We start from the raw sequence: 57,671 nt of genomic DNA on the forward strand, positions 1-57,671 counted from the left end.
TTTAAACGTGCAGCAAGTTCCTCATGTTTGCGGTCAACAATTTTACCGAGAATGGTATTTTGAATATCGATCATGAGAAATCCTTAGTCTGCTTGATATTGTTTCAATGTCTTGGTGAATTCAGCCAAGATACTCATTCTTTCTAGGGCTTGACCGCCGTAAAGAATATCTTGTGCCAATTCAACTGCTTGTTTATAGGTTTTAGTGAGTCCTGCAACATAAATCCCAGCGGCAGCATTCAGTGCAATCATATTTGCGGCTTTTTCACCAATTTCAGATTTGTTACGACCTAAAGCATCTTTGATCAGCTTTAAGCTTTCTTCAGAACTGTTTACCACTAAACCTGTCAGCGTTTGAGAGGGAATACCGACTTCATCTGGTGTCAGTGTCCATTCAGTAATTTCGCCATCTTTCAATTCGGCAACAGCAGTTGGTGCTGCGAGACTAATTTCATCTAAACCATCTTTTGAATGAACAACCAATACATGCACAGCGCCAAGCTGTTTTAAAACTTCTGCGATTGGTCGGCAAAGCTCATCTGAAAATACCCCAATCACAAAACGATTTACGCCAGCAGGATTGGTTAAAGGTCCAAGTAAATTAAAAATACTACGAATACCTAGTTCACGACGAGGCGCAACTGCATATTTCATTGCTTTATGGTGATTAGGTGCAAACAGAAAACCCACGCCCATTTCACGGATACAACGTTCAGTTTGTTGCATGTCCAGATCAAGCTGGATGCCCATTTGTTCAAGCACATCAGATGAGCCAGACTTACTCGAAACACCACGATTTCCATGTTTAGCAATGGTCGCACCAGCCGCTGCAACTACAAAACTTGATGCTGTTGAAACATTAAATAAGTTCTGACCATCACCGCCAGTTCCGACGATATCAACGAGGTGGGGAATATCACTAACATCAATTTTAATGGCGAACTCACGCATGATCCGTGCTGCAGCAGTGATTTCATCAATACTCTCACCCTTCATACGCAAACCCATCATTAGTGCGCCGATTTGAGCATCGGTTGCCTCACCTTGCATAATGCTGCGCATGACATTTTCCATTTGTGACTGAGTCAAATGAATGTTTTTAGTAATGTGATTGAGTGCCTGTTGGATATTCATAGTCATGTGTTACAGCAATATGATTGATTGGAAGTTTAGAAATTGAATAATTTGATCGCAATGGGTTCGGTATGACCTTGGTGTAATACATGCTTTCAAAGCGAGTGAGTTATGTTATCAGAAAATAATGCAGATTTTATAGGCTTTGAATAAAAACTATGTGATGCTTTAAATTTAGACATATTGCTATAATTTTCAACTATTATGCTGTTTTTGGTCTATGCATTTTTTTACTGAACTATTCAATTTGTCTTTATGAGAATTTTAACATGCGTGTCAGTCAACTTTTCCATTATCCAGTGAAATCATGTCGAGGCAATAAATGCATTGAAATGGAAATTGATGCCTTTGGACCAAAGTGGGATCGTCGATGGATGATCGTTGATAAAGATGGTCGTTTTATTACGCAAAGACAAGTACCAAAAATGGGGCAAATTGGTGTAACGATTTCATCTGAAAGTGTAAGCTTTGATTATCAATCTGAGCAGATCGAACTGAGTATGGTCGAAGCGCAAGGCCAAAAAGATGAGCGTTTAGTGACAGTTTGGCGCGATCAACTCATTGGAAATCGTATTGATCATCCAGTGAATGCTTGGTTGAGTCAAAAACTGGGGCGAGAAGTGCAATTGGTTTATATGCCGCAAGAGACTGTCCGCCAAGTTGATTTGGAATATGCAGAGCTTGGTGATCGAGTCGGTTTTGCTGATGGTTTTCCTTTTCTTATTATAAGTGAGGCATCTGTTGAGTTTCTTGCTGGAAAAGTGGGTTATCCACTGGATGTACAACGTTTTAGACCGAATATTGTGGTTTCAGGTTGTGACGCTTTTGCCGAAGATCAATGGAAAAAAATACAAATTGGTGAAGTGATATTTGATTTGGTTAAACCATGCTCTCGTTGTGTTATTCCAACCATTGATCTGGAGTCAGGTCAAAAGCAACCAGAAGTGATGCAGGCGATGTTGGCATATCGTAAGCAGGGAAATAAGGTTATGATGGGGCAAAATGCCCTGCATCGAGGAGAAGGGATGATTGCAATTGGGCAAGAGGTCCATATCTTAAAAGCGGTGTAGCTGCTTAAATTTTAATAAATCAGCTCAAAAAAATGCCAATCGATTGGTGTCGATTGGCATAATCATTTCTAGGTTTGTTGAGGCTGATCTTCTACAGGCGTTCTGACGCCCAATATTTGGCTGGTTGCTGTACCAGCAGTCATAGAGCCATTCACATTCAAGGCAGTACGTCCCATATCAATCAGTGGTTCGATTGAGATCAGTAAAGCAACAAGGGTGATTGGTAAGCCCATGATTGGCAAAACAATCAGCGCTGCAAAGGTTGCGCCACCACCAACACCAGCCACGCCGATCGAGCTAAGTGTTACGATGACAATCAGTTGTGCAATCCACAGCGGATCAAGGGGGTTGATGCCGACGGTTGGTGCGACCATCACCGCAAGCATTGCAGGATATAAACCAGCACAACCATTTTGTCCAATCGTTGCACCAAATGATGCAGAAAAGCTGGCAATACCTTCAGGTACACCGAGTTGCTTAGTTTGGGTTTCAATATTCAGAGGAATACTGGCTGCACTTGAACGACTAATAAAGGCAAAGCTTAAAACAGGGAATGCTTTTTTAAAGAAATCGATAGGGTTGACGCGTACAAATAGCAATATAAGCGCATGTACGATTAACATAATCGCCAGACCCAAATAAGATGCAATTACAAATTCACCTAATTTGATAATGTCCGCCAAATTTGCAGTAGCGACCATTTTGGTCATCAACGCAAGCACACCATAAGGGGTAAATTGCATAACCAAACGAACGAGACTAATCACAAGTGCTTGTAGCGCTTCGATTCCATGACGGATTCGCTCGCCATTCACAGTATCTTTTTCCATGAGTTTAAGTGCAGCAACACCTAGAAAAGCAGAAAATATGACGACACTAATAATTGCAGTCGGACGAATCCCTGTTAAGTCGGCAAAGGGATTTTGTGGGAACAATGAAAGCAATAATTTGGGTACATCTAAGTCTGCAACTTGACCCACATATTGACTTTCTATTGCAGCTAAACGTGCAGTTTCTTGCGCGCCTTGGACTAAGCCTTCTGCTGTTAGACCAAATAAATTGGTAATACTTGCACCAACGAAAGCAGCGATTGCCGTGGTTGCTAATAAAATCCCAATCACCAATACACTGATTTTTCCGAGAGAGGTAGTTTGGTGTAATTTGATCACGGCACTTAAAATTGAAATAAAAATGAGTGGCATGATCACCATTTGTAATAGCTGAACATAACCATTACCGACAATGTTGAACCATGCGACCGAATCTTCCAGAATTTGACCATCACCATAAATGGTTTTGAGTGCTAAACCGAAGAAAATACCGACCACCATACCGATCAGTACTTTTTTGGCTAAACTCCAGTCATGTCGATAGGTGAAAAACAATCCTGCTAGCAGCAGGATAAAAACAAGAATATTCAATAAAACTAATGTATTCACAATAAGTATCCTGATCTTTGCTTCAGGCGAAGTGTGCTAAAAAATGACTTGGGATTTTAGCACCCGATTGTTGATAAACTTAATCATTCCTATCACTATGCTTAATCTAAAAAATGAAAAAGCAGCCGATTTAACTTTGAATTTATGGAAAGGTTTGTTTTTTAAAAATGTGAAAAGTGTATTAATTATTGAAAAATAATGAATTGTTTGGGGGTAATACTTTTCTGATTAATTTTAAAACTGGAATTTGTGCCTGTATGTATAGGTTGTATATACTTTTTATATGTTCAAAATAAAAACAGCCCATTCATTTAAATAGGCTGTTACAGCGATAAATCTAAAACTAAATATCTGTTTAAGCGTAAATATCGAGGAAGTTTTTGAAAATCTGGTGACCATGTTGGCTCAAAATAGACTCAGGATGGAACTGAACACCTTCAACTGGCATTGTTTTGTGTTTTACACCCATGATTTCTTCAATTGTGCCATCTGTTTGATTGGTCCAACATGTGACTTCTAAACAATCAGGAAGCGTTTCTTGCTCAATCACTAATGAGTGATAACGCGTGGCAGAAAAAGGTGAAGGCAAATCACTGAAAATGCCTTTATCACTATGATGCATATCGGATAAGCGCCCGTGCATGACTGTTTTCGCACGAATAATATTTCCGCCAAAGGCCTGTCCAATGGCTTGATGACCTAAACAGACACCGAGTAAAGGAATTTTCCCAGCAAAGTGATTGATTGCAGGAATAGAAATTCCTGCTTCGCTTGGTGAACATGGACCAGGACCGATCACTAAGTATTTCGGCTGCCATCGCTCAATATCCTCTAATGTGACTTGATCATTACGAACAACTTTTACTTCTTGATTCAACTCGCCAAAGTATTGAACGATGTTGTAAGTAAAACTGTCATAGTTGTCAATCATTAGAAGCATGATTATAACCTTCTGAAAACTTGCACTTTATTGTGCTTTTGATTTTGGTGAGCCTATCTATAAATTTATACAGCCCAATATCCATGTGTATAGAAAAGGAGTGAGATACAGATAGCAGGAAATAATCATAACAAAAACAAATGATCAATGTTGAATATTTCGAGAAAATACAATTTTTATAGTGAGAATGTGACTGACCAAAATCGCGTTTAAAAACAACAATAAATTTTTATAATTGAATGGTTTGTAAAAATAAGTGACAAGTGAATCGAAAGTCTAAATGAATTGAATGGAATCAAGTTGAAAAGAATGATATAAAAACTCAGTTTATGCTAACGAATGGCGTAATTGGCACTACATTAGTTCTTTGATATGTATTTCTGCACCATTTTGGGTCGTATTGTCTATTTTGGGGATGCGTTAAAATGGAAATGTTTAAATATGGTGCATTTGCAAATAATGGGCAAGATATATAAAGATTGAACATGGAGCTTAAATCATTTTTTCTGTAAAGAATTTCAATGTTTTAGGTATGCTTTTGAATTGTTGGTATGATAATTGCTATTTATACACCAACAACTAACACGCACTTAACGAGTGCATAAAAATTCATTGGAGCAAATGAGCATGGCGAACAAGGTCCTTCAACTCATCAAAGAAAGCGGCGCAAAATGGGTCGATTTTCGCTTTACTGATACCAAAGGTAAAGAACAACACGTAACTTACCCAGCTGATACGATTGATGAAGATACATTTGAAGACGGTAAAATGTTTGATGGTTCTTCAATCGCTGGCTGGAAAGGCATTGAAGCATCTGACATGATCTTACGTCCAGACGCTGAAACTGGTTTTCTTGACCCGTTCTTTGCTGAGCCAACAGTTGTTGTGACTTGTGACGTAATCGAACCATCTACTGGTCAAGGTTACGAGCGTGATCCACGTTCGATTGCTCGTCGTGCTGAAGAGTATTTAAAATCTACAGGTATCGGTGATACTGCATTCTTTGGTCCAGAACCAGAATTCTTCGTTTTTGACGAAGTTAAATGGGATATCGATATGTCTGGTGCTCGCCATACATTGATCGCTGAAGAAGCTGCTTGGTCTACAGGTAAAGACTTCGAAGCGGGTAACTCTGGTCACCGTCCACGTGTGAAAGGTGGTTACTTCCCAGTTCCTCCTGTTGACTCTCATCAAGATATGCGTGCTGAAATGTGTGCACGTATCGAAGACATCATGGGTCCAGGTCGTGTAGAAGTACATCATCACGAAGTTGCATCTTGCCAGTTAGAAATTGGTGTGAGCTTCAACACACTTGTTCGTAAAGCGGACGAAGTTCAACAATTCAAATATGCAGTTTGGAACGTTGCTCATCAATATGGCAAAACTGCTACATTCATGCCTAAACCAATGGTTGGTGATAACGGTTCTGGTATGCACGTTCACATGTCGATCGCTAAAGATGGCAAGAACTTGTTTGCTGGTGATGAATATGCTGGTTTGTCTGAAATGGCATTATTCTTCATTGGCGGTGTAATCAAACACGCTCGTGCGTTAAATGCAATTACTAACCCTTCTACAAACTCGTATAAGCGTTTAGTTCCACATTACGAAGCACCGATTATGCTTGCTTACTCAGCGCGTAACCGTTCAGCTTCTATCCGTATTCCATACGTTTCTAACCCTAAAGGTAAGCGTATCGAAGCACGTTTCCCTGATCCAATGATGAACCCATACTTAGGTTTTGCAGCATTGTTGATGGCTGGTCTTGATGGCATCCAAAACAAAATTCACCCAGGTGAAGCTGCTGATAAGAACTTGTACGATCTTCCTCCTGAAGAAGAAGCGAAAATCCCAACTGTGGCGCACAGCTTAGATATGGCGATTGAAGCACTTGAAGCGGATCATGAGTTCTTGTTGAAAGGTGGCGTATTCACTAAAGAAATGCTTGATGCTTACATCGAGCTTAAAACTGATGATGTTCGTCGTCTTAACACGACAACTCACCCAGTTGAATTCGACATGTACTACAGCTTGTAATACATTCCGATTCAAAAAGCTCGCTTCGGCGGGCTTTTTTATTGAAAAATTCATGTAAACTAATTGCGATGTTTTTAGTGAGCTGAGCATGCGTAATTTACAACCAAGTAGAATAAAGGGCAGGGATATTCCACCTGAATTAAAAAAATGGTTGTATGCATCGGGTTCACTCACTCAACAGCTCACTGACCTCGGTGCTGGGGAATTTCATGTTGAACGAATTAAAGAGCAGTATCAACGCTTATTATTTGCTGATAGTCAGTGGATGAGAATGCCACATACTCATATTGCATGGGTTCGAGAAACTTATTTATTTGGTTCAGAACAGCAGGCTTGGGTGAAAGCAAAAAGTATTTTTCCTATTTTAAGCTTACAAAAAAAAGCACGATTATTTAAACATATTAGAAATAAGCCAATTGGTTGGTTTTTATTTCAGCGAACTAATCCAGCCTGCGAACGTCGCGTGATTTATCTCACGGATGGCTGGACGCGGCAAAGTTGCTATACGTGGCATGGTTGCAAATTTATCGTACAGGAAACATTCTTGCCTGCATTTGAACAGTTTATTCGACAGCATTGACTCTAAGGGGCAACATGGAAACAGTGCAACAAACAACATGGCGACAGCGTTTAGCAGCATATTATTATTTGTGTCGTTTTGATAAGCCGATTGGTACAGAGTTGGTGTTCTGGCCAACCATGTGGGCATTATGGATCGCATCCAAAGGCATCCCTGATTTTAAAATATTGTTGGTGATGACACTTGGTGTGCTCTTTATGCGAGCTGCAGGTTGCGCCATCAATGATTTTGCAGACCGTAAAGTGGATGCCCATGTTGAGCGTACCAAAGCTCGTCCTCTTGCAACTGGGGAAATTCGAGCGAGAGAAGCTGTTTTTGTTTTTCTTGGTTTGGTTGCAGCAAGTGCCTGTCTTTTATTTTTCTTGCCGATTGAAACCTTTTATTGGTCATTTGGAGCGTTATTTCTCGCTTTCATCTATCCTTTTATGAAGCGCTATACCCATTTACCTCAGGTATTCTTGGGCGCTGCATTTTCTTGGTCGATTCCAATGGCTTATACCGCAGTTGGACAGACACCTGATTTAATTTGCTGGCTTTTGTATTTCGGAAATTTGGCTTGGACAGTGGCTTATGATACTCAATATGCAATTACAGACCGTGAATATGATTTGAAAATTGGTGTGAAATCTACCGCAATTTTATTTGGTCGATTTGATATACAAATTATAGGATTATTACAGCTTGTGAGTTTGGTGTTGATCGGTGGCGCACTTTATTTGGAAGATCTCTTAATTCCGTTTGGACTGGCAGCATTATTAGTCGTTGCGGCTGATTTTATTTATCAAGCAGTTAAAACCAAAGATCGGGATCCACAGATTTGTTTTTGGGCATTCCGTCACAATCGTTGGGTAGGTATGATCATTTTTATTGGAATCTTTTTAGAATTCATGATTTAAAAATGACTTATTAGTTGAAAAGTGTCCTATGCAGGGCACTTTTTTTATGCCTTAATAAGGTCGCATGTAGTTTCATGCACACAAAATAAAACAAGGACTAAAAGGATATTTTTATGAAACGGTCTAATATTGCTTTGGCAATGACGTTCTCTATTTCTGCATTATTTTTATCAGCATGTAATGATGATAATGATTCAAATCAAAGAGATAATCAGAAGGACAAATCTTTTGTTTCTGAAACTTCTTATACTTATGAATCAGAAGGTCTCGGTGATTTAAGTGCTGCTAGTTCAATCAAAGTCATGAACTATAAAATGCCAAATGTACTGGGGAAGACGGTTGAAACGTCTGCTTTAGTGTTTTTTCCTAAAATTGCAAAACCAAAAGATGGCTATCGTGTTGTTGTTTGGGCGCATGGAACATTGGGTGTGGCAGATAAATGTGCGCCAACCAATACGCCATTAAATCCAAACTTTAAGAATTATACTGCAAAGAATTTGCTAGAACAGGGCTATGTGATTGTTGCGCCAGATTATGAAGGTTTGGGTGGAGCGGGAGAACATCCTTATTTACATATTCCAAGTGAAGCGCGTTCAGCACAGTATGCGGTTAAAGCGGCTAAAGAATATTATGGCCAACAGTTGCAAGGTTCGTGGATGTCTGTGGGCCAATCACAAGGTGGGCAAGCATCATTAGGTATTGCTGAATATGCAAATAATGATGCAACTTATAAAGGGGCGGTTGCTGGTGCGCCAGCATCTAGTCTGGATAAAATTATTTTAGAGGTTGCACCTGAAGCGATTGATACTTTACCGCAATCTGCAGCGATTGATACTTATGCGACTTTGTTATCTTACGCGGCGCTAACTGGTGTAGGGATTACTTCTTATGAACCGACATTTGGTTATCAAGGAATATTTGGAAGTGCTAAAGCAAAAGAAATAGCAACGTTGGCGAAAACTGAATGTTTAGGTGAAATTGTAGAGGCTTATAAGCAAGATATTCAAAGTTATGTCGTGGATAATCCGACGGCTAAAGTTTCTGAGTATCCAGGTATCGATGTCGAAGCGTTTAAGAACGATGCAACTATTCAAAAGTTCTTAACGGATTATAGTCAGCCGACAACCAAGAAGTTGAATAAGCCTATTTATATTATCCAAGGTAAATACGATACTAATGTCCCTTATGTAATTACACAGGCATTATACGATGCAATGTATAGCTCTGGAACAAAAGTGGAGTTAAAGACTGTTGATATTGTACCAAGTGCAGCAAATCCTGTAGTTAATGGATCGCACACTGGCGCGATTCTCGCAGCGAATGAAAGTGGCGAGTTGGTCCAATTTATTAAGCAAAATATGCCAGCACAATAAAAATTGATGTTGAAAAAGAGCCTCTATAAAGAGGCTCTTTTTTGTTATAGTGTCGCCACTTTAAAATGTTAATTTTTTGGATCGGCTATGAGTCAAAATGCAGTTGAGAAGAAATCTGTACCTTGGGTATTGATGGGATTGGGATTATTGATTCCAATTTTTATCATAGGAATGGCTTTTTTAGCGGCCAAGAGTGATGCAAAAACCAAGAAAGAATATGATCAGCAAAGAGCAGAAATGGCTAAAAAATTTGAACAGCAAAAAAATGTGGGACACACAGAAAAAGCTGAGTGATAACTTTTGATATTGTCAGTTTATCGAATATCCATCTGTAACTGCTTTATAGATGGGATTTGGGTATATCGTTGTACTTGATATCCAGCCTCTAGTAACATTTGATCGCGTTTCTGGTCTTCTAATTCTTTTCCAATATGACTTGGATCATCAAGTTCAATAATCGCCACAACTTTCATTTCTTTGTCTAAAACTACAAAATCAGTAACCTTGCGATTGAAGCGGTTGCGAATCTTGTAGTGCTTACTGGTAATCAGTGCGCTAAAGGCTACTTGCGCCAGTATATTGTGGTGAGGGAATGCTTGTTGAAGCCTAGAGAACATTTGTGATTCGAATGCGGTAATGACTGGACGGGCGAAGTAATTTTGTTTTAGGAAAAAAGGGCGCAGGTAACTGATCAGTAGTAGTACTGTGCTTATACTACCAATCAGCAAAAAGATGAGTTGTGTTGATTCGGACATATTCTTATCAAAGTGCTAATAAAAAACCCACTGCATATAAATATGAGTGGGTTTTTAGAATCTTGGCTCTCCCACCTGGGCTCGAACCAGGGACCTGCGGATTAACAGTCCGTCGCTCTACCGACTGAGCTATGGGAGAATCTGGATATGCATTCTATGCATATCGGTACTAACGGTCAAGCGAGCCAATAAAAACTTGGCTCTCCCACCTGGGCTCGAACCAGGGACCTGCGGATTAACAGTCCGTCGCTCTACCGACTGAGCTATGGGAGATTAGCTTGGCTCTCCAACCTGGGCTCGAACCAGGGACCTGCGGATTAACAGTCCGTCGCTCTACCGACTGAGCTATTGGAGAATCTGATGCGCATTTTAGGCATGAAATATTCATGCGTCAATAAGAATAGTAAATAAAATGAATCGTTTGCTTGATAAATATTCTTTTAGGATTCTAGAGATAAAAAAACTGCCCAATGTGGGCAGTTTTTTATGCAAGAAATAAAAAGTTATTTCTCAACACCTGCTGGTTGACCAGCAAGTTTTGCATTTGCATAGTCCCAGTTCACTAAGCTTTCTAAGAAAGTAGCGATGTATTTTGGACGTAAGTTACGGAAGTCGATGTAGTAAGCATGCTCCCAAACGTCGATTGTTAATACTGCAATTTGACCGTGAGCAAGTGGAGTATCTGCATTGGCTGTTTTAGTAATAGATAATTTACCATTTACTTCATCAGCAACTAACCACGCCCAACCTGAACCGAATTGAGTAGTTGCAGCAGCAGTAAATTCTTCTGCAAACTTCTCGTAGCTACCAAAAGCCTCTTCAATTTTAGCTGCAATCGCGCCAGTTGGTTTACCACCACCATTTGGTTTCATGCTGTTCCAGTAGAACGTGTGGTTCCATACTTGAGCAGCGTTATTGAAGATACCAGCTTTAGAAGCATCACCAGCAGACGCTTTGATGATTTCCTCTAAAGTTTTACCTTCAAGGTCAGTCCCTTTGATTAAGTTGTTTAAATTAACAACATAAGTATTGTGGTGTTTGTCGTGATGATATTCTAAAGTTTCACGCGTGATATGCGGCGCTAAATCATCATAGCCATATGGAAGCGCAGGTAAAGTAATGGTTGTCATGTTTCAATCCTTGCTATTGCTGGGTTTTACATTAAGTGGCTCTATTGTAAATGATTCTAAAGCGAATGGGGCAGCCTTTTAAACAACCGTATACAATAAAGACTGAATTAAAAACAATAAATAAAATCGGAAATTTCAATGTCACTAAATTGGGTTGTTCAATTCAAAATATTCAGTTTCTATATCGAACTGATGCGCAATCGCTTTTGCTAAACGTTGTACGCCATAGCGCTCTGTGGCATGGTGACCACAAGCGAAATAGTGAACACCAAGCTCTTTGGCTTCATAAAAAGTACGTTCACTGATTTCACCAGAAATATAGGCATCACAGTTTTGTTGTGCTGCCTTATTTATGAAATCCTGAGCACCACCTGTACAGAAGCCTACTTTCTGAATTGTAGTTTTATCACACTGTAAATGGATAATATCAAAGTCAAAAATGCCTTGTAACTTGGCTTTGAATTCTGCTGGACTCATTGGGTTGCTTAGATAGGCAATATTACCAATCGAATGTTTTTCTGCTGGGTCTAATGCTTCTAAATTTTGTAAATCGATTAACTCAGCAATTGCGGCATTATTTCCAAGATCAGGATGAGCATCTAAAGGCAAGTGATAGGCGATCAATGAAATGTTATTTTGAATGAGTTTTTTGATTCGATTGCCGCGCATGCCTGTAATTGGGTAGGCTTCACCTTTCCAAAAATAACCATGATGTACCAGTAATGCGTCTGCTTGTTGGGCGATTGCTGCATCTATGGCAGTTTCTGATGCGGTTACAGCACATACTATTTTATGGACTTCGCGCTTACCTTCGATCTGTAAGCCATTCGGTGCATAATCTTTGAACTCGTTTGCTTTTAAAGTCTGATTACACCATTGCACAATGTCATACAAATTTGCCATGCGATTCCTCAAATGATTTACATTTTATTGTGGTCAATAGAAACATATTTTCTAAGGTAACTAAAGCTAGACAAAAAAAAATTAACTTTTGCGTTGCTTTTAAATAATTTACATTACAATGATGGAAATTTCCTGTTCTTCAACAAATTAACTTATTCATAACATCATTTCGCCTAGAGGATAATAGACGTGCGCCGTGCATTTACATGGTTACCTTGGGTATTACTCATTGTCGTTATATTTAGTTTTCTGGCTTGGCAGAAATCACATCAGCCGAAACCGACTGTGGCGTCTGATGGTGTCAAAATGCCAGCAGAAAAGGTTGAACCCTTAGTTGATACAAATCGTATGGGTGGGGTGGTTTCTTATAATGCTGCTGTAAAAGTTGCTGCTCCTGCAGTCGTAAATATTTTTACCACGCAAAAAATAAAACAACCTAATCATCCTTTATTGAATGACCCTGTTTTCCGCGAGTTTTTTGGCAATCAAATTCCTCAACAACCTAAAAATGAAAATAGTTTAGGTTCGGGGGTGATCGTTCGTGCAGATGGTTATATTTTGACGAACAATCATGTTATTGCTCAAGCAGAACATATTGTTGTTGCGTTATATGATGGTCGTCGTGCTGAAGCAAAAGTGATCGGTACAGATCCTGATACAGATTTGGCTGTAATCAAAATCGAGTTGGATAAACTCCCAGTTTTACCATTTAAACTCAGTGGTAATGAAGTGGGTGATGTTGTACTCGCGATCGGTAACCCATTTGGTGTCGGTCAAACTGTTACACAAGGGATTATTTCTGCGACTGGTCGTTCTGATTTAGGGATTAACACTTACGAAGATTTCATTCAGACGGATGCTGCGATTAACCCAGGCAACTCTGGTGGAGCTTTAATTGATGTTGCAGGTAATCTGATTGGTGTGAATACGGCTATTTTCTCTCAATCTGGTGGGTCGCTTGGTATCGGTTTTGCGATACCCGCAAAAGTTTGTCAGCAAGTTTTAAATTCTATTTTGAAAGATGGTCGTGTGGTACGTGGTTGGTTAGGCATTAGTTTAATTCCAAATAATTTGGATGAAGATGTATTAACCGCAAAACCAATCGGTGTCTTAGTCGCTGATGTGTTACGTGGTGGTCCAGCTGATCTCGCAGGCGTTAAACGTGGAGATAAAATTGTTCAAGTCAATAATGAACAAATTTCTTCTGCATCGCATTTGATTAACTATGTCGCTCTACAGGCGCCAGAAAGTTCGATTGAAGTGGTGGTAGAACGTGATGGGAAACAACAACAATTGGAAGTCAAAGTTGGGGAGCGAAAAATCCAACATAATGTCCAATCCCAATACATTCCGTTACCGAAAGGTCAGCAATAGAATTATTTAGACTTTGTCGTAGTACGATAAAAGACTGTTTTAGAACAGTCTTTTATTTTGTTTAATAAAAAAGCTTGTTGATCCACTCGATCAACAAGCTTTTGCACTTTTATGACTTTTTTATTTTTTATTAAATCATCCAAATTTGAAAATTTGATGACAGTTTCTCTATGATTTCATGCAAACACAGTTAAGTAGATGAATTTTCATTAGAAATAAAGTTTTAGTATTTATAATCCAGTTGTAACCAAAGTTTTTCAGTATTGACACCAAAATCTTCAGCTTGATAATGAGAAAATTTAGCTAATCCCGATAAGCCCTTGAGGGGAAGTGGTTGAGTATAAGAAAGTGCAAACTCTTGTCCATAATTTAATCCTTTTTCATCACTGCGGTAATGATGTAATTCAGTCGCTAATTTGCCCTGACTGAATATGTTGAAACTAGAACTGATATATATATCGCGTAAGCCATTTGCTGGCGTATTTAGAAATAGATCTGTCCAACCATTAAACTTATGTTTTGTTGCCAGTGGTGTTTGAAATGCAATTTTGCCGTTGTCGCTAGTAAGTACTTCATAGCCGATTGCAACTTCACCCACTGGGGTTTTGCCTGATATTTGATAACCGAGCTCAACAGCATAATAATCAGCATCATATGTTACAGGTTGATCTGCATAATCCTGCTGTTTGGCGTATTCGACAGCATAACGGAAGTTATTTTGCTTACCTGTTAAACGTAAGCCGTAGGTTTGGTTGGACCAAGCATTTAGGTCTTCGAAATCAATAAAATAGCCATACAGTACAGCATTGAGTTGTGGGCTGTAGTTGTATTTGATTTGTGCCAAATGAATTTGACTGTCTTGTTCACCATCTTGTGCGATCAATGCAATGGGTTTGGGATCCTCACTCCCAAAAATCGTATTTACCTGATCAATATAAGCATAGTACAACTGTAATGATTGAGTTGGTTTTAGGTTTAAACTAACTGCATCATAGCTTTGTTCATTTTGACGCCAACCTACAGAGCCAATAAACCGTTGGTTATCTAAGTTAATGACTTGGCGACCTAGGCGAGCATCGAATTTAGGATTGCTGTAATTTAAAAATAATTGATTGATGTCTAGGTTTTCTGGATCAGGTACCACACTGTATTGAGTTTCGTTATTCCGAGTACTATTAAACTTTTTATTCAGTTCAATCGTTGCTTCACCTTGAGCAAATAGACTTAAACCTTGCCATGTTCCTGTTTGTAGTGCAGGGCGGATACGTAAGGTGGTTGCTTCCGCTTTCTTTAAAGGATTGTCTTGATCAACCATCTCAAAGCGTAGACGGCTATCAAGCGTAAACTTGGTGTTGTTGATAAAATCATTGTTTGCTGAAGTATTGAATGCTGCAAAACAGCTAAGCGTGAGTAATGACATTGAAATGATTTTCATCTAATTCCCCTTAAATTAATAATTTGAGTTTGATTGGGTGAGGAGGAGATAAATTTAATTTCATCTCCTCTATTTCATGTTTGGTTAAGCAGCAGAATTACGTTCAAGTAATGCTTGTTCAAACAATTCTTTTTCTTTTTCCTTGTGTTCGACTGAGAAACGAATCAGCACCACACTAAAGGCAGCAACAGTCACGAGACAGCCTAGAATCATGAGACAGGTTTGGATATCGAGTAGACCTTTTAGTAAGAAACCAGCCGCAACTGCGCCGACATTTCCACCTGCACCAATGATGCCTGCTACGCCACCGAGTGCATCACGGTCGATAAATGGAACCAAAGCATAGGTTGCGCCACAGGCCATATGTGTAAATAGTGCAAAAACTGTCATAGCGAGTACGGCAAGCATGACGGTATTCATTTGTGAGAAAACGATCAGGAATAGACCTTCGCCTAAGATCAGTAAGAATAAAATTCGTGTACGACCATCTAAACCTTTGTTCATAGCCACTTTGTCAGAAACAATACCACCCAATGCACGCGCAAATAATGCCAATAGACCGAAGATACCTGCTGTCAGTCCAGCTTCTTTTAAGCCCATATTAAAATGGTCAACATAGTACATCGCTGCAATATTATGAATGAAGATTTCGATACCAAAACATGCGGCGTATGCTGTAAACAACACCCAAACACGATAGTTACGAGCGGCTTGCATGAGAATCGCAGTACCGCCTTTTTTATTATTTCCAGCTTCAATCCCTTGCTCGCGTAATTCCTTAAAATTACCTTGTGGGCTATCTTGAGTGAGTTTCCAATAAAGGACACCAACGATGAGCATCATAATGCCAGGAACGAGTAGGGCAATACGCCATCCCATCGCTTGCTCGACACCGAACATGACGATAGCGCCTAAAATGAGTGGCATGATCGCTTGGGTTGCACCACCACCCGCATTACCCCAACCAGCAGCGGCCGCATTTGCCGTACCGACAACATTCGGTGCAAACATGACACTGGTATGGTATTGAGTAATAACGAAGCTTGCACCAATCGCTCCAATTAATAGACGAAAGAATAGAAAGGATTCATAGGTATTTGCTGCGGCAACGCCGAAGACAGGAATACTTCCCAGTAAGAGTAGGGCTGTATAAGTTTTACGTGGACCATATTTATCGCACAATGGACCAACAATAAGACGAATCAGAATGGTAATTGCCACAGCAGCAATATTGATATTGGCGATTTGTGATTTGGTTAAATTAAATTCCCCAGCAATGACAGGCATCAGCGGAGCGCAGGCAAACCATGCGAAGAAGCAGACAAAGAACGCCAGCCATGTCATGTGGAATGCGCGCATTGCAGGAGTAGCAAAGCTAAATAATTTTATTTCAGTGGCTTTTTTTGCATCTAAATTCATTTTTGAAGACATAAACTTCTCCTGAACTGAACGTAATTTTTTGCAAAGCAGAGTATCTGCATAAGCAAAGCGAACAGAACGGACATCGTTGGCCGTCGACAAACTCTTTTGTGAATCATCTTTGATCCACCGCGTTAGTCATAATGCAAGGGCCATGCCATAAAAAATAATTAACCAAATGAATAAATTAAAATATTAATTGTAAAAAAGTATTTGGATTTATATTTAGGTTTTGGTTCATTTTTGAAAGTTGGAGGCTGAATTATTTGGTATTGAATTAAAAAATTTGGTTAGACAATCATGAATAAGCTGTTTGCAATTGGTGCGGAAATTCTATGCACAGTGGTTTAAAAGGTGGCGAAAATAAAAAAAAGCAGCCGAAGCTGCTTTTGAAAAAAATAAAATTTAGAAGCGATAGCCCACACCTAAATAGGTGATCAGTGGATCAATATCAATTTTGGTATTGGCGCGGATTAACTCTTTGCCTGTATTGCGGTCAGTGACATAGATTTTTGCTTCATTATTCATTTTTGAATAAGAGACTGAACCGACAGCAAACCAGTTTGGTTTGAAATCATAAGTTGCGCCTATCGTGACGATCGGTGCAAAAGTATCCGTTGCTTTGAGTTTAACAACAGGATCAGCAGATGATTTCTTGCCATCTAATGCTGCACCCGCTTTATCATCATGAATATTTTGAATCATATGACCAGCCGCAATAAGATCAGATTCAATCGCAGGATTAATTTTTAATGAATTAAAGTAAGCATACATCACGCCAGCCCCTACATAAGGGCGGAATTTGTTGACACCTGTTTTACCAAACTGGTAATGGAGTTCGACTGCTGGTAGCCATGCGCGTGCGGAAGCTGCTTTATCACCTTGAGTTAAATCAGTGATATGAAGATCTTGTTTTAGACCGATAGAACCTAAAGCTGTATCGGCTTTTCCACTTAAAGGAGCATAAATATCTCCTTTCCCTTTGATATCAACTTTTGGAGGAATGCCTGCTTTGACCTCTAATGAGAGATTGTCGGTGAAATTGTAATTAAACATGAGACCAACAGTGTCGACATTATCTGCTTCCAAGCCAGTACCCTGACTTTTCCAATTTGAGAGACCATTTACAGTTGCAGTTCCAGTTAATGCTCCAGGTACGGGATCTAATGGCTGTATTTTGATTGCATCATAGAGTGCTTTGTTGGAGTCTCGATCTGCAGCGTCCAGTACAGCTTGTTTAGAAACTGATCCAACCTTTGATTGGGTTCCTTCAGCAATACTAGTATTAATGTTGATTGGATTTGCTGAACCTTGAGGCATCGCATGTAACCAACCTGCGGACACAGAGAAACGTTTAAATCCATCACCATCTTTAAGACTAAAATAAGGTGAGTCTGCAAAAGTAAGAGTAGGTAGGGTGCAAAGCCCCGTTATAAGGAAAGTGAATGACTTTTTCATCATCATGGGACTCCATGTCCAAAAGTTTGTAAGGATTTTTCTTGCGCCCAACATAACTCTTTTTTATGAATGGTGTGTTTAGTTAAATTTTATAATTGTTGTGCTTATGAAATATTTTGTTTTGTTTAGATAAATTGATGAAGAAATTGTGGAGATGAAAAAAGCTACCGAAATAGCTTTTTTGATAGGTGCTTAAAGATAGAGAATCAATTACATAAAACGAGATAAATCTTCTTCAGGGCGTGCAGTTAAAACCTCAATCCCTGTCTGTGTGACTAAAATCGTATGCTCGTATTGTGCAGATAATTTATGGTCTTTGGTTACAACTGTCCATTTATCACCTAATAATTTGGTTTGCCAAACGCCTGCATTGACCATTGGTTCGATCGTAAAGGTCATGCCAGCTTCAAGGCGCATACCTGTGCCTTTTTGGCCATAGTGCAGAACTTGTGGCTCATCATGGAAGACATTACCGATACCATGACCGCAATACTCACGAACGACACTGAAACGTTCAGACTCAACGTATTGTTGAATCGCGTGTCCAACATCGCCAAGATATGATCCATCTTTAACAGTTGCCATACCACGATACATCGCTTCTTGTGCAACTTTACAAAGGCGATTTGCAAGAATAGAAGTCTCTCCACCGACGACATACATCATATTGGTATCGCCGTGATAGCCATCTTTAATCACAGTCACATCAATATTAAGGATGTCGCCATTTTTAAGCGTTTTAGCTTCGGATGGAATACCATGACATACGACATGGTTTACAGATGTGCAGATAGTATGTTGGAAAGCAGGACGCCCTGGTGCTGCACCATAGCCTAAACAAGCAGGAATGGCTTGCTGAATGTTGACAATATGATCATGACAAATTGTGTCGAGTTCTAGTGTACTCACACCCGCCTTAATATAAGGCTTAATCATGTCTAAAACTTCAGCTGCCAGTTTCCCTGCAACGCGCATCTTTTCAATTTCATCGGGAGTTTTGATTAATCGGCGAGGAGCTGTATAAGTTGTATTCATGATCTCTAAAAACTTTTGGTAATTCGCAAGTGACTATGGTATAAATAGCCGCCTATTTTATCAATTGCTTTTCGTGACTATCTTTCTTAATGCGAGGTATTGCGAAAGTGTATAATAAATAGTCGTACAAAATCCGCACATATATCGTCACATTACTCTGGGTGCCTAGCAATAGGTGGAGAATGCGGATATATGGAGGCCTAACCCAAATCTTAAGGTATAGAAAATGGCAGATTACAACGTAAGCATGCGCGACCTTCTTCAAGCAGGCGCACACTTTGGTCACCAAACTCGTTTCTGGAACCCAAAAATGCGTCAATACATTTTTGGCGCGCGTAACAAAATTCACATCATTAACCTTGAGCATACTGTTCCTGCGTTAAATGATGCATTGAACTTTGTGAATAACCTTGCGAGCAAAAAGAACAAAGTATTATTCGTTGGTACAAAACGAGCTGCTTCTAACATCATCCGTGAACAAGCTCAACGCGCTGGTCAACCATATGTAGATCACCGCTGGTTAGGTGGTATGTTGACGAACTGGAAAACACTTCGCCAATCTATCAACCGTTTAAAAGATCTTCAAACTCAATCTCAAGACGGTACTTTTGCTAAGCTTACTAAACGTGAAGCTTTAGAACGTACTCGCGAGATGGAAAAACTTGAACGTGCTTTAGGCGGCGTTAAAAACATGGGTGGTTTACCTGACGCATTATTTGTAATCGACGTTGATCACGAAGCGATTGCAATCAAAGAAGCGAAAAACTTAGGTATTCCTGTAATCGGTATCGTTGATACAAACTCTAACCCAGATCACGTTGATTACGTTATCCCGGGTAATGACGATGCGATCCGTGCAGTAACTTTGTATGCTTCTGCTATGGCTGATGCGATTCTTGCTGGTAAAGAATATGCTCAATCACAAGCAAATGCACAAGCAAAAGGCGATGACGCTGCAAAAGATGCTTCTGAGGCTTAATGCGTTTTGACGCAAGCTTGTCATTTTTGCGACATGTAATGGTGGCAAATTAAAGCGTCGAGATTGCAAACGGCCCAGAGTTTCTTTGGGCCGTTTTTGTTGAACAGATTTATTTTCTACCGATTTTAGGAGATCAACATGACTGCAGTTACTGCGAGCATGGTAAAAGAATTACGTGACCGTACTGGTCTTGCGATGATGGAATGTAAAAAAGCATTAACAGAAGCGGGCGGTGACATCGAACTTGCGATTGATAACCTTCGTAAATCAGGTCAAGCAAAAGCTGCTAAAAAAGCAGGCAACATTGCTGCTGATGGTGCGATCACGATCATTCAAAACGGTAACAAAGCGATTCTTGTTGAAGTTAACTGTCAGACTGACTTCGTTGCTAAAGACGAAAACTTCAAAAACTTTTCTGATAAAGTTGCTGCTGCTGCACTTGCTGCTGGCGAAACTGACGCTGCAAAAATTGCTGAACTTAAGCTTGAAGACGGCGCTACAGTAGAAGAATCACGTGTTGCACTTGTTCAAAAAATTGGTGAAAACATCCAAGTTCGTCGTGCTCAAATTGTTGAAGGCGAAAACTTGGCTGTTTACAAGCACGGTTTAAAAATCGGTGTAGTTGTTTCTTACACAGGTGATGCTGATACAGGTAAAGGTATTGCTATGCACGTAGCTGCATTCAATCCAGTTGCTGTAAATGCTGAAGCTGTTTCTGCTGACTTAATCGCTAAAGAGAAAGAAATTGCTGAAGCGAAAGCATTAGAATCTGGTAAGCCTGCGAACATCGTTGAGAAAATGGTAACTGGTTCAATTGAAAAATATTTGAACGAAGTTGCACTTGATCGTCAAATGTATGTAATCGACAACGACAAAAAAGTTGCTGATGTATTGAAAGCGACTGGTACAGTTGTTGCTCAATTCGTTCGTTTCGAAGTAGGCGAAGGTATTGAGAAGAAAGCTGAAATGAGCTTTGCTGACGAAGTTGCTGCTGCTCAAGCTGCTGCTGCTCAATAATTTTTACTGAATAAGTAAAAGTTATAAAAACCCAGTCATTATTTTGGCTGGGTTTTTTATTGGAAACAAAAAATTCATTTTAGATAAACCACTACCAGAACATATCACCAAAGAAATTTTCAATCTCATAATAATAAAAGCGTGAAGTAGAAAAAATTAACATCATCTTCATTAAAAACTCAATATATTGGGCTTAAATATATTGATTGCTTTGGAGTTAGATATGTCTACAGCTAGATCAGGAATTTTGTTCAGTACACTTTTTTTGTCCTGTTTATCCCTGCCTGTTTATGCAACAGTTGGCGGACCACAGCATATTGAAGTTCTAGGATTAGATCGAAAAGCCCAAAAGATTTATCTTATGCGACATTTTGAAGATGGTCGGGGACGTTTGCCTCAACTCTATTATTATCAATTAAATAGTGCTAATCCGACTAAACTCATTCAAGTTCGTTCGCTCTATATCAATCCCAAAACTAAGCTAATTGATTATGATCAAGATAGTAGGCAATTTGATATAGAAATTAAGAAAATTCAGAAGCGTTTAATATCACTTCAAGCTATACACAACAGTAATGTTCGCATTCAAATATTAACCAATAAAAAAGGTACGGCAAAAGCATGGTATGACCCACAAGAATCTATTGATAAATGGTCATATCAATATCGGGTAAAAAGCTTAGGTTTAAAAAGTACATTGCAGAAAGCTGACACTTACAAGCAAGGGTTAAATATATCGAAAGTCTATAAAGTGCCGCACAGTAATACGATGCTTGTGACAGTCAAATACCTCGGTATCCCTTTTGAAACGGGTTATAGCATTGAAGATCCAGTATTGTTGACTAAATAATAGACTTCTTTCATAGATCCCTTGCGGAACTTCAATCGTTCCTCATTCTCTCTACAGGAGAAATATGCAGGGTTATGAAAGGTTCTAATATAAATTTTAAATTGTTTCGTAGCACAACGATGGCGTGCTAAACAGGTTTATTCTTCATGCTGTTCTTTAAATTTTGCTAATGCCTCAATACGGTATTGAATCAACATTTCGCCAATTTCAGGACCTTGAATATGTTCAGGTAAATCTTGAGCTCGAATGTTTCTGACGATTTCCATTGCATCTAACATGTATTTTGCCTGAGGGTATGGGCGCTGTTCTAAACCCAAACGTCCTTTCGCATCGCATTCACATGCTTGAACAAAAGCTCTGGCTTTATCGGGTCTACGTAGAACATCCAAGCGCTGTAACAAACGCCATAAAGTTCCTGGTTTTAGATTTTTGACTTGATGGCATTTCAAATGTTCTTTACAAACGGTTAGCGCTAAATTTTTAAGATAGGTTGGAACTTTTAAGCGATCACAAACCTCAGTCACGGGTTGTATACCGCGTTCTTCATGCATGATGTGTCTTGGTAACTCTTCAATAGGGGTGAGTGCTTTGCCTAAGTCGTGGACCAGTACTGAGAAGCGGACATCCAAAGCGTAATTCGCCTGACATGCTTGTTTAAGTGCCATAAGTGTATGAATACCACAATCTATTTCAGGATGGTATTCAGGGCGCTGTGGTACCCCAAACAGGGCATCGAGTTCAGGAAACAGGACCTTTAAAGCGTTACAGTCTTTTAGGATCTGAAAATATACATCTGCATGATCTTCCATTAACGCCCGAGAAGTTTCTTTCCAGACGCGTTCTGGTGTAAGGGTGCTTAATTCGCCTGATTGAGCAATATTTTGCATGAGTTGTAGTGTTTCATCAGCAATTTTAAAGTCATATGCAGCATAACGAGCAGCAAAACGGGCCACTCGAAGTACTCGTAATGGGTCTTCAGTAAAAGCATCAGAAACATGGCGCAGAATTTTTTGGTCTAGATCTTTTTGTCCGCCATAGGGGTCATAAACTTTGCCTTGTTCATCCATTGCCATGGCATTGATGGTAAGGTCGCGGCGGATTAAATCTTCTTCTAACTTAACACTAGTGTCTGTAAAACATTGGAAACCATGATAACCAACTCCAGATTTACGTTCTGTGCGTGCGAGTGCGTATTCTTCTTTTGTTTTGGGATGTAGAAATACAGGGAAGTCTTTGCCAACAGGTTGATAACCTTCCGCGAGTAATTGTTCTGGCGTTGCGCCAACAACAACATAATCTTTTTCGTGATAGGGATGCCCAAGTAAATGATCTCGAACAGCACCGCCTACTAAATAAACTTGCATGAAAAAACCTCTATTCTTCACACAATCATGCTACAGAATAGAGGTTTTCTCAAGCACTAAGCAAAGCTTTTCAGCAAAAGCTTTGCTTACAATGGCTAGTTTTCACTTTGTTGAATTTCAGCAACAGTCAATGCAGTCATGTTGATTAGACGGCGTGTTGTTGCTGTTGGGGTGAGGATATGAACTGGTTTTGCAGCACCTAATAAAATCGGCCCAATCGTTACATTATTCCCAGAGGTCGCTTTTAATAAATTAAAAGAAATATTTGCTGAGTCTAGGTTTGGCATGATCAATAGATTAGCTGAACCTTTGTAACGTGAATTTGGGAAAGCAAAGTGACGAATGTTTTCGTCTAGTGCTGCATCGCCATGCATTTCACCTTCAACTTCTAATTCAGGTGCTTGTTCTGTAAGTAAGCGATAGACTTCACGCATTTTTTGAGCGCTAGAATCCAGTTGGTCGCTACCAAAGCTTGAATGCGAAAGTAGTGCTACACGTGGCGTAATGCCAAAACGGCGAACTTCTTCCGCAGCTAAAATGGTCATTTCAGCAAGCTGTTCAGCTGTTGGGTTGGTATTCACATAAGTGTCAGCAATAAACAAATTGCGATCTTCAAGCATCAACGCATTTAGGGTAAAGAATGTGCTGCGACCTTCTTTTAAACCAATGACATTTTTAACGAAATCTAAATGGATATCGTAGCTTGCATAAGTACCACAGAGCATACCATCGGCTTGACCAAATTTAACCAATAAAGCTGCAATGAGTGTCGAGCGACGACGTGTTTCACGTTGAGCGTATTCTACGGTCACACCTTTGCGTTGCATGGTTTGGTAGTAATCTTTCCAAAATTCCTCATATTGAGGATTTTTTTCTTGATCAACGATCTCGATGTTAACGCCATGTTGTAAACGTAGACCTAATTTTTTGATATTTGCTTCAATTACCGTGGTACGGCCGACTAAAATTGGTTTAGCCAAACCTTCATCAACTGCGATTTGTACTGCACGTAATACGCGCTCGTCTTCACCTTCAGCGTATGCAATACGTTTAGGGTCAGTTTTCGCTTGTGCAAAAATTGGTTTCATCAAGAACGCTGAGTTATACACGAACTCAGAAAGTCTTTGGCGATATGCAGAGAAATCTTCAATTGGACGTGTTGCAACACCAGAATCCATTGCTGCTTTAGCGACCGCAGGTGCGATTTCTAAAATCAAGCGCTGATCAAGAGGGCCAGGGATCAAGTAATCACGACCAAATGATACTGATTTTTCACCATAAGTAGCAGCGTCGGCTTCTACGTGCGCCATACGTGCAATCGCATGTACACATGCAATTTTCATTTCTTCATTGATGGTGGTAGCACCCACATCAAGTGCGCCACGGAAGATATACGGGAAGCAAAGCGCATTATTAACTTGGTTTGGATAGTCCGAACGACCTGTCGCCATAATGACATCTGGACGTACTTCATGTGCATGTTCAGGCAAGATTTCTGGATCTGGGTTTGCAAGTGCAAAGATGATTGGATTCTCAGCCATTTCTTTAACCATTTCTTTGGTTAAAATACCCGCTGCCGAAAGACCCAAGAACATATCCGCACCAGCAATGACTTCATGCAATTGTGTTGCTGCAATATCTTGTACGTAACGCTTTTTCGACTCATCCAGCCCTTCGCGTGAAGTGGTGAGAAGACCGCGAGAATCAGCAACAGTGATGTTGGCTTTATTCACACCAAGAGCACAAAGTAAATCTAAGCAAGACAATGCCGCAGCACCTGCACCAGACGCTACAATTTTGATTTCATCAATTTTCTTATTTACGATTTGCAAAGCATTTAATAATGCTGAACCTACAATAATACTGGTGCCGTGTTGGTCATCATGGAACACAGGAATTTTCATGCGTTCACGAAGCTTTTTCTCGATATAGAAACATTCAGGTGCTTTGATATCTTCTAGGTTGATACCACCAAATGTTGGTTCTAACGCAGCAACGATATCAACGATTTTATCAGGATCATTTTCCGCGATCTCAATATCAAATACGTCCACACCAGCGAACTTTTTGAAAAGGACGCCTTTACCTTCCATGACAGGTTTTGATGCTAAAGGACCAATATTCCCTAAACCCAGTACAGCTGTACCATTACTCACGACGGCGACCAGATTACCACGTGCTGTATATTTGGCAGCAGCAGAAGGGTCTCGTTCGATTTCCAAACACGGGGCTGCAACACCAGGAGAATATGCAAGCGCTAGATCTCGTTGGTTAACGAGCTGCTTGCTAGGTGTCACACTGATTTTTCCCGGAGTAGGAAATTCATGGTAATACAAAGCGGCCTGTTTTAAAGATTGATCGTCCATCTGAGTCTCGATTGTTCCGATAATAATCAGCTATATAGGTTGCTGATTATTATATTAAGATAAGTGCACAAGAATATAGCACTAGTTCATGCTTTCGCCCAGTCAAAAAAGCTTATTTTCACTGAACGATCATGCTTATTGACAATTTATAACTAGCGCAAAATAAACTGCTAAAATGCTCAAAACCCACCCTTAAATGGAAGTTTTTGCGGTTGACAGTTAGGTGTGCTGTTGTAAATATTCCGTCGCATGTATTGCTGTTAATGGTCTAGAAAATAAGTAACCCTGCAATATGTCACAGTTTTGACGTTTTAAGTATTCGCTTTGCTGTTCTGTCTCAACACCTTCGGCCACAACTTTTAGGCCAATCGTTTTACCCATCGCAATCATGGCATTAACTATCGCATCTTGTTTGGCATCGCCGATTTTTGAAATAAAAGCCCGGTCTATTTTCAGTGTATCTATTGGGTATTCGGTTAAATAAGCGAGGGACGAGTAGCCAGTTCCAAAATCATCAAGTGCAATTGAAATATCACGTTGTTTGAGCGCTTGTAAAACGACTTTTACACTTTCTGTATTTTCTAAAAAAGCGGATTCGGTGATTTCTAACTCAAGGTTTTTTCCTGAAATTGAATACTGATCTAAGATGGTATCAATATCATGAAGTAGTTGCCCACGTAAGATTTGTTGTGCCACGATATTGACCGCAATATGAATATGACCGAAACCAAGTTGCTGCCATACATGTAATTGCTTAGCAGCTTCATGCAGTACAAATTGACCTATATCTGAAATAAGACTGGTACTTTCTGCTAAAGGAATGAAAATATCAGGCATGATCAGCCCTTTAGTGGGATGTTCCCAACGAATAAGGGCTTCGAAACCATCGATCTGATTGTTTTGAGCGATAATTTTTGGTTGGTAATAAACAATCAGTTCATTATTTTGAATGGCTTTCCTTAGGTCGAGCTCTAAATCAGAGTATTTGGCAGTTAGGTTGGCTCTTTCATTTGAATAATATCGAATGGTATTCCCCCCTAAGCGTTTTGCTTCATTGAGGGCTTGTTCAGCATGGGTATTTAAATTATCAACTTGACGCCCATGTTCTGGGAACATTGCCACGCCGACTGAAATGCTCACCAAATACTCTTGATCAGAGATATAGAATGGCTGGCAAAAGTTTTCAACGATATTATTGCATAATTGATGAATTGGCGGATGTAAAGGTGACATTTCATAAATAATGGCAAAATCATCTGCACTCAAATGTGCAACTAGAAGAGCATCGATATTGCTAATACGTAAGCGTTGAGCAACTTGTTTTAAGAGTTCATTTCCTGCTTGATTGCTAATCAATTCATTCAAGGTGCGGAAACGATCTATGTTTAGGCGAATCACAGCAAGATGTTGAATCGATGCTTCACTGATTAAATACTGATGGAGCTGTTGTTGATAATAAAAACGATTAGGTAAGTCGGTGAGTGTATCGTAGTTGGTTAAATAAGATAAACGCTGCTCTTGGTGTTTACGTTCTGTTTGATCCGAAACAATGCCGATATAATTGATGACTTGGTCTTGTTCATTTTTGACGGCATTGATATGGATCCATAGGAAACATGATTTTCCAGAATGATACGTTTCCTGAAATTCTCCTTCATACTCATATTCTTCTCTTAAAGTATCGAGTATAGAAAGTTGAAAATTTAGATGGTGAGGTTTATTTTGCTTAGTAATGTCAAACAGGTGTTTATTTAAAATTAATTGCTTATCTAATCCTGTCATCTGTTCGTATTTGGGATTAACTTCCAGATAGTTAAATTGCTCATCTAAAATAAAAATACCTTCAGATGCTTGTTCAAAAACACTAGCAGACAGTTTCAAGCGTTCTTGATCTTTGCGTTCTTGATTGATGTCTCGATAAACACCAACCATACGTAAAGGTTTGCGGCTCACAGGATCTCTTTGAATCACTTGCCCAACATCATGTATCCATGACCATTCTCCATTTGGACGCTTAATACGAAAGGATTCTTCATAACGCGCTATCTGCCCATATAAATGGCTGTATAAAGTATTTTTTACACGTTCAATATCATCTGGATGAGCGATTTTGTGCAACAGTGCATAGTGATTATCAGAGTTGCGTTTCACAGGCTGACTATGTGTGTTGGTTATACCTATGGTCTGATTTTCTAGATTCCATTCCCAAGGATGAATACCCGCTGTTTCATGTGCAAAAGCTAAATTTTGTCGATGTTCTTCTAAGCTTTCATTCATTTGGGTGAGGTCAAAAGTACGATCACGAACTTTTTGTTCCAGTAAGTGATTGTTAAACTGTAATTGTGCTTCAATATCTTTAGATTTATTAATTTCACGCTGTAGTTGTTGGCAAAGTTCTTCAGTCCATTGATTATGTCGTTCTGAAACGTCCATCAATTGTTTGTTTTTTTCAAGTACACCTGAAAGACGTTTATGAATTTTATAGGTTGCTTGCGCGCATAGTAATGTTGCAAAGAAAGTCGAGTAATAAGCCAAGTAGAACAGCGTATGATGACGATCGCCATATAGAATTTGAGAAATAATCAGTGGAATAATGCTGGGAAGGAAAAATAGAAAAAAATATCGAATATGCTGGGTTAAAAATGTAAGGGCAATAATATGAGATGTAGTGAGGAGCAAGGCGGTTAAGATTAAAATATGCGAGCTTGTCAGACTGGGTACATCATCGATGAGGTAATAATTAATAATGATGGAGTTAACACCAAGCAATAAGCCAGTAAAAAAGCACACCATTTGAAATAAATAATTGGTTTTTTTTAAGAAAAGGGGAGATGAATATTGGTCTAAAGAGAATCTACATAGAAAAAAGAAAACAAGTAAAACAATCAGCGTAATACAAATCCATGTAGTGAAAATGTTGGGGCTGAAAGAGTAGAAAAGACTAAACAACGCATAATCTAAAAGACAAATACAAAGTACGCTGAGAACAAATGAACGGATATGACTAGAACAATTAAATAAATCCGTATAAATAGATGGCGGTGAATCTTGCTTCTGAACCCCAGACATACAACGAATAATCCTTTTCATTTATTCAATGCCTACAGCCTTTATTTTTTGTAGGCAGAGTAGAGTTCATTTAAATTAACGCTAAACCCAATGGAAAGCAATCCACATGTATCATTTGATTGAAAAGTGATAGTTCAAGATAGACAAAGCCACAACGGGAGCAGTTTCTGTTCTTAAAACACGATCTCCAATGCACCAGTTTTTAAAATGGTTTTGATTTGCAGTTTCGATTTCAGTTTCACTGAGACCACCTTCAGGACCAATTAATAATGCTAAATCAGGCGAACTATCCAATAACACATTTTCTTGATCTTTATTTGGTGCGAGTACAAAACGTGAAGGGGGAAGTTGCGCTGACTTGATCCAATCGATTAATGCGATAGGAGCTAACACCTCAGGAACTCGGTTCATACCACATTGTTCACATGCGGCGATGGCGACAGATTGCCAGTGATCTAGTTTCTTTTGATCGCGATCATATTTGAGTCGCATTTCGCAGCGTTCGCTGGTCAAAAGTTGAATCGTTGTAACACCTAGTTCAGTCGCTTTTTGAATTGCATAATCCATGCGATCGCCTTTGCTCATGACTTGGCCTAAAACAATTTGAAAAGGCGGCGTACGATCGACTGGATCAAATTGATCAATTGATACAAACGCATTTTTCTTGTTTATTTCAGTCAGTGTTACAACGTATTCACCACCTTTTCCATTGAAAAAGATGGCTTGTTCTTGCTCTTTTGCACGAAGCACCCGTACCCAGTGATGAAATACCGATTCCGTTAATTCAATGGTATTGCCAGTATTTAGTTCGGCTTCGATATAAAAACGATTCATGCTTGGATCAGGCTCGTACAAATTAGTTTAAACCAAGATCAACAACCAGTTGTTGAGTTGGCTCTGTTTGATTCATTGAATAGAAGTGAAGTGATGGTGCACCACCAGCGATTAAACGTTCGCAGAGTTTCACAATAACTTCATGACCAAATGCTTTGATACTTTTGCTGTCATCTCCATAAGCAGCAAGTTGCTTACGAATCCAACGCGGAATTTCTGCGCCTGTACCATCAGCAAAGCGAATTAAGTTGCTTGCGTTAGTAATCGGCATAATACCTGGAGCAACAGGGATATTTACACCTGCTTTATCCAAACGTTCCATGAAGTAAAAATAGGCATCAGGATTAAAGAAGAACTGCGTAATCCCTGCATTTGCACCAGCGTGTACTTTTTCAATAAAACGTTGAATATCGACATCAAAGCTTTCGGCTTGCGGATGCATTTCAGGATAAGCAGCAACTTCGATATGAAAGTGATCACCTGAGTATTCACGGATAAAGCGAACCAAATCCTGCGCATATGGAAGCTCACCAAGACCAACTTGACCAGAAGGTAAATCACCCCGTAGTGCTACAATACGATCAATACCTTGCGATTTATATAAATCTAACAGCTCTGCAATACGCGCTTTATCATCACCAATACATGATAGGTGAGGTGCGACAGGTGTACCTTTACCATTGAAATCATTAATCGCTGCTAAAGTACGTTCACGTGTAGATCCACCAGCACCATATGTAATCGAGAAAAATTCAGGATTCAATAGTTGTAACTCTTGGTGGACAGTACGTAGTTTTTCTGCCCCAACATCAGTTTTAGGTGGGAAAAACTCAAAAGAAATAGGAATACGTTTGGTCATTTCAAATCCTTTTTTTTATTTCTTTTCACTTCTCCTAAATCCTCTCCTAAACGGAGAGGACTTTTTGATACTCATTAGGGTAACGAATATCACCTCTTCCTAAGGGAGAGGGCTTAGGAGAGGGTATTAAAACTTAGTATTTATAAGCGTCAGCTTTGAAAGGGCCTTCGACTGGAACACCAAGATAATCCGCTTGTACTTGAGTCAGTTGTGTTAACACACCACCAAAACCAACAACCATTGCCGCAGCAACTTCCTCATCTAATTTCTTAGGAAGCACTTCTACACGAATAGCTGCTTGCTTTTGATCAGCAGGTAGATCTGCAAATTTCTCAGCAAATAAATGCATTTGACCTAATACTTGGTTTGCGAAAGAACCATCCATTACGCGTGAAGGATGACCTGTTGCATTGCCTAGGTTAACCAAACGACCTTCAGAAAGAAGGATCAAGTAGTTGTTTTCATCTTCTGAACGATATACTTGGTGTACTTGTGGCTTCACTTCAACCCACTTGTAACCACGTAAATACGCTGTATCAATTTCAGTATCAAAGTGACCGATGTTACAAACGACTGCACCTGCTTTTAAGCTATCGAGCATTGCAGAATCACAAACATGGTAGTTACCTGTTGTGGTCACAACGAGATCAGTGTTTGCGAGCAAATCGTGGTTAATGTCTTCTTTTTTACCTGTTTGTACGCCATTTTTGTATGGAGAAACGACTTCGTAACCATCCATGCATGCTTGCATCGCACAGATTGGATCAACTTCAGTAACGCGAACGATCATGCCTTCTTGACGTAAAGATTGCGCTGAGCCTTTACCTACGTCACCGTAGCCAATCACAAGGGCACGACGACCAGAAAGTAACATGTCGGTACCACGTTTGATTGCATCATTTAATGAATGACGGCAACCATATTTGTTATCGTTTTTAGATTTAGTGATCGAGTCATTCACGTTGATCGCTGGAACTTTAAGTGAACCATCTTTCCACATTTCTAAAAGACGTTGAACACCTGTGGTTGTTTCTTCAGTAATCCCGTGAATACCCTCTAAAAGTGCAGGATATTTTTCATGAACAAGTGCAGTTAAGTCACCACCATCGTCCAAGATCATGTTGGCTGCCCATGGTTGTCCATTGACATTGATTTGTTGTTCTAAACACCAAACATATTCTTCTTCAGTTTCACCTTTCCAAGCGAATACAGGAATACCACGTGCAGCAATCGCAGCAGCAGCGTGATCTTGAGTTGAGAAAATGTTACATGAAGTCCAGCGCACTTCAGCGCCTAATTCGATTAATGTTTCAATTAAAACGGCAGTTTGGATTGTCATATGAATACAACCCAAGATTTTTGCACCTGCAAGCGGTTTAGCCGCTGCATAACGCTTACGTAAGCCAATCAAAGCTGGCATTTCAGCTTCAGCAAGTTTGATTTCTTTACGGCCGTAGTCAGCAAGGGAAATATCGGCAACTTTATAATCTGTAAATGAAGCATTCACCGCGTTCATCAGGATCTCCTAGAAAAAATAGTATGGATCATTTTGTTCGCGGATGCCGTTGTCTTGGAAGCATTGCTTCTTACGCCGAGCCTAGCAAATTGATCTTTAGTACCGATCAATTGTCGCAGCATCCCTCGACTTGGGCATTATCATACTTGGAAATCGGTCGAGTTCCAATGAAATTTTGTGTGAGACAGTGAGAAAATGAGGGAATAAATAGGGGTAAATATATTGGTGAGATTGTATATGAATACTTTAGGGTTCCATCTCCATTTGAAACCCTAAATTTTTAAACCTAACATTATGCTTTCAAATGATCTTCAAACTCTTCACCAAGCTGCATTGCTAAAGAATTTCCAGATAAATCACAAGTCACCAAGCCATATTCTTTTTTAAAACTAAACGTGAACCCCCGGTTATCTGTCAGATTTTTAACCGAATACCCCAACTTTTCCAACCAAATACGAAAAGCCAATAAATTTTTTGCTTTAACAACTCTGTTTTTCATAGCCGAACTCCTTGTGAACCTGTATTCATTAATAAGGGTTGCTTAATTTTTTTTAAAGGGGGATTGCTTAGATTTATTTTGCTGCATGTAAATAATGTAAAAATAGAGTAATTTTAAAGTGATAAATTTTTTCTCTAGTTTTCTTATGTTGCTGTATTATATTGTAAAAAATATATTTGTGTATTTGAGTAAGTCCTTTTAAGCTAAAAAATAATTTAATTGTAAATGTAAAAAATGATTTCATTTTCCCACTTAGTTGAATATAGGAAATGAAATCATTTTTTGTTTGAGTGAGTTGGTTAAAACTGGTCCTTTAGGCTGCGAATTCGAGCAAAATCCTCGGCACTTTCAGTGCGGAGAAAAGGGTTGGTTTGAAGCTCTAATTCAATACTGCTGGGTAACGTTATTTGTTCCGCTTCTCTTAAGATTTTGACTTTTTTTAGGCGCTCTTGCAGTGCAACATTGTTTGGCTCAATCGTTAAAGCAAATTCAGCATTTGCGAGCGTGTATTCATGTGTGCAATAGACTTTGGTTTGGATGGGCAACGCAGCCAGACGATTTAAGGAGTGATACATTTGTTCGGCTGTTCCCTCGAACAAACGTCCACAACCCATTGCAAATAGCGTATCACCACAGAATAAGCTATCAATCTCTTCAATAAAATAAACGATATGACCTAAGGTATGCCCAGGTGTTGCAATGATTTCAATTTTTAAGTCATTGAAATGAAAATGATCATTGTGTTGCAGTGGATCTGAAATATAAGCAATTTTACTCAACTCTTCACGCGGTCCATATACTGAAAGATTCTGGTCTGCTAATAAGTCTGGGACACCACCCGTATGGTCAGGGTGCCAATGAGTGAGCCAAATTTGTTTGAGTTGTAATTGATGTTGTTCGCAGAAATCAGTGACTAAACTGGCTTCAGTGGGATCAACAGCAATAACTTCATTTGAGCGAGTATCTTCCAATAACCAGATATAGTTTTTTAAGGCATTTTTTACGTCAATGACATGAATCTTATAATGCATAGCCGATTCCTAAATCTTGTTGTCGTACGGTTATGATGCTGTTGCTGACAACCGCTTTTGAGGATTCCTAGTGTAAGTGTAAATAGCTAAGAGTGCAAAACTCCTGCTGCTGACTATCGATGAAACATGACTATTTAGGACAGATTTTGACAGCTTAAATCAAAGCATTTTTTTATCGTTGACAATAAAGCTATTTTCCATAAAGATGAAAGAAAAATTTTCATAAGTTAATGGTTTATAATGTTTTTATTAGCTGTGAACAATGAATAGCTTACATCCTGAAAAAGATAGGGGATAACTCGACTGTTGGTAGAATGCTAACTCAGGGGTGAGAGAAGAACTATTAGGGTGTCGTATTTTAAAATGATAAATCCTTGTAAATAAATATAATTTACTGAAATCAAAGCGGAAACAAATTACAAAAAGATAGAGAGGGAATTATGTCAGATTTAGTTGATCATGAAGTGGTCGTTATATTTAAGCAACATCTGTATCCGCTATCTACCAAACTCACAGAAATGCTCAACGAGCATTTTAGTCATCAAACCGAGCGACGGGGTTGTGGATATACCCAAGCGACACGTGTGATTGCAGAGTTTGTTTCGCAAGCGCGAGATGCATTTGGTTTTCAGGATTTACGTATCTTTGATGATTATGACACCAAAGGACTCAAGAACATTCTCAACCAAAGTTCATCTTATGGTCTGGAATTAACAACATGGCGAAACCTAGATACGAACGCTGGGGTGCAACACTGTTTACAGCATCTCAATGTGCAAGAAACTTTTGCCCAAAATTTACAACAAGAAGTCGATTTTCAAACGAAGCTTAGAACAATCCACCATTATGCAGAGCTTGAAGAAAGTGTGCTGATCTGCCAGTTACTCGCCGATATTATTCTTCCTCAAAGTGTCAAAAAAGGCATGATTGAATGCAATGCTTTGTTAGAAAAGCCAAAGGTGGGTTCGTGTCCGATGGCCGAAAAGTTTTTTCTTCGAATCGCACATCATCGGTTGCTTAGACAAGGCGAGATTAATATTTTTGTGGATGAAAACGAACAACCAATTATGATGGAAAAAATGAATATGGGAGACAATCATTCCTGTATTAGCCTTGTTCCACTATTGATGAATGGTGTCCGTTTACCTGCAGGAAGTCTTTTTTCTGCACATTACGAAATTGAGCAACTAGAAAAGCATCAGAATAAACACTATAAAGGATATGTCATTCCTATTTCAGCCATCAATGGTTTTTGGTTTTTAAGATTAACCACTTTAGCAGTCTCCCCAAAAAATCGTGCTCGCGCATTTGGCTATCATTTTAAGCAACAGGTCGACAATGGATTATTTAGACCTGATATAACCGAATTGAGTCAGTTGATGGACATAGCACAAGATCAAATCTCTGTAGGACATCCATGCTAAAAGCTTGTTATTCTCCACGCTATTATGCGCACACGCATACTAATAGCATGGAAAAACTCACCGCCGTTGCGGATGTTTTACATACCTGCCAAATGGTGGAGTTGATTGACCCAGGCTTAATTGATATCGAAATTCTTAAAAAATTACATAATCCCCAATACGTTGAGGCTTTTCTTTCAGGTGAATCAGCATTCGCAACTATTCAGGGTTTTAAACCGTGGAGTGCACAATTTCGCGATGCAGTTTTGTCGGTGCAAGCAGGGCAATTGGTTGGTGCTGAAATTGCTTTTAAAGAGGGTGTCGCTGCTAATATTGCACAAGGATTTCATCATGCAAGTTATGAGTCTGGTGCTGCGTATTGTACCTTCAATGGATTGGCTCTAGTCGCAAAACAATATCCTGAAAAACGGATCTTTGTTTTAGATTGTGATCAACATGGTGGAGATGGTACTGCGGCTTTTACGCATCGCATGACCAACTTGATTAACTTTGGAATCTTTGGTGTTCGTTTTGGTTGTAAGGCCAGTGAGCGTAGTTTAACGCGCTATATTCACCCCAAACACGGTAACTTCGATCTGTATCGAGAAGCGCTTCTAGAGGCATTTCAATATGCTTCACGTTGGGGGACGGATTTAATTGTTTATCAAGCGGGTATGGATTGTCACCAAAATGATCGTTATGGATCAAAATGGTTTAGTACGGAGCTGTTATTTGAACGAGATCGTTTAGTTTTTGAGATGGCAAAGAAAATGAATATTCCATTGCTCTTTGTTTTGGCTGGCGGATATCAACCCTTACCTGATCTCGTTCCTTTACATGTCAATACGTTCAAGGCTGCGAATGAAATCTATTTTCCATAGAAAACGACCAAAATAAAAAAAAGCTCTCAAATTGAGAGCTTTAAAATTTAGGGGGTTAGCGTAATTTTGCTAACCAATCACCTAAGGTTTGAACGAATTGAACCAAGAGTAATAAAACGATTACGGTCAATATGACCACACTGCTATCAAAACGTTGATAGCCATATGAAATTGCGAGATCACCAATTCCACCTGCACCTACTGCTCCAGCCATCGCAGTTGCACCAATCAAACTAATCGTTCCGGTTGTTAAATTGAGTGTAAGCGAACTGCGTGCTTCAGGAACAATGAACTTAAATACGATTTGCCAAGGTGTTGCGCCCATAGCTTGCGCTGACTCAATGATTCCTTCGTTTACCTCAAGTAATGAGGTTTCAATCAAACGCCCTAAATACGGACCAACATAAATCGTGAGAGGAACAATAGCAGCCCACGTTCCGATTGATGTTCCAACGAGGAATTTAGTAAAAGGAATAACGGCGATCAGTAAAATGATGAAAGGAATTGAGCGTAACGCGTTGACGATTGGGTTGAGGAAATAATAAATTGCACGATTTTGTAAGATACCACCCGTACGAGTCACCACCAAAGTGATGCCTTGGATGAAGCCCCAAATACAACCAAAAAGCAGTGAAAAGAATACCATTTGCAAGGTTTCTTGCAAGGCTGTCACAAATTGGTCCATTGACAACGAACTTTGCCAAAAAGGCGCAGTGATTTCAGTTAGCCAGTGTACGATGAAATCTCTCATTGGCTTACTCCTGACTGTTCAACTTTGACACCTTGCTGTTCTAGAAATTGGATCGCTTCTTGGATGACGTGTGGTTCTCCCAGCAGTTGAATAAACATTTGCCCAATCACCGTGCCATTGATTTCGGTCATGTTGGCAAAGAGAATATTTAAACTAATATCAAACTGTTTAATCACCGATTGAATCACAGTTTCTTGAGCTGATGTACCTAAGAATTGCAGGTTATAGATACTGTTGTGGTGCTGATGTTCAAGACTATTCAGAATATTGATTGGCAACTGTTGCTGCAAGACGGTTTGGATAAAGGTCTTAGTCGTTGGGTGTTGTGGTTGACTAAAAATATCCAAGGTTGAGCCATTTTCAATCACGTGACCTGCTTCCATGACTGCAACATAATCACAAATAGATTCGATCACATCCATTTCATGGGTCACCATCACAATGGTAATATTTTGTTCTTGGTTAATTTTTTTCAGTAATGCTAAAACCGACTTGGTGGTTTGAGGGTCTAAAGCCGAGGTTGCTTCATCGCACAGTAAAATTTTAGGATGATTGGCAAGTGCTCGAGCAATCCCGACACGTTGTTTTTGTCCGCCTGAAAGTTCATCAGGGTAGGCATCTTTTTTATGTTTGAGGTCAATGAAATCAAGCAGCTCTGCTAAACGTTTTTCTCGCTCAGATTTACTATGGCCCAGCAATTTCAGCGGCATTTCGATATTTTCTGACACTGTTTTGCTTTGTAATAAATTGAAGTGCTGAAAAATCATGCCGATATTTGCACGTTCTTGACGAAGCGTACGCGCATCCATAGCAGTAAAGTCTTTTTGATGAATAATCACTTGCCCTTGCGAAGGGCGCTCAAGCAAATTAATCATACGAATTAATGTACTTTTACCTGCACCACTATAACCAATAATGCCAAAAATACTGCCTTCTGGAATCTCTAAATTGATTTGATCCAGTGCATTAATGGTTTGGCCATTTAGCTGATAGTGTTTGGAAATATTTTTAAATTCGATCATATCGTCAATACTAAATTAAAAAGAAAAACAGGCAAAATCATTTGCCTGTTTTGTGGAGCGCCGGAGCGTAGTATATTACGAATTCGCTTCTGTGAGATAGCTCGTAGGTTTGTTTACGTCAACCTTGGTACCATCAAAGTGCTCTTGTACATATTTTTTCACTGCTTCAGTATGATAAAGCGCACCAACTTTTTGTAGCACGGCATCATCTTTACGCGATTCAGCAGTTGCTAAAACATTCACATTTAGCTTAGTGCTTTGATCAACAGGTTCATAAAAGATTGCATCTTTAAGAACGTTCAAACCACCTTCCATCGCCAGCGTATTGCCTAATAAAATTGCATCAACTTCATCTTTTACACGTACTGCAGTCGCCATTTGAATTGGTTTAATCACGATCTTCTTCGTGTTTTCAATAATGTCTGCTGGCGTGCCTTTTACTGGATCAAAGTCAGCTTTCAACTTGATTAAGCCTGCGCTTTGTAAAAGTAATAATGCGCGAGATTCGTTTGCACCGTCGTTTGGAATAGCAATGGTTGCACCTTCAGCAAACTCTTCTACTTTCTTGACTTTGCTTGAGTAAATACCCATTGGTTCTAGATACGTCGTTGAAACAGGCGCAATCTTGTCTTTATTTGCCGCATTGAATGCAACAAGATAAGCGTAAGATTGGAATGCATTGAGATCAACTTCTTTATTCGCCACGGCAGTATTCATCGCAACGTAATCAGTAAAGTTTTTAATTTCGAGTTTCAGGCCCGCGGCTTTTGTTTCAGGTAAGCTTGCAATATGACGCCAAATATCAGCATCTGAACCTGTAGAGGCGATGACAACAGTTTGTAATGCCGCTGCATCACCCTGTTGACCGTTAGATGTGGTGTCAGGTTGTTTACTGCATGCAGCAAGTAATAACACCGAAACACTTAAAAAAAGACTAATCAGCTTTTTCATGTATAAATCCTAATCAAAATAATGTCCGGAAATCATTGCATTCCCGCATCAAAGTAATAGATTGCTAAGTTATTCTTCGGCACTGCATTCAAATAATCATGTGAATAATTCTTAAAATACTCGCCAAAGTAAATTCCACAACATGAGAAAAATAGGTGAACATTCATGTTCCAGTTTGCTATAGATAAATAGCACAGTGAATCATTCACTTACTCTTGAAATTAAATTTGGATTTAGCTGTAACTCGTGTAGCTCAGTTTAATACTCTAATCATTTGAAAATAATAGAAAAGAGTAAAATCTGTCCATAAAAAGTACAGCTAAAAATTTCCCCAATCATAGCAATATTTTAGTTTAGGTTATAGTGGAATAGCCAATACTGAAGGGTATAAATAACTGATTATTTAAGGAAATTGTGTACGAAGTAAATATAAATAGATGAAAGTTTTATAGATTTTTTAAATATTTGTTTAGATAATTCAATTGAATAATAAATATATATTTTTCTGAATGTGATATATGCATATTGAATAAGTAAATGATATTTGCGTAATTTCAGCAATAAAAAACCTTCCGAAGAAGGTTCTTTAAGCTTGATATGGTTTATTCAGCTTTTTCACGTGCAATAGCGCGGTAACCGATATCGCTACGATATTGCATACCTGTAAATGTAACCTGACCACAGACTTCTAGCGCATTGATTTGTGCTTCAAGTACGGTATCGCCCAGTGCTGTTACACAGAGTACACGACCACCAGCAGTTACAATATGCCCATCATCCGTCATGGCTGTGCCTGCATGGAAGATTTTTGTATCTTCAGGGGATTGACCGATACCCGAAATCACATCGCCTTTACGGACAGTTTCTGGATAACCCTCAGCAGCAAGAACGATACCGATGGACTTACGCTCATCCCATTCTGCTTCGCTTGGTAAGTTACCTTCAATACCTGCTTCAACGAGATCAACCAGCGATGATTTTAAACGCATCATGATCGGTTGAGTTTCAGGATCACCAAAACGGCAGTTGAATTCGATGACACGAGGTTGACCTTGCTCATCAATCATTAAACCTGCGTATAAGAAACCTGTATAAACGTGGCCATCTGCAGCCATACCATCAACGGTTGGGCGCATCACTTCATTCATGACACGTTCAAAGACTTCAGTAGTCACAACTGGGGCAGGAGAGTAAGCACCCATACCACCCGTATTTGGCCCTTGGTCAGCTTCAAAGATACGTTTGTGGTCTTGTGAAGTCGCCATTGGCAAAATGTTGTTGCCATCAATCATACAAATGAAAGACGCTTCTTCACCTGCAAGGAACTGCTCAACCACAACACGTGAACCTGCATCACCAAACTTATTGCCTGCAAGCATGTCATCAATTGCGGCGAAGGCTTCTTCATTGGTCATTGCCACGATCACGCCTTTACCCGCAGCTAAGCCATCCGCTTTAATAACGATCGGTGCACCATTTTTTTCAACATAGGCTTTAGCTGCATCCACTTCGGTGAATACATCATAAAAAGCAGTTGGAATGTTATGACGCTTTAAGAAATGCTTGGCAAATGCTTTTGAACCTTCAAGCTGCGCTGCGTATTGTGTTGGTCCCCAAATTTTTAGACCTGCTTCACGAGCAGCATCGACCACACCATTGACCAATGGTGCCTCTGGACCAACAATCACCAATGCCACATCATTTGCTTTTGCAAAAGCAATCACAGCTGGATTGTCTAAAATATCAAGTTCAACGTTTTCACATTTATCTTCTGTTGCTGTGCCTGCATTACCCGGCGCAACAAAAACTTTAGTTACTTTTGTATCTTGTGCGATTTTCCATGCAAGTGCATGTTCACGGCCACCGCTACCCAAAACTAAAATATTCATTATTAAGTTATTTCCTTTTTCCGTATTTAAGAATATACCTGTTCAGAATAAAAAAGTCCCCCTGAGATGCGACTATAAGGCATCGCAAGAAAGAGGGACTTGGGTGTTATTAATGGCGGAAGTGACGCATGCCTGTAAAGACCATTGCGATGCCAGCTTCATCAGCGGCTGCAATTGTTTCTTCGTCACGCATTGAACCACCCGGTTGGATAATACATTTAATGCCTGCTTTAGCAGCATTATCAATACCATCACGGAATGGGAAGAATGCGTCAGATGCCATTACTGCACCTTCAACCACTAAACCAGCATGTTCAGCTTTAATCGCTGCAATACGTGCAGAATTGACACGGCTCATTTGACCTGCGCCGATACCCACAGTTTGACGATCTTTTGCATAAACAATCGCGTTTGACTTCACATATTTCGCCACTTTCCAAGCAAAGATTAAATCATCAATCTCTTGTTCAGTAGGTGCACGTTTGGTGACAACCTTTAGGTCATCTTTGCTAATCATACCTAAATCTTGGTCTTGAACCAGTAGGCCGCCGTTGACACGTTTATAATCAAGTTGTGGCGCACGTGCATCAATCGCAGGAAGTTCGCCACAAACCATGACGCGGACATTCTTTTTCGCGCCTGTCACTTCAAGTACGCCATCAGCAATACTTGGAGCAATAATCACTTCAACAAATTGACGATCCACAATTGCTTGAGCAGTTTCTAAATCTAACTCACGGTTAAATGCAATAATGCCACCAAATGCAGACTCTGGATCAGTTGCATAAGCAAGATCATAAGCCGCTTTGATGCCATCGAGTGAAACAGCAACACCACATGGGTTCGCATGTTTAACAATAACACAAGCAGGTTTAACAAATGACTTCACACATTCAAGTGCGGCATCTGTATCAGCGATATTGTTATAAGAAAGCTCTTTACCTTGTAACTGCTTAGCAGTTGAAACAGATGCTTCTTGTGCATTTGCTTCGACATAGAAAGCGGCGCTTTGGTGCGGATTTTCACCATAACGTAAATCTTGTGCTTTATTGAGTTGCGTGTTGAATGTGCGCGCAAATGTATCCGCTTCACCTTCAGTTTTACCTACACGTGCGCCTAAATAAGATGCAATCATGCCATCATATTGCGCCGTATGTTCATATGCTTTTACAGCTAAGTCGAAACGCGTTTCGTAAGATAAAGTCCCATTTGCTTTTAATTCAGCAACGACGGTATCGTAATCCGAAGCATTTACAATAATACCGACGGATGCGTGGTTTTTTGCAGCCGCGCGAACCATCGTTGGGCCACCGATGTCGATATTTTCAATCGCATCAGCAAGTGAACAGTTTGGTTTTGCTACTGTTGCGGCAAATGGATAGAGATTTACCACAACGAGATCAATAGGATCGATATCGTGTTCTTGCATCACAGCTTCGTCTAGACCACGACGCGCCAAAATACCGCCATGAATTTTTGGATGCAGTGTTTTGACACGGCCATCCATCATTTCTGGAAAACCTGTGTGTTCAGAAACCTCTACTACGGCGATATTGTTGTCTTTAAGCAACTTATATGTACCGCCAGTAGATAAAATTTCTACCCCTAGAGCTGCAAGATTTTGAGCAAATTCAACGATTCCAGTTTTGTCTGAAACAGAGATTAAAGCACGTTTGATAGTCATGATTTTAGTCAACAGTTTGAAGTCTACAGATTAAAACAAAGGCACAAAAAAAATGCCCACGAGAACGTGAGCATTTTATCAATTATTCACTCATTAAACCGTGAGCTTTTAACTTTTTGCGTAAAGTTCCACGGTTAAGGCCTAGAATCTCAGCAGCACGTGTTTGATTGCCACGAGTATATTCTAAGACCACAGATAAAAGAGGTTTCTCCATTTCTGCTAAAACCATGTCATACACTTGAGATGGTTGCTCACCTTGCAATTGTGCAAAATAATGACGAACTGCGCGATCTACATGGATGCGGAGAGCGACATCAGATTGAGCCGTAAAAATAGGAGATTTGCTATTCATGCGTTTTAATCCGAAAAATAAAAATATCACTTGGATAAAGTGATATATAAATGTGGTCTGAATTACTGAGTCCTGTTTTAGATCCTAAAACAGTGACTCTAAAACAATGGGACTATTAGCTTGCCACAAATCCTCGAATTGTGTAAAAAATAAGCGTAACAATAGTTAAATATTTGTTACAGCCTACTTTCAAAAACAAAAAAACCGACAATGCGCTTATGGGATGGAAGCACAGTTCGTTTAACTATTTTTTGTCTTTAAATTACGAGGAGTATGTAGGTCAAAGCTTTCGTGGCGCGTATCATACCACTGTCAGCGAAAAAGTGAGCAAATTAACTGCACTTTTTTTATATTTTTTTGTCTTTTTTTTACGTTTTTAGGGTTGTACAATTTCTAAACTATAGTCATTGAAGCTGTTTTTGCTATTTGGGATGGTAAATTCAAACCTAAATGGGCTATTTGTCGGGATGCGTTGAATGGTCTTTAAGCTATCAACCAAATAGTTTTGCGGCGTTAATACCGTATTTGAAATCACTTCACCATTGTTTTTCAAAACAACTTTAATGGCTGGCAGCACAACACTATTTTGATGTCTGTTGACGAGGGTACCTGAAAAGCGCGTTGAATTCTGCTCGGCAGGTCTAACGTTTATTTTCTCAAAGTTTAAATGTTTATACTGCTCATCTCTTGTTTTACATGTTAAAGCACCACATGCATAGTTAAAGATTCGGTTTAATGCAGGGCTTTCGTGCATTAGTTTGGGATTGAACCATAAAATTTGGAAGGCAAATACCAATATAAGAATAATGTTGCCAACCCCCCAAAGCGTGTAATACAGCCAACCATGTTGTCTTTCGTTTGAGGTCTCATCAATTAGAAGAGTGTCCTCTGAAAGGTTTAAGTTGGGTAAAGCTGTTACTGGCTCGGTGTTGAAGTAATTCAGGTTGTTTAAATAAGTCAGTAGATCGATATTTGAGTTTTCAATTTTCTGATCAAAGATACTTAAAATTTGCATTTGCTTTTCTGCAAATGAGCTGTTTGGTTGGATCGAGGAAAATAATGAACGATTTGCGGGTACTGCAATCGTTTCATCTTGTTCAGAAGCGAGTAAATTAGTGAGTGCATTAAAGTTAATTACACATTTCGGACAACAAACCATGCCCTGTGCAACGCTGAGTTGTGAAAGGGTCACTTTGTACACAGTTGAACATTTAGGGCAGCGGGTTTGTTTTTCACTCATAATTTATAGAGGTCTCAAGTTGTTCTTCGTTTTCCTGAAATGCGACACCAGTTTTCTTCACGCTTTTCAATCTCTAATATATCAAAAAACTGAGAGTAAACACTAGAAACATCAGCAACTTGCTCTTCTATTACACCTGCAAGTGCGAACTCGCCCTCATTTTTTAATAAAGTTGAGAATTCAGGCGCAAGTGCCATTAATGGTCCTGCCAGAATATTTGCAACCAGTACATCAGCCTGTTGTTTTTTAAATTCTTGATCGAACTCTTCTGGTAAGCCTACATAAAGACCATCAAGTACACCATTTAATTCTGCATTTTGTTTGGTCGCCAAGACTGCTTGTGGATCAATGTCTGTTGCATAGACCTTTTTTGCGCCGAGCAACAATGCTGCAACACCTAAAATTCCTGAGCCACAACCATAGTCAATCACAACTTTATCTTTGACATCGGTTTTGCCTAACCATTGTAAGCACAAGAACGTACTAGCATGGTTACCTGTACCGAAAGCCAAACCTGGATCAAGTTTAATATTGGTTGCATCTGCTTCTGGAGGTTCTAGCCATTCAGGTACGATCCAGTATTTCTCACCAATTTGGATTGGCTCGTAATAGTCCATCCACGCACGTTCCCATACTTGGTTTTCTAGATATTCATGACGCATCGGAACATCTGGAAGTTGTGCTTTTAAGAATGCTTCCAACGTATCGACATCAATTGGATCATCTTCTTCTTGTTGATAAATGCCTGTAACAATGACTTTGTTCCAAAGTGGTGTTTCACCTGGTAATGGTTCAAGTAAAGCCTGATCTTCGGCATCATCTAAAGTTACACTCACTGCACCTAATGATAAGAGTAGGGTTTCAGTAAGTTCAACTTGATCTTGATCGACAGTAATATGAATTTGTAGCCAGTTCACAGGACAACCTAAGTAAATGTATTTGGGATTATTGTAATGGATTCAGGCTTGTTAAAGGGCTTATAAAATAGACAGATTACAATTTTTAAGATGAAATAACTGTAGTTTCTAAGAATTCGGTATTTAAAAAACATGAAAGGATGCCACATCACGCGGCATCCTTTCTTTCATTGGGTCTTCATTTAAGCACCTTGATTGATTTAAGGTGCTTCTTGATCATTATCCATCATTGGTTGTTCGGTATTTCCCATCGGTGCAGCAAGTTCAGATGGTGCTTCTGCAGGCATTTCAGTCGGTGTGCTTACAGGGCGTGGTTCAGATTGCGTTTCTGAAATTTTGCTTTGTGTTTCGACTGGCGCTTCAGAGGCAGGCGTTGGAGGTTGGAAGCTTAGCTTGTTATTTTCATCGCTTTCACAAGCACCGTTAAAAACAACACCTTTGTGGGCAAATGAAACCGCATCACCTTGTTTCTTACCTTTACATACTTGCTGATACTTCTGGGTCAGTGGATCAGTGGCAGTTTTAGCATTTGCTTGAGCCGTTACAGTAAAAAATAAACCACAGATTAATGATGACAGTAAAAGCTTCGAGTTCATTTCATTTTCCTAAAGTATTTGTTCTATACTTTTAGGATAGAAATATTTTGAGATAAGACAGTGGTGATCAGGTTAGCAATTTTAGAGCGCTTTGTTAAAAGTACAGGGAAAATGCAACATAAAGTTTCTTTTTGTGTCTTTCGTAGTCTTATCAATCTTTTGTAAGCAGCAACAATCTCACTGCTTTTTTTCAAATAACAAGGAAAATCCTGTATAATGCTCTGTCATTTTTTGAATACACATTTACCACTATGCACTATCCTAAAGTTTACGACGTTATCGTAATTGGTGGCGGTCACGCTGGTACGGAAGCGGCGCTTGCAGCTGCACGTATGGGAAGACAAACATTATTGTTGACGCATAATATTGAGACTTTGGGGCAGATGAGCTGTAACCCTGCGATTGGTGGTATTGGTAAATCACATCTAGTCCGTGAGATCGATGCGCTCGGCGGTGCAATGGCACTGGCGGCAGATAAAGGTGGTATTCAGTTCCGTATTTTAAATTCGCGTAAAGGTGCGGCAGTTCGTGCAACACGTGCACAGGCTGACCGTGTTCGTTTTAAAGCTGCGATTCGTCATACCTTAGAAAACCAAGCCAATTTAGATATTTTCCAGCAAGCGGCGGATGATCTAATTGTTGAAGGCGATACTGTTAAAGGTGTTGTCACTCAAATGGGTATTCGATTCGACACTAAAACTGTAGTGTTGACGACAGGAACCTTCTTGGGTGGTGTCATCCATATTGGTTTACAAAATTCGAGTGGTGGTCGCGCAGGTGACCCACCGTCAATTGCATTGGCACAGCGTTTACGTGAACTCAAATTACCAGTGGGTCGCTTAAAAACAGGTACGCCGCCGCGTATTGATGCACGCACGGTCGATTTTTCAGTCATGACTGCACAACCAGGCGATTTTCCATCTCCTGTGATGTCATTTATGGGTGATGTGTCGATGCACCCTGAACAAGTGAATTGTTATATCACGCATACAAGCGAAAAAACCCATGAGATTATTCGTGGTGGTTTAGACCGTTCGCCGATGTATACAGGTGTGATTGAAGGTGTTGGGCCGCGTTATTGCCCATCGATTGAAGATAAAATTCATCGTTTTGCAGATAAAGATTCGCACCAAGTTTTCCTAGAGCCTGAAGGCTTGGATACCCATGAGCTTTATCCTAATGGTATTTCGACTTCATTGCCGTTTGATGTGCAGTTCAATTTAGTTCGTTCGATCCGTGGTATGGAAAATGCGCATATCCTACGTCCTGGCTATGCGATTGAATATGACTATTTTAATCCACAAGCACTGAAATTTACGCTTGAAACTAAAGCGATTCAGAACCTGTATTTTGCTGGTCAGATCAATGGTACTACTGGCTATGAAGAAGCTGGTGCGCAAGGTTTACTTGCTGGTTTGAATGCGGCACGTCGTGCTTGGGAACAAGAAGAGTGGACACCAAAACGTGATCAAGCATATATGGGCGTATTGGTTGATGACCTCATCACTTTAGGTACTAAAGAGCCTTACCGTATGTTTACTTCACGTGCAGAATATCGTTTGATGTTGCGTGAAGATAATGCTGATCAACGTTTAACGCCGATTGGTCGTGAGCTTGGTTTGGTTGATGATGAACGTTGGGCTGCTTATAGTGAGAAAATGGAAGCGGTTGAGCGTGAAACCTCTCGTTTACAGCATTTGTGGGCTGCACCAAATAACCCAATGGGTAAAAAGTTTGTTGAAATGACAGGCGCAGATCTTAGTAAAGAATGCAGTGCAATTGATTTGCTAAAACGTCCAAATATTGATTTCAGTCAAATCGCAGAATTGACAGGTTCGGATGTTGCTCAACATGTGGGTGAGCAAATCGAAATTGCTGTGAAATATGCAGGTTATATCAATCGTCAACATGATGACGTTGCTCAAATGAAGCGTTTGGAAGAAACCAAGATCCCAGTTGATTTTGATTATGATATTGTATCGGGCTTATCTCGTGAAATTACACAAAAATTGAAAACAGTTCGTCCTGAAACATTGGCGCAAGCCAATCGTATTCCGGGTGTGACTCCAGCCGCGGTTCAATTGGTCATGATTACGATTCGTAAAAATAATATGGCAAAGAAATCAGCTTAATTCTGGTCAATAGAAGATAATGAAAAAACACCCTGCTAAAAGGGTGTTTTTTTCTGTCTAGCGTGTCTTACCTTTTGAATACATTCGATGAGGTATAAAAATTAATGAAAAATTGGATGTTTTTATTTATGGCAATTATCGCGGAAGTGATTGCTACCTCAGCTTTAAAAAGTAGTGAAGGTTTTACTAAGCCGATTGCTTCTATGGTTGTTGTTGTGGGTTATATTATTGCATTTTATTGTTTGTCTTTAACTTTAAAAACGATTCCAGTTGGTATTGCATACGCAATTTGGTCTGGGTTGGGGATTGTACTTATCTCGGCTGTTGCATGGATTGTCTTTGATCAAAAACTAGATGTTTGGGGTATTGTGGGTATTACATTGATTATGGCTGGTGTATTGATATTGAATTTGTTATCGAAAACCAGTGCGCATTAGTTGAATAAAAAAACCGAGCTAAAGTAAGTAGCTCGGTTTTAGAAATGTGATATTACTTAATACAAATTAACGCCCTGCAAAATCAAATATACCATTTAAAATAATATTTTTATTCACTTCATCAGCAGCAGTTCCTTTAAGTGTTAGCATCGTATTTTTGAAGATAAGTTTGTTATTTTCTGGATTATAGCTAACCCCTTGGCATGATTGAGTTGCATTACATTCATAATTGTATTGTATTTCCTCGAATATTAATCCTGTACTAGGATTAGGGTTATTCCGAGTTGCTTTGAAATTAATTTGCTTAATTTTATTATCAATGACGCTGACATCGATCGTATCATTTCCGAATTTTTGTATATTATGATTGGTAGCGTCAAAATACAAAGCGGGCTGAACGAAGTGTAGAGTATCCTCACTTTTTAGAATTGGCGTTATTTGAAGTTGAGTAAAAGGTTTGTTGACTTTTAATGAGCCATCAAGTTGTAAATTGGTCTTAGCACATTCAGATGGAACAGGCATATTGGGAAATAATGGTACATTATTTTCATAGCTATATACTGCTTGGTTGAATGCTAAAGTAATATCATTAGAATTTTCAGTCGGCTCAATAGATGTCAGTTCTTTAACTGGAATTGTGAGAAGCGCAGACATACACGCACCTGAGAAGCCATACAAAACTTCAGTTTGCAGTGAAGACGCTATAGCGAGATTGTCTTCAAGATAGGTCGTAAACGTACCTAATTTTAAATCCGCATCAATTCCGTTATCAGTATGTGAACTAAAAAAGAGTGCGCTTGTTTCTGGATCATAAATTGCTCCCATTAAAGGAACAGCTTGCTGGTTTGCAGAAATGTTCAATTGGCTGGTTTTTCTTATATTTTGCAAAGTTTGTGGGGGAGTTGAGAGGAAACCAGAAAGTTTTCCGTTTAAAGAAATATAGCTTTTTTCAATTGTGGATCGATTATCTTCATTGATTGGAGAAAGACTCGTAATATTTGGGGGGGATAGTTTTGTATTAACGAAATTGATTTCACTATAGCCCGTTTTTTCATCAAATTTAATATCAATATTCTTACAAGAGTCAAAAGCAAAGGATTCTGAGCAAGCAAAAATATTGGGTTTCGATAGGTTTTGAATTTTTTCATTTAAATAGTTCTCCCCAATAGAAATGTTCAATACTTTCTTTAGAATTGGGTCGTAATTAACATGTAGAGTATTGGCTATATCATTTTTATCGAAATTAAAACTAAATACAATTGAAGCAGTACCTTTATCAAAGTAATGAGTAACAGCGTAAGCATTTATATCTTCATCTTGATTGCTACTTCTTCCTGAAATCTGAATCACTGAATCTGAATTTTTTTGGAATGTTAGATTGCTTTCAAACGTTGTTGTAAAAGCTGCTCGGTGAGTTGTATTGTTTGTGTTCTGCTCATTGTCACTTCCCCCACAAGCTGAAAGTAGCAGTGATGTAGCTAAAAGAGCGATACTGGATTTCATATTTAACATTTTAATATTCTACATAGGATTATTTTTAGAGTTGAATAATAGCTATTAATGATGGTGTTTTGAAGTATTTAATGGAATAAGTTTAATAAAAAGCCTAATCAATAATTAGGCTTATATTTTTTGAATAAATTATAACTCTATAAAACCACCTCAATCCCTTGGCGTAAATTCTGTTGATCAAGCTGTGTATTTGCATCAATTTTTGCAAAAGCTTTAGGCAGTAAACGACGAGCTGCTTTATTCACCCTTTTCTCTAACCAAATAGGCATTTTCATGGCGAGAGGGTTGGTTTCAGTGGTCGAAGCGTCGGTCATTACGCGTGTTCCCATGATGTAGTCAAACCAAGGTCGCGTGACACACCAGTTTGCATTTTGATTACTGGTCATGTGGTGGTCATAGTGCCAAGGAATCCTTTTTTGCGCATATTCAGGGTCTAGATGAGACTTAGCGTGGACTTTCCAATAATTCCAAATCCCATAATACAAACCAGCGGTAAAGAAAGGAGCCACAGGGAGAAAAATAGTTGCAGCAGCAGTTAAACCATATAATGCTGTTTTTTCATTATAAATTTCAGCATTTTTAAACATTGACTCAGCATAACCCTCATCATGAAAACCATTTAAACGCGCACGTTTGTGATGGGCGATATGAGTAAAGAAGGGGCTATTTCTATTTTTACTTGGAAATTCATGTAGCCATACCTTATGAAAATACCATTCCATCCCATTTGCAACAAAGATACCTACTGGAAAACCGATCATGTTAGATTCCCTCATAAAACATGAATCGGATTGTAGAAACTTAATGGTAAAAGTTTTTGACTGAACTGGCAGGTATGATTTGCCGATCAAATCAAATTATTGTTGTTTTCGTTGTCGATAGGCTGTTGGAGTTTCACCTGTCCAACGTTTAAAAGCTCTTGAAAATGCAGAGGGTTCTGAGAATCCAGTGAGATAAACAATTTGATCAATTGACTCTTGGGTCTGAGACAGTAAGCGTCGAGCAAGCCGTTCACGATATTGAGCAATGACTTTTTCATAGCTTGTATTCAAAAGTTGCAAATCCGCTCTTAAACTGCGGGCACTACGATTTAATCGACCAGCAACAATATTCTGATCAAACTCACTCGATTCCAATAATCCGCTGGCCAAAATCTTTTCTATCTCATGAATAAGTTGATGTTTATGTAAAAGCTCAAGTTGTGAGGCGGCATGGTGTTCATGGACTTTTAATAACTCAGGTTCATAAGCAGGCGAAGGCTGGTCTAATAATTTCGCATCAAAGAAAATACGACCTTCAGTTTGTCCAAGTCTGACATTACACCCCCATATCTTTTTATATTCATCCAGCTTGGCACCTTCATCGTTAGGAAGCCAAATTTCAGAAGGTGTAAAAGCATCTTCACTTATATATTTGAAGAAATTAAGCAAAATTCCTATCGCACATTCTAAGTAATGTCTTACGGGATGATTGAGACCAGAAATGATCGCAATCTCATTATCATCATGACTTTCGAGTTTTAAAGACATCGCATCTGTGAGTAATGCTTGATAGCGAATAGTACGTTGCAATCCTTCACCAAAGGTTGGGCTACTGAGAAAAAGATATTCAATCACTTGTCCACGAAAGGGTGGTACATTTGCGCCCACATGTAATCCGATATTTTGATCTTTGCTGATTTCTTCTGCGGAATGCCAAAAGCGTAGCTGTGTTGAGTTATCACGACGGACGAATTTATCTGGCGGTTGATCGGGTAGGTGAACACTGGCAAAAATTGCAGCTGCATCTAGATTCATCTTGTGCATGGTTTGATACACCATCCACAAGAAGATGCCTGCATCGCTGGTTTTTCTGGAAATCATGTCGCATGCTAAATATAAATTTTAGAACAATATACGCTGTTATTTTTATGATAGAAATGGTCTGTATCTAATCAGACACTGAAAGGTAGGGACGTAGCTGTAACTGTTTCAGACAATTCAGAATAAAAAATAAAGGATCATGTTTACACTCGGTCATCGTTATGTCTTCAAGACAAGTTCTTTAATCTTTGTGGCTTTTTCAAAATGATCTAATTGGTGTTCCATTATCCACCAGTGCGCTGCCTCCATTAAACATTCAGGATCATCATTTTTGTTAGCGAAAAAAGCATAAAAAGATAGTCCGACATTACTGCCTTTTTTCTCAATTTTTTCGTCGCAGATTTTCAAAATTCTTGCTTTTAATTCAGCTCTCATGTCGATTCTTTGCTTGGTTCATTCATTTATTAAATATCCTAATCTATGATAACAGCCAAGACGCAAATTATTGTGATTGTAGTAGTGCTTTTTTGCCATTCATAAAAAAATCTACTTCCTAGAGAGGGTGAAAGAAAAACAATCAATAGAATGAAAATTAATACGAAATGTAGTGAAAATGAGAATTGTTTTTATTAGAATTGTATCGTTTGTATATTTTAAATATTTTTTTGAATTGTTTTTGGAAAATTTATGCTTTCTCTCCACCTTGGTCACAATAGCCAGCCTATTTTTAAATTTAGTTTATTGAGTTTGATGATGCTTCAAGCGCAGTATGTAATTGCAAATGAAACAAACGGTCAAACTGCTGTAATGCCAACCATCAAAATTGAAGCAATGAGCGAGCTTGATCCGATTAAAAGCTATATTGATTATGATCAGGCGAGTGTGACGCGGAATGGTTTAAAGAAGAAAGATATTCCGCAGACCATTGATACGATCGATGTGCAAAAATATAAAATTTATGGTGCTAATGATTTAAGTGTGATGCTACAAGGTACGCCAGGTGTATCAACCAACTATGATATGCGTGGTGATGGGATCAGCATACGCGGGTTTAATGCAGATACTGGTGATATTTATCGTGATGGTATACGCGAAAGTGGGCAAGTCCGTCGTAGTACAGCCAACATTGAACGTATTGAGATTTTAAAAGGACCTGCCTCAGTACTATATGGTCGTAGTGCTGGTGGTGGTGTGATCAATATGGTCAGTAAATTTGCCAACTTTGATTCTAAAAGTTCGGTAGGAGTCTATGGGGGATCTTATGATAACTATGGAACAACACTTGATTTAAACCAAGTACTGACGGATAACGTGGCTGTACGTTTGACAGGGGAATATGGGGAGTCAAATAGTTTCCGTACTGGTATTGAAAATAAGATCGAAATGCTTTCGCCAAGTTTTACTTATAAAAATGATGATGGTCTCACTTGGACGATGCAATATACCTATGACAAGTTACATCGTGTGCCAGATCGTGGTCCCTCGTATATCACACTCCCAAAAGGGACATCAATCAAAACAGGTTTTGCACAAGATGGTGATTATGTAAATGATGTCTTACAAGTTGCACGATCGGATTTGAATTATGAGTTTGCGCCAAATTGGAATTTTCATTGGGCAGTGAGCTATCGAGAAACTGAGCAGAATTTTGATCATTTCTATGGTGGCACTTATTGTGCTGCAAACTCAACTACAAGTAATGGTGAAAGTAGCAAAGTTGGAGATAGAAATTATGTCCCAGAGGAGCAGCGTCGTTGTTACAATAATGTTGGAAAAATTTCTCAGAATTATTATTGGCAGCAGACAAGTAATAAAACAACAAGTAATACCTTTGATATTCGAGGGGAGTTTGATACGGGGCGTCTAAAACATAACATATTAGTGGGTGCTGATTGGACTTATGAACAACGTGAACCACTGTTGGCAAATAAAAATGTGAATGGTTCAAGAATTGATGGTTTTTATGATCCGTTAACAAGTGCACTTACACAGCAAAATCGTGACGGAGAGAAAGTTATCAATCAACACAACTATAACCAAGGGGAAAGCTATGGTGTATTTATTCAAGATCTAATTAGCTTTAATGACTATTTCAAAATGATGTTGGGCGGTCGTTATGACTATTTCCATTCCCAAACAACCAATCGTTTGAAAAAAAGTGAAGATGATGATTACCAACGTAGTATTGATGGAGAAAGCTTTAGTCCAAACATTGGTTTTATTTGGCAGCCTGTAGAAAGTCAAAGTTTCTATGCTTCTTATAGTAAAAGTTTTGCGCCATTCGGTGGACGTGTAGGGTTAAGTGTTGTATCAGCAGATACCAATGTCAATGCGTTTGATGCCGATCCACAATACAATGAACAATATGAAATTGGTGTAAAAAGTGATTGGTTGAATGACCGACTTAATACTCAATTTTCTGTTTTTGATATCCGTAAAAATAATATTCGCTATACACCTGATCCTGAAAATAAACCAGAAGAGTGGGCTGTCGGTGGACAACATCGCTCTAGAGGAATGGAGTTTAGCTTTATTGGTCGCGCACTTGATAATGTTTTTGTGCGTGGTGGTTATAGCTATATGGATGCAGAGGTTAGCAAAGACAAAGAAAAACCAGACAATGTTGGGAAAGCGCTTAATAATGTACCAAAACATATGGGTAATTTATTTGTACGTTATTTACCAACAGATAAAATCTATGGGGAAGTGGGGGCAACTTATGTGGGGGATGCCCAAATCTATCAAAATGGTAATTTAGATAGAGAACCAAATGATTTTGCAGGTTTTACACGCTTTGATGCTGCAGTTGGTTATAGTGCTGATCCTTGGAACTTGACGATTGCTGTCAATAACTTGACGGATAAAAAATATTGGCGTTCAGAATCCATGCCAGGAACACCTCGTAACTTCTTGGTACGCTTAAACTATCAGTTCTAATTCGTTAGTTACACTGCATTAAAAACAGCACACTTGATCAAACAAGTGTGCTGTTTTAGACCTAACATAGTTAAGCGGTAAGGGATAACAACATAGTCAATTCAAAGTGAATAAATCAAAACATAAAAAATATATTTTTGAAAATATTAAACATAATTTTCTCAATCACGATCCGCCATATTGTGGTCTGCTATTTTAAGGATAGACACGTCATACAGTAGTTTCTTTTTTGCTTTTTTTCACTATTTATATTTAAAAATGTCGAATCCATCATGTTCTTTGCTAGTATGGAAGAAAACTCTAAATCAGAGATAATAATAATGAAAATTGTACTTATACTACTGCTATTCGTCTCAAGCTTTATTTTAGGTTATTCAACGTATATTGATGCTCAAAACAAAAAGCGACAAGAACTTATGAAAATTGTTCATGATGCTGAGTATAGTTTGACTGAAATTCAGCATAACCCTCATACCAATATGCCCGCTTTTGAACAGCAACATAAATGATTGGGCATTTTAGTGATTTGATGGCACAAATTGATGCATTGTTATGTTCGATTCAATGAACTTTTTTTAATTTCCGATAGCCAAGTTTTCTATAGAATCTGTTAAAATATTTACCATTAATTAAAAAGCTGCATCTTGTTATGCGGCTTTTTACATTTCGATAGCGAAATTCGATTTATCCATTTTTTCGGTGTAACACGTATCAAGCTGGCATATAGATTGCTTTTAGCTTTAGATACCTTTTGGTGTGAATTCAAAAAACGTTTGAAACACAAAGGTATAGATTTCATCTCCTACGATCTTAGATTTTGACAGGTGCTATTATGGCAACGCCTAATGCTTCGGCAGGTTGGTTAGAACGCTTATTTAAGTTAAGTGAAAACAAAACCAACTTTAGAACAGAAGTTCTAGCAGGTGTAACTACATTTTTGACCATGTGTTACATCATTATTGTAAACCCAATGATTCTTTCTGAAACTGGAATGGATCATGGTGCTGTATTTGTTGCCACCTGTTTGGCTGCTGCCATTGGCTGTTTGGTGATGGGATTAATCGCTAACTACCCAATTGCCCTGGCACCTGGTATGGGGTTGAATGCCTATTTTACCTATTCTGTTTGTTTGGGTATGGGGGTTCCTTGGGAAACTGCTTTGGCTGCGGTGTTTATTTCAGGAATCGTATTCTTAGCGATTAGCTTTATGAAGATTCGTGAAGCAATTGTCAACGCGATCCCGATGTCACTGAAGTTGGCGATTGGCGGTGGTATTGGTTTATTCCTTGCCTTAATTGCGCTAAAAAATGCAGGTATTATTGTTGATAATCCAGCGACTTTAGTGGGTTTGGGTGATATTAAGCAACCCTCTGTATTGTTGGCTTTATTTGGCTTTTTAATGATTGTGGTGTTACACCAGTTTAAAATTCGTGGTGCAATCATTATCAGTATTTTGGTTGTTACTGCGATAGCCACTGCTTTGGGTCTAAATGAATTTAAAGGTGTTGTTGGTCAAGTTCCATCTCTAGCGCCAACATTCATGCAAATGGATTTTGAAGGCTTATTTACAGCAAGCATGATCGGCGTTATTTTCGTATTTTTCATTGTCGATCTATTTGACAGTACAGGAACTTTGGTTGGGGTTTCTCATCGCGCTGGTTTGTTGAAAGATGGCAAATTACCGCGTTTGAAGAAAGCCTTGTTTGCTGATTCATCTGCAATTGTTGCAGGTGCTGCATTAGGGACATCTTCAACCACACCTTATATCGAATCTGCTTCTGGTGTTGCAGCAGGGGGGCGTACAGGTTTAACGGCTGTCGTGGTTGCGGTATTATTTGTGGGATGTTTATTCCTTGCACCACTTGCGCAATCTGTACCAGGTTTCGCGACCGCACCAGCATTGTTATTCATTGGTGTATTAATGATTCAGGGTATCACTCATATTGATTGGGATGATATTACTGAGGCAGTTCCAGCATTTTTAACCATTGTATTTATGCCATTTACCTATTCAATTGCAGATGGTATCGCAATGGGTTTTATTAGCTATGCATTGGTTAAACTTCTTACGGGTAAGGCAAAAACAGTCCCTTATATGGTTTGGATCATCGCTGCACTTTGGGTGTTTAAGTTTGCTGCATTTGGCGGGTAAGCTGAGTATTTTTTAACATTCTCTTTTTTGAGCTGCTTTCATCGCAGCTCATTTTTTCAAAGAGAATCATAAAAAGGGGTGTACCCATTTTGGCAACACCCTTTTTATTTAGACGTGGAGTTAATATGAATCAAGTCGAGCTGATTCGTGCTTTACCCAAAGCCGAATTGCATGTGCATATTGAAGGGACTTTTGAACCAGAACTGATGTTTGCAATTGCACAGCGTAATCAGATTCAGATTCCTTACCAATCTGTTGAAGAAGTGAAGCAAGCTTATAACTTCCATAATCTTCAATCTTTTCTAGATATTTATTATGCAGGCGCAAACGTACTTGTGCATGAACAAGACTTTTATGATCTTGCTTGGGCATATTTTGAAAAATGTGCTGAAGATCGAGTCGTGCATACAGAAATGTTCTTCGACCCTCAAACACATACTGAGCGTGGTGTGGAGTTTGCTACCGTCATTGCTGGCTTAAAACGTGCTTGTAAAGATGCCAAAGATAAGCTTGGGATTAGTTCACAGTTAATCATGTGTTTCTTGCGTCATTTAAGTGAAGAGAAAGCTTTTGAGACACTTGAGCAAGCATTGCCATTCAAAGATGATATTATCGCAATTGGACTAGATTCAAGTGAAGTCGGGCATCCGCCAGCAAAATTTGAGCGTGTATTTGCTAAAGCGCGTGAAGCAGGTTTCTTGATTGTTGCACATGCAGGTGAAGAAGGCCCTCCAGCGTATATCTGGGAAGCTTTGGATTTACTCAAAGTTAACCGTATTGATCATGGTGTACGTTCTGAAGAAGATGAGCAGCTTATGGCTCGTTTAATTGAAGAGAAGATGCCTTTAACCGTATGTCCTTTGAGTAATTTAAAGCTGTGTGTTGTAAAAGATATGGGTGAGCACAATATCCGCCGTTTATTGCAAAAGGGCGTACATGTGACCGTGAACTCGGATGATCCTTCATATTTCGGTGGTTATATGAATGATAATTTCTTTGCCATTCAACAGGCTTTAGATTTAAGCCATGATGAATTAAAACAACTTGCCATTAACTCTTTTGAGGCTTCATTTATTTCTGATGAAGATAAGCAAAAGTGGATTGATGAAGTAAAGAAAATCTAAGTTAAAAAAAACCGCGTAAAGCGGTTTTTTTATGATCAAAAATTATTTTGGGCGACGTATCATACTCAGCAATACATTATCTTTGTCAATAAAATGATGTTTAATCGCGGCTAAAGCATGCCCAACAATCAGTAAGCCGGCAAACCAAGATATGTATATGTGTAAGGGTTTAACGATCGCCAGAAGCTCAGGGTTGTCTTGTACTAAGCGTGGTATCTCAAATAAATATAAAACTGGAGCTGGGTGTCCTGCGCTCCAACTAAATAAACAACCGGTAATCGGTAAAGCCAAAAGCATTAAATAAAGTAAAAAATGTCCAACATGCGCCAGTGTTTTCATCGTCGGCGACATGGTGTTCGGTAATTGTGGGACGGGGTGGGTGTAACGCCAAAAAATACGAATGACGACTAAGAAGATAATTGTAGTTGCGATATTTTTATGTAGTGTAATCACACTTCCTTTAAAACTACCATCTACGTCATAGCTGAGAAAATTACCACTATAAAAGCCGATAAGCCAAGCGACAAT

51 protein-coding genes and 3 tRNA genes (2 of these 54 cut by a window edge) are annotated in these 57,671 nt (G+C 39.1%); 18 read left to right on the plus strand and 36 right to left on the minus strand.

Features of this window, described 5'->3' with window-relative positions:
* Together trpC and trpD are read right to left on the minus strand one after the other, a co-directional pair.
* Positions 1-74 carry the 5' end (the start) of an indole-3-glycerol phosphate synthase TrpC gene (trpC, locus tag EXE30_RS10515; protein ID WP_130162340.1) on the minus strand. The gene continues 733 nt to the left of window position 1, outside the view, so the window shows 74 of its 807 coding nt (coding positions 1-74); its start codon is at positions 72-74; its stop codon lies off the left edge, out of view.
* Positions 75-83: 9 nt separating this feature from the next.
* Positions 84-1,133, minus strand: coding sequence for an anthranilate phosphoribosyltransferase (gene trpD, locus EXE30_RS10520; RefSeq protein ID WP_130162427.1), 1,050 nt, complete (start codon positions 1,131-1,133; stop codon positions 84-86).
* Between the two features lie 269 nt (positions 1,134-1,402).
* On the opposite strand from trpD, the gene EXE30_RS10525 reads away from it, so the two are divergent.
* Positions 1,403-2,203, plus strand: coding sequence for an MOSC domain-containing protein (locus tag EXE30_RS10525; RefSeq protein ID WP_130162341.1), 801 nt, complete (start codon positions 1,403-1,405; stop codon positions 2,201-2,203).
* Between the two features lie 68 nt (positions 2,204-2,271).
* On the opposite strand, the gene EXE30_RS10530 is transcribed toward EXE30_RS10525, so the two are convergent.
* Positions 2,272-3,642 carry an L-cystine transporter gene (locus EXE30_RS10530; RefSeq protein ID WP_130162342.1) on the minus strand — a complete coding sequence of 457 codons (1,371 nt, stop codon included), beginning with the start codon at positions 3,640-3,642 and terminating at the stop codon, positions 2,272-2,274.
* Between the two features lie 355 nt (positions 3,643-3,997).
* Positions 3,998-4,582: an anthranilate synthase component II gene (locus EXE30_RS10535; RefSeq protein WP_130162343.1), complete on the minus strand. Its 585-nt coding sequence runs from the start codon at positions 4,580-4,582 to the stop codon at positions 3,998-4,000.
* Between the two features lie 621 nt (positions 4,583-5,203).
* Here EXE30_RS10535 and glnA point away from each other — a divergent pair.
* The 5 genes from glnA (at position 5,204) to EXE30_RS10560 (ending at position 9,762) form a co-directional block, all read left to right on the plus strand.
* Complete coding sequence (gene glnA / locus EXE30_RS10540; RefSeq protein WP_171457361.1) at positions 5,204-6,619, plus strand: type I glutamate--ammonia ligase; 1,416 nt, start codon at positions 5,204-5,206, stop codon at positions 6,617-6,619.
* Positions 6,620-6,707: 88 nt separating this feature from the next.
* Entirely contained in the window at positions 6,708-7,199 is a 492-nt protein-coding gene (locus EXE30_RS10545) for a chorismate--pyruvate lyase family protein (RefSeq protein ID WP_130162345.1), read from the plus strand.
* A gap of 14 nt (positions 7,200-7,213) precedes the next feature.
* Entirely contained in the window at positions 7,214-8,095 is an 882-nt protein-coding gene (ubiA, locus tag EXE30_RS10550) for a 4-hydroxybenzoate octaprenyltransferase (protein ID WP_130162346.1), read from the plus strand.
* A 113-nt stretch (positions 8,096-8,208) separates the two neighbouring features.
* Positions 8,209-9,468, plus strand: a complete 1,260-nt coding sequence (locus tag EXE30_RS10555; RefSeq protein ID WP_130162347.1) for an alpha/beta hydrolase family protein — start codon at positions 8,209-8,211, stop codon at positions 9,466-9,468.
* A gap of 87 nt (positions 9,469-9,555) precedes the next feature.
* Entirely contained in the window at positions 9,556-9,762 is a 207-nt protein-coding gene (locus EXE30_RS10560) for a hypothetical protein (RefSeq protein WP_130162348.1), read from the plus strand.
* A 20-nt stretch (positions 9,763-9,782) separates the two neighbouring features.
* On the opposite strand, the gene EXE30_RS10565 is transcribed toward EXE30_RS10560, so the two are convergent.
* The 6 genes from EXE30_RS10565 to EXE30_RS10590 form a co-directional block, all read right to left on the minus strand.
* Complete coding sequence (locus EXE30_RS10565; RefSeq protein WP_130162349.1) at positions 9,783-10,223, minus strand: DUF2726 domain-containing protein; 441 nt, start codon at positions 10,221-10,223, stop codon at positions 9,783-9,785.
* A gap of 63 nt (positions 10,224-10,286) precedes the next feature.
* Positions 10,287-10,362, minus strand: a tRNA-Asn gene (locus EXE30_RS10570).
* Between the two features lie 58 nt (positions 10,363-10,420).
* Positions 10,421-10,496: transfer RNA gene (locus EXE30_RS10575), tRNA-Asn, on the minus strand.
* Positions 10,497-10,502: 6 nt separating this feature from the next.
* Positions 10,503-10,578: transfer RNA gene (locus EXE30_RS10580), tRNA-Asn, on the minus strand.
* A gap of 148 nt (positions 10,579-10,726) precedes the next feature.
* The gene (locus tag EXE30_RS10585; RefSeq protein WP_004670542.1) at positions 10,727-11,353 is read right to left on the minus strand and encodes a superoxide dismutase; all 627 of its coding nucleotides are present in this window, start codon (positions 11,351-11,353) and stop codon (positions 10,727-10,729) included.
* 144 nt (positions 11,354-11,497) lie between these two features.
* The gene (locus EXE30_RS10590; RefSeq protein WP_130162350.1) at positions 11,498-12,256 is read right to left on the minus strand and encodes a Nif3-like dinuclear metal center hexameric protein; all 759 of its coding nucleotides are present in this window, start codon (positions 12,254-12,256) and stop codon (positions 11,498-11,500) included.
* A gap of 189 nt (positions 12,257-12,445) precedes the next feature.
* On the opposite strand from EXE30_RS10590, the gene EXE30_RS10595 reads away from it, so the two are divergent.
* Complete coding sequence (locus EXE30_RS10595) at positions 12,446-13,630, plus strand: trypsin-like peptidase domain-containing protein (RefSeq protein ID WP_130162351.1); 1,185 nt, start codon at positions 12,446-12,448, stop codon at positions 13,628-13,630.
* A gap of 223 nt (positions 13,631-13,853) precedes the next feature.
* On the opposite strand, the gene EXE30_RS10600 is transcribed toward EXE30_RS10595, so the two are convergent.
* The 4 genes from EXE30_RS10600 to map all read right to left on the minus strand — a co-directional run bounded on the left by EXE30_RS10600 (position 13,854) and on the right by map (position 18,977).
* Positions 13,854-15,065, minus strand: a complete 1,212-nt coding sequence (locus tag EXE30_RS10600; RefSeq protein ID WP_130162352.1) for an alginate export family protein — start codon at positions 15,063-15,065, stop codon at positions 13,854-13,856.
* A gap of 84 nt (positions 15,066-15,149) precedes the next feature.
* Positions 15,150-16,496, minus strand: a complete 1,347-nt coding sequence (locus tag EXE30_RS10605; protein WP_130162353.1) for an MFS transporter — start codon at positions 16,494-16,496, stop codon at positions 15,150-15,152.
* A gap of 393 nt (positions 16,497-16,889) precedes the next feature.
* On the minus strand, positions 16,890-17,945 hold the full coding sequence (locus EXE30_RS10610; protein WP_171457362.1) for an OmpW/AlkL family protein: 1,056 nt from the start codon (positions 17,943-17,945) through the stop codon (positions 16,890-16,892).
* 207 nt (positions 17,946-18,152) lie between these two features.
* The gene (gene map, locus EXE30_RS10615; protein WP_130162354.1) at positions 18,153-18,977 is read right to left on the minus strand and encodes a type I methionyl aminopeptidase; all 825 of its coding nucleotides are present in this window, start codon (positions 18,975-18,977) and stop codon (positions 18,153-18,155) included.
* A gap of 226 nt (positions 18,978-19,203) precedes the next feature.
* On the opposite strand from map, the gene rpsB reads away from it, so the two are divergent.
* From rpsB to EXE30_RS10630, 3 genes are all read left to right on the plus strand, one after another.
* On the plus strand, positions 19,204-19,956 hold the full coding sequence (gene rpsB / locus EXE30_RS10620; RefSeq protein WP_130162355.1) for a 30S ribosomal protein S2: 753 nt from the start codon (positions 19,204-19,206) through the stop codon (positions 19,954-19,956).
* A 138-nt stretch (positions 19,957-20,094) separates the two neighbouring features.
* Entirely contained in the window at positions 20,095-20,973 is an 879-nt protein-coding gene (gene tsf / locus EXE30_RS10625) for a translation elongation factor Ts (RefSeq protein WP_130162356.1), read from the plus strand.
* Positions 20,974-21,196: 223 nt separating this feature from the next.
* Complete coding sequence (locus tag EXE30_RS10630; protein ID WP_130162357.1) at positions 21,197-21,823, plus strand: aminotransferase; 627 nt, start codon at positions 21,197-21,199, stop codon at positions 21,821-21,823.
* Between the two features lie 137 nt (positions 21,824-21,960).
* Here EXE30_RS10630 and EXE30_RS10635 read toward each other — a convergent pair whose 3' ends face one another.
* The 8 genes from EXE30_RS10635 to gloB form a co-directional block, all read right to left on the minus strand.
* Positions 21,961-23,187: a multifunctional CCA addition/repair protein gene (locus tag EXE30_RS10635; RefSeq protein ID WP_130162358.1), complete on the minus strand. Its 1,227-nt coding sequence runs from the start codon at positions 23,185-23,187 to the stop codon at positions 21,961-21,963.
* Positions 23,188-23,282: 95 nt separating this feature from the next.
* The gene (locus tag EXE30_RS10640; protein WP_130162359.1) at positions 23,283-25,553 is read right to left on the minus strand and encodes an NADP-dependent malic enzyme; all 2,271 of its coding nucleotides are present in this window, start codon (positions 25,551-25,553) and stop codon (positions 23,283-23,285) included.
* 219 nt (positions 25,554-25,772) lie between these two features.
* On the minus strand, positions 25,773-28,622 hold the full coding sequence (locus tag EXE30_RS10645; protein WP_130162429.1) for a putative bifunctional diguanylate cyclase/phosphodiesterase: 2,850 nt from the start codon (positions 28,620-28,622) through the stop codon (positions 25,773-25,775).
* A 111-nt stretch (positions 28,623-28,733) separates the two neighbouring features.
* Entirely contained in the window at positions 28,734-29,456 is a 723-nt protein-coding gene (locus EXE30_RS10650) for a 16S rRNA (uracil(1498)-N(3))-methyltransferase (protein ID WP_130162360.1), read from the minus strand.
* Between the two features lie 22 nt (positions 29,457-29,478).
* Positions 29,479-30,315: a methylenetetrahydrofolate reductase [NAD(P)H] gene (gene metF / locus EXE30_RS10655; RefSeq protein WP_130162361.1), complete on the minus strand. Its 837-nt coding sequence runs from the start codon at positions 30,313-30,315 to the stop codon at positions 29,479-29,481.
* Between the two features lie 133 nt (positions 30,316-30,448).
* Positions 30,449-31,831, minus strand: a complete 1,383-nt coding sequence (gene ahcY, locus EXE30_RS10660; RefSeq protein WP_130162362.1) for an adenosylhomocysteinase — start codon at positions 31,829-31,831, stop codon at positions 30,449-30,451.
* 292 nt (positions 31,832-32,123) lie between these two features.
* Positions 32,124-32,330, minus strand: a complete 207-nt coding sequence (locus EXE30_RS10665) for a hypothetical protein (RefSeq protein WP_004670577.1) — start codon at positions 32,328-32,330, stop codon at positions 32,124-32,126.
* A 299-nt stretch (positions 32,331-32,629) separates the two neighbouring features.
* The gene (gloB, locus tag EXE30_RS10670; RefSeq protein WP_130162363.1) at positions 32,630-33,361 is read right to left on the minus strand and encodes a hydroxyacylglutathione hydrolase; all 732 of its coding nucleotides are present in this window, start codon (positions 33,359-33,361) and stop codon (positions 32,630-32,632) included.
* Between the two features lie 440 nt (positions 33,362-33,801).
* Here gloB and EXE30_RS10675 point away from each other — a divergent pair, with 440 nt between their 5' ends.
* Both EXE30_RS10675 and EXE30_RS10680 read left to right on the plus strand, forming a co-directional pair.
* Complete coding sequence (locus EXE30_RS10675) at positions 33,802-34,785, plus strand: hypothetical protein (protein WP_130162364.1); 984 nt, start codon at positions 33,802-33,804, stop codon at positions 34,783-34,785.
* Complete coding sequence (locus tag EXE30_RS10680; protein ID WP_130162365.1) at positions 34,779-35,645, plus strand: arginase family protein; 867 nt, start codon at positions 34,779-34,781, stop codon at positions 35,643-35,645. The genes EXE30_RS10675 and EXE30_RS10680 overlap by 7 nt, the downstream gene beginning before the upstream one ends.
* A gap of 55 nt (positions 35,646-35,700) precedes the next feature.
* On the opposite strand, the gene EXE30_RS10685 is transcribed toward EXE30_RS10680, so the two are convergent.
* From EXE30_RS10685 to EXE30_RS10725, 9 genes are all read right to left on the minus strand, one after another.
* Positions 35,701-36,396, minus strand: coding sequence for a methionine ABC transporter permease (locus EXE30_RS10685; RefSeq protein WP_130162366.1), 696 nt, complete (start codon positions 36,394-36,396; stop codon positions 35,701-35,703).
* The gene (locus EXE30_RS10690) at positions 36,393-37,418 is read right to left on the minus strand and encodes a methionine ABC transporter ATP-binding protein (RefSeq protein WP_130162367.1); all 1,026 of its coding nucleotides are present in this window, start codon (positions 37,416-37,418) and stop codon (positions 36,393-36,395) included. Before EXE30_RS10690 ends, EXE30_RS10685 begins: the two co-directional genes overlap by 4 nt.
* Before the next feature lie 75 nt (positions 37,419-37,493).
* Positions 37,494-38,369 carry a MetQ/NlpA family ABC transporter substrate-binding protein gene (locus tag EXE30_RS10695; protein WP_130162368.1) on the minus strand — a complete coding sequence of 292 codons (876 nt, stop codon included), beginning with the start codon at positions 38,367-38,369 and terminating at the stop codon, positions 37,494-37,496.
* Between the two features lie 602 nt (positions 38,370-38,971).
* A complete protein-coding gene (purD, locus tag EXE30_RS10700; RefSeq protein ID WP_130162369.1) occupies positions 38,972-40,258 on the minus strand; it encodes a phosphoribosylamine--glycine ligase in 1,287 nt (428 codons plus the stop codon).
* A 109-nt stretch (positions 40,259-40,367) separates the two neighbouring features.
* Positions 40,368-41,942, minus strand: a complete 1,575-nt coding sequence (purH, locus tag EXE30_RS10705) for a bifunctional phosphoribosylaminoimidazolecarboxamide formyltransferase/IMP cyclohydrolase (RefSeq protein WP_130162370.1) — start codon at positions 41,940-41,942, stop codon at positions 40,368-40,370.
* A gap of 82 nt (positions 41,943-42,024) precedes the next feature.
* The gene (gene fis / locus EXE30_RS10710) at positions 42,025-42,294 is read right to left on the minus strand and encodes a DNA-binding transcriptional regulator Fis (protein WP_001086304.1); all 270 of its coding nucleotides are present in this window, start codon (positions 42,292-42,294) and stop codon (positions 42,025-42,027) included.
* A gap of 376 nt (positions 42,295-42,670) precedes the next feature.
* Positions 42,671-43,534: a zinc-ribbon and DUF3426 domain-containing protein gene (locus tag EXE30_RS10715; protein ID WP_130162371.1), complete on the minus strand. Its 864-nt coding sequence runs from the start codon at positions 43,532-43,534 to the stop codon at positions 42,671-42,673.
* 14 nt (positions 43,535-43,548) lie between these two features.
* The gene (gene prmA / locus EXE30_RS10720) at positions 43,549-44,451 is read right to left on the minus strand and encodes a 50S ribosomal protein L11 methyltransferase (protein WP_130162372.1); all 903 of its coding nucleotides are present in this window, start codon (positions 44,449-44,451) and stop codon (positions 43,549-43,551) included.
* Between the two features lie 200 nt (positions 44,452-44,651).
* Complete coding sequence (locus EXE30_RS10725; RefSeq protein WP_130162373.1) at positions 44,652-45,047, minus strand: hypothetical protein; 396 nt, start codon at positions 45,045-45,047, stop codon at positions 44,652-44,654.
* A gap of 251 nt (positions 45,048-45,298) precedes the next feature.
* On the opposite strand from EXE30_RS10725, the gene mnmG reads away from it, so the two are divergent.
* Complete coding sequence (mnmG, locus tag EXE30_RS10730; RefSeq protein ID WP_004670589.1) at positions 45,299-47,179, plus strand: tRNA uridine-5-carboxymethylaminomethyl(34) synthesis enzyme MnmG; 1,881 nt, start codon at positions 45,299-45,301, stop codon at positions 47,177-47,179.
* A 104-nt stretch (positions 47,180-47,283) separates the two neighbouring features.
* Entirely contained in the window at positions 47,284-47,616 is a 333-nt protein-coding gene (locus EXE30_RS10735; protein ID WP_130162374.1) for a DMT family transporter, read from the plus strand.
* A 66-nt stretch (positions 47,617-47,682) separates the two neighbouring features.
* Here EXE30_RS10735 and EXE30_RS10740 read toward each other — a convergent pair whose 3' ends face one another.
* The 4 genes from EXE30_RS10740 to EXE30_RS10755 form a co-directional block, all read right to left on the minus strand.
* Positions 47,683-49,128, minus strand: coding sequence for a hypothetical protein (locus EXE30_RS10740; RefSeq protein WP_130162375.1), 1,446 nt, complete (start codon positions 49,126-49,128; stop codon positions 47,683-47,685).
* Positions 49,129-49,265: 137 nt separating this feature from the next.
* Positions 49,266-49,889: a sterol desaturase family protein gene (locus tag EXE30_RS10745; RefSeq protein ID WP_130162376.1), complete on the minus strand. Its 624-nt coding sequence runs from the start codon at positions 49,887-49,889 to the stop codon at positions 49,266-49,268.
* 96 nt (positions 49,890-49,985) lie between these two features.
* The gene (locus tag EXE30_RS10750; protein ID WP_130162377.1) at positions 49,986-50,990 is read right to left on the minus strand and encodes an AraC family transcriptional regulator; all 1,005 of its coding nucleotides are present in this window, start codon (positions 50,988-50,990) and stop codon (positions 49,986-49,988) included.
* A gap of 159 nt (positions 50,991-51,149) precedes the next feature.
* Positions 51,150-51,365 carry a DUF6500 family protein gene (locus tag EXE30_RS10755; protein WP_130162378.1) on the minus strand — a complete coding sequence of 72 codons (216 nt, stop codon included), beginning with the start codon at positions 51,363-51,365 and terminating at the stop codon, positions 51,150-51,152.
* A 252-nt stretch (positions 51,366-51,617) separates the two neighbouring features.
* On the opposite strand from EXE30_RS10755, the gene EXE30_RS10760 reads away from it, so the two are divergent.
* The 4 genes from EXE30_RS10760 to EXE30_RS10775 all read left to right on the plus strand — a co-directional run bounded on the left by EXE30_RS10760 (position 51,618) and on the right by EXE30_RS10775 (position 57,143).
* A complete protein-coding gene (locus tag EXE30_RS10760) occupies positions 51,618-53,867 on the plus strand; it encodes a TonB-dependent receptor (RefSeq protein WP_130162379.1) in 2,250 nt (749 codons plus the stop codon).
* Positions 53,868-54,187: 320 nt separating this feature from the next.
* The gene (locus tag EXE30_RS10765) at positions 54,188-54,376 is read left to right on the plus strand and encodes a hypothetical protein (protein WP_130162380.1); all 189 of its coding nucleotides are present in this window, start codon (positions 54,188-54,190) and stop codon (positions 54,374-54,376) included.
* A gap of 323 nt (positions 54,377-54,699) precedes the next feature.
* Complete coding sequence (locus EXE30_RS10770) at positions 54,700-56,019, plus strand: NCS2 family permease (RefSeq protein ID WP_130162381.1); 1,320 nt, start codon at positions 54,700-54,702, stop codon at positions 56,017-56,019.
* A gap of 125 nt (positions 56,020-56,144) precedes the next feature.
* On the plus strand, positions 56,145-57,143 hold the full coding sequence (locus EXE30_RS10775) for an adenosine deaminase (RefSeq protein WP_130162382.1): 999 nt from the start codon (positions 56,145-56,147) through the stop codon (positions 57,141-57,143).
* Between the two features lie 42 nt (positions 57,144-57,185).
* Here EXE30_RS10775 and EXE30_RS10780 read toward each other — a convergent pair whose 3' ends face one another.
* Positions 57,186-57,671 carry the 3' portion of a cytochrome b gene (locus EXE30_RS10780; protein WP_130162383.1) on the minus strand. The gene runs 69 nt beyond the window's last position, so 486 of the gene's 555 nt are visible here — the last part of the coding sequence; the start codon falls outside the window, past its right edge; it ends in the stop codon at positions 57,186-57,188.

It is taken from the genome of Acinetobacter halotolerans, from assembly GCF_004208515.1.
In the GTDB taxonomy this organism is placed as follows: Bacteria; Pseudomonadota; Gammaproteobacteria; order Pseudomonadales; family Moraxellaceae; genus Acinetobacter; species Acinetobacter halotolerans.

What these genes read in the sequence shown, in the direction of transcription:
- glnA (WP_171457361.1), top strand. Translation starts at nt 5,204, where the DNA reads ATGAGCATGGCGAACAAGGTCCTTCAACTCATCAAAGAAAGCGGCGCA.
- EXE30_RS10645 (WP_130162429.1), bottom strand. Translation starts at nt 28,622, where the DNA reads ATGTCTGGGGTTCAGAAGCAAGATTCACCGCCATCTATTTATACGGAT.
- EXE30_RS10770 (WP_130162381.1), top strand. Translation starts at nt 54,700, where the DNA reads ATGGCAACGCCTAATGCTTCGGCAGGTTGGTTAGAACGCTTATTTAAG.
- tsf (WP_130162356.1), top strand. Translation starts at nt 20,095, where the DNA reads ATGACTGCAGTTACTGCGAGCATGGTAAAAGAATTACGTGACCGTACT.
- EXE30_RS10765 (WP_130162380.1), top strand. Translation starts at nt 54,188, where the DNA reads ATGAAAATTGTACTTATACTACTGCTATTCGTCTCAAGCTTTATTTTA.
- EXE30_RS10630 (WP_130162357.1), top strand. Translation starts at nt 21,197, where the DNA reads ATGTCTACAGCTAGATCAGGAATTTTGTTCAGTACACTTTTTTTGTCC.
- EXE30_RS10590 (WP_130162350.1), bottom strand. Translation starts at nt 12,256, where the DNA reads ATGGCAAATTTGTATGACATTGTGCAATGGTGTAATCAGACTTTAAAA.
- EXE30_RS10600 (WP_130162352.1), bottom strand. Translation starts at nt 15,065, where the DNA reads ATGAAAATCATTTCAATGTCATTACTCACGCTTAGCTGTTTTGCAGCA.
- EXE30_RS10680 (WP_130162365.1), top strand. Translation starts at nt 34,779, where the DNA reads ATGCTAAAAGCTTGTTATTCTCCACGCTATTATGCGCACACGCATACT.
- EXE30_RS10585 (WP_004670542.1), bottom strand. Translation starts at nt 11,353, where the DNA reads ATGACAACCATTACTTTACCTGCGCTTCCATATGGCTATGATGATTTA.
- EXE30_RS10715 (WP_130162371.1), bottom strand. Translation starts at nt 43,534, where the DNA reads ATGAGTGAAAAACAAACCCGCTGCCCTAAATGTTCAACTGTGTACAAA.
- EXE30_RS10745 (WP_130162376.1), bottom strand. Translation starts at nt 49,889, where the DNA reads ATGATCGGTTTTCCAGTAGGTATCTTTGTTGCAAATGGGATGGAATGG.
- mnmG (WP_004670589.1), top strand. Translation starts at nt 45,299, where the DNA reads ATGCACTATCCTAAAGTTTACGACGTTATCGTAATTGGTGGCGGTCAC.
- EXE30_RS10525 (WP_130162341.1), top strand. Translation starts at nt 1,403, where the DNA reads ATGCGTGTCAGTCAACTTTTCCATTATCCAGTGAAATCATGTCGAGGC.
- EXE30_RS10695 (WP_130162368.1), bottom strand. Translation starts at nt 38,369, where the DNA reads ATGAAAAAGCTGATTAGTCTTTTTTTAAGTGTTTCGGTGTTATTACTT.
- fis (WP_001086304.1), bottom strand. Translation starts at nt 42,294, where the DNA reads ATGAATAGCAAATCTCCTATTTTTACGGCTCAATCTGATGTCGCTCTC.
- EXE30_RS10750 (WP_130162377.1), bottom strand. Translation starts at nt 50,990, where the DNA reads ATGATTTCCAGAAAAACCAGCGATGCAGGCATCTTCTTGTGGATGGTG.
- EXE30_RS10535 (WP_130162343.1), bottom strand. Translation starts at nt 4,582, where the DNA reads ATGCTTCTAATGATTGACAACTATGACAGTTTTACTTACAACATCGTT.
- EXE30_RS10685 (WP_130162366.1), bottom strand. Translation starts at nt 36,396, where the DNA reads ATGAGAGATTTCATCGTACACTGGCTAACTGAAATCACTGCGCCTTTT.
- gloB (WP_130162363.1), bottom strand. Translation starts at nt 33,361, where the DNA reads ATGCATTATAAGATTCATGTCATTGACGTAAAAAATGCCTTAAAAAAC.
- EXE30_RS10605 (WP_130162353.1), bottom strand. Translation starts at nt 16,496, where the DNA reads ATGTCTTCAAAAATGAATTTAGATGCAAAAAAAGCCACTGAAATAAAA.
- ahcY (WP_130162362.1), bottom strand. Translation starts at nt 31,831, where the DNA reads ATGAACGCGGTGAATGCTTCATTTACAGATTATAAAGTTGCCGATATT.
- EXE30_RS10560 (WP_130162348.1), top strand. Translation starts at nt 9,556, where the DNA reads ATGAGTCAAAATGCAGTTGAGAAGAAATCTGTACCTTGGGTATTGATG.
- map (WP_130162354.1), bottom strand. Translation starts at nt 18,977, where the DNA reads ATGAATACAACTTATACAGCTCCTCGCCGATTAATCAAAACTCCCGAT.
- purD (WP_130162369.1), bottom strand. Translation starts at nt 40,258, where the DNA reads ATGAATATTTTAGTTTTGGGTAGCGGTGGCCGTGAACATGCACTTGCA.
- EXE30_RS10735 (WP_130162374.1), top strand. Translation starts at nt 47,284, where the DNA reads ATGAAAAATTGGATGTTTTTATTTATGGCAATTATCGCGGAAGTGATT.
- EXE30_RS10675 (WP_130162364.1), top strand. Translation starts at nt 33,802, where the DNA reads ATGTCAGATTTAGTTGATCATGAAGTGGTCGTTATATTTAAGCAACAT.
- EXE30_RS10640 (WP_130162359.1), bottom strand. Translation starts at nt 25,553, where the DNA reads ATGGACGATCAATCTTTAAAACAGGCCGCTTTGTATTACCATGAATTT.
- EXE30_RS10665 (WP_004670577.1), bottom strand. Translation starts at nt 32,330, where the DNA reads ATGAAAAACAGAGTTGTTAAAGCAAAAAATTTATTGGCTTTTCGTATT.
- ubiA (WP_130162346.1), top strand. Translation starts at nt 7,214, where the DNA reads ATGGAAACAGTGCAACAAACAACATGGCGACAGCGTTTAGCAGCATAT.
- EXE30_RS10755 (WP_130162378.1), bottom strand. Translation starts at nt 51,365, where the DNA reads ATGAGAGCTGAATTAAAAGCAAGAATTTTGAAAATCTGCGACGAAAAA.
- trpD (WP_130162427.1), bottom strand. Translation starts at nt 1,133, where the DNA reads ATGAATATCCAACAGGCACTCAATCACATTACTAAAAACATTCATTTG.
- metF (WP_130162361.1), bottom strand. Translation starts at nt 30,315, where the DNA reads ATGACCAAACGTATTCCTATTTCTTTTGAGTTTTTCCCACCTAAAACT.
- EXE30_RS10650 (WP_130162360.1), bottom strand. Translation starts at nt 29,456, where the DNA reads ATGAATCGTTTTTATATCGAAGCCGAACTAAATACTGGCAATACCATT.
- rpsB (WP_130162355.1), top strand. Translation starts at nt 19,204, where the DNA reads ATGGCAGATTACAACGTAAGCATGCGCGACCTTCTTCAAGCAGGCGCA.
- EXE30_RS10610 (WP_171457362.1), bottom strand. Translation starts at nt 17,945, where the DNA reads ATGATGAAAAAGTCATTCACTTTCCTTATAACGGGGCTTTGCACCCTA.
- EXE30_RS10740 (WP_130162375.1), bottom strand. Translation starts at nt 49,128, where the DNA reads ATGTTAAATATGAAATCCAGTATCGCTCTTTTAGCTACATCACTGCTA.
- EXE30_RS10775 (WP_130162382.1), top strand. Translation starts at nt 56,145, where the DNA reads ATGAATCAAGTCGAGCTGATTCGTGCTTTACCCAAAGCCGAATTGCAT.
- EXE30_RS10565 (WP_130162349.1), bottom strand. Translation starts at nt 10,223, where the DNA reads ATGTCCGAATCAACACAACTCATCTTTTTGCTGATTGGTAGTATAAGC.
- EXE30_RS10635 (WP_130162358.1), bottom strand. Translation starts at nt 23,187, where the DNA reads ATGCAAGTTTATTTAGTAGGCGGTGCTGTTCGAGATCATTTACTTGGG.
- purH (WP_130162370.1), bottom strand. Translation starts at nt 41,942, where the DNA reads ATGACTATCAAACGTGCTTTAATCTCTGTTTCAGACAAAACTGGAATC.
- EXE30_RS10725 (WP_130162373.1), bottom strand. Translation starts at nt 45,047, where the DNA reads ATGAACTCGAAGCTTTTACTGTCATCATTAATCTGTGGTTTATTTTTT.
- EXE30_RS10545 (WP_130162345.1), top strand. Translation starts at nt 6,708, where the DNA reads ATGCGTAATTTACAACCAAGTAGAATAAAGGGCAGGGATATTCCACCT.
- EXE30_RS10555 (WP_130162347.1), top strand. Translation starts at nt 8,209, where the DNA reads ATGAAACGGTCTAATATTGCTTTGGCAATGACGTTCTCTATTTCTGCA.
- EXE30_RS10690 (WP_130162367.1), bottom strand. Translation starts at nt 37,418, where the DNA reads ATGATCGAATTTAAAAATATTTCCAAACACTATCAGCTAAATGGCCAA.
- EXE30_RS10760 (WP_130162379.1), top strand. Translation starts at nt 51,618, where the DNA reads ATGCTTTCTCTCCACCTTGGTCACAATAGCCAGCCTATTTTTAAATTT.